The organism is Nocardia alba NBRC 108234 (assembly GCF_001612665.1).
Classification (GTDB): Bacteria; Actinomycetota; Actinomycetes; order Mycobacteriales; family Mycobacteriaceae; genus Nocardia; species Nocardia alba.
The window spans coordinates 401,828-459,498 of the sequence record NZ_BDAX01000009.1 but is presented as its reverse complement, the minus strand read 5'-3'; the positions used below and the strand labels follow the sequence as shown (position 1 = coordinate 459,498).

Annotated in this window: 43 protein-coding genes (2 of these 43 running past the window's edge); 23 read left to right on the top strand and 20 right to left on the bottom strand. The window is 68.2% G+C overall.

Annotation, left to right across the window (positions count from 1 at the left end; all coding sequences use genetic code 11):
• From NA12_RS12665 to NA12_RS12630, 8 genes are all read left to right on the top strand, one after another.
• Nucleotides 1–1,163: the 3' portion of a flavin-containing monooxygenase gene (locus NA12_RS12665; RefSeq protein ID WP_067449463.1), read on the top strand. Its footprint begins 211 nt before the window's first position; only the last 1,163 of its 1,374 coding nucleotides appear in the window; its start codon lies off the left edge, out of view; the stop codon is at nucleotides 1,161–1,163.
• Nucleotides 1,160–2,308 (top strand): serine hydrolase domain-containing protein, encoded by a 1,149-nt coding sequence (locus NA12_RS12660; protein ID WP_067449462.1) that lies wholly within the window; start codon nucleotides 1,160–1,162, stop codon nucleotides 2,306–2,308. Before NA12_RS12665 ends, NA12_RS12660 begins: the two co-directional genes overlap by 4 nt.
• Nucleotides 2,309–2,310: 2 nt before the next feature.
• Complete coding sequence (locus tag NA12_RS12655; RefSeq protein WP_067449461.1) at nucleotides 2,311–3,354, top strand: NAD(P)-dependent alcohol dehydrogenase; 1,044 nt, start codon at nucleotides 2,311–2,313, stop codon at nucleotides 3,352–3,354.
• A gap of 11 nt (nucleotides 3,355–3,365) precedes the next feature.
• Complete coding sequence (gene casG, locus NA12_RS12650) at nucleotides 3,366–5,018, top strand: steroid-24-oyl-CoA synthetase (protein WP_067449544.1); 1,653 nt, start codon at nucleotides 3,366–3,368, stop codon at nucleotides 5,016–5,018.
• Between the two features lie 12 nt (nucleotides 5,019–5,030).
• Entirely contained in the window at nucleotides 5,031–6,770 is a 1,740-nt protein-coding gene (locus NA12_RS12645) for an N-acyl-D-amino-acid deacylase family protein (RefSeq protein ID WP_067449460.1), read from the top strand.
• 119 nt (nucleotides 6,771–6,889) lie between these two features.
• Nucleotides 6,890–7,237 (top strand): hypothetical protein, encoded by a 348-nt coding sequence (locus NA12_RS12640; RefSeq protein WP_067449459.1) that lies wholly within the window; start codon nucleotides 6,890–6,892, stop codon nucleotides 7,235–7,237.
• A 174-nt stretch (nucleotides 7,238–7,411) separates the two neighbouring features.
• Nucleotides 7,412–8,749 (top strand): AAA family ATPase, encoded by a 1,338-nt coding sequence (locus tag NA12_RS12635; RefSeq protein WP_067449458.1) that lies wholly within the window; start codon nucleotides 7,412–7,414, stop codon nucleotides 8,747–8,749.
• Nucleotides 8,750–8,937: 188 nt separating this feature from the next.
• Entirely contained in the window at nucleotides 8,938–9,480 is a 543-nt protein-coding gene (locus NA12_RS12630; RefSeq protein WP_132369671.1) for an HNH endonuclease family protein, read from the top strand.
• Nucleotides 9,481–9,488: 8 nt separating this feature from the next.
• On the opposite strand, the gene narI is transcribed toward NA12_RS12630, so the two are convergent.
• Genes narI through NA12_RS12610 form a run of 4 tightly spaced genes read right to left on the bottom strand, consistent with a single transcriptional unit; the run spans nucleotide 9,489 to nucleotide 16,319 of the window.
• Nucleotides 9,489–10,244 carry a respiratory nitrate reductase subunit gamma gene (gene narI, locus NA12_RS12625; RefSeq protein WP_067449456.1) on the bottom strand — a complete coding sequence of 252 codons (756 nt, stop codon included), beginning with the start codon at nucleotides 10,242–10,244 and terminating at the stop codon, nucleotides 9,489–9,491.
• Nucleotides 10,241–10,921 carry a nitrate reductase molybdenum cofactor assembly chaperone gene (narJ, locus tag NA12_RS12620; RefSeq protein ID WP_067449455.1) on the bottom strand — a complete coding sequence of 227 codons (681 nt, stop codon included), beginning with the start codon at nucleotides 10,919–10,921 and terminating at the stop codon, nucleotides 10,241–10,243. Before narJ ends, narI begins: the two co-directional genes overlap by 4 nt.
• Entirely contained in the window at nucleotides 10,918–12,597 is a 1,680-nt protein-coding gene (narH, locus tag NA12_RS12615; RefSeq protein ID WP_067449454.1) for a nitrate reductase subunit beta, read from the bottom strand. Before narH ends, narJ begins: the two co-directional genes overlap by 4 nt.
• Before the next feature lie 11 nt (nucleotides 12,598–12,608).
• Nucleotides 12,609–16,319, bottom strand: a complete 3,711-nt coding sequence (locus NA12_RS12610; protein WP_067449453.1) for a nitrate reductase subunit alpha — start codon at nucleotides 16,317–16,319, stop codon at nucleotides 12,609–12,611.
• A gap of 729 nt (nucleotides 16,320–17,048) precedes the next feature.
• Here NA12_RS12610 and NA12_RS12605 point away from each other — a divergent pair.
• A complete protein-coding gene (locus tag NA12_RS12605) occupies nucleotides 17,049–17,840 on the top strand; it encodes a helix-turn-helix transcriptional regulator (protein WP_243654707.1) in 792 nt (263 codons plus the stop codon).
• Here NA12_RS12605 and NA12_RS12600 read toward each other — a convergent pair.
• Nucleotides 17,837–18,670, bottom strand: a complete 834-nt coding sequence (locus tag NA12_RS12600) for an alpha/beta fold hydrolase (protein WP_067449451.1) — start codon at nucleotides 18,668–18,670, stop codon at nucleotides 17,837–17,839. The two genes, NA12_RS12605 and NA12_RS12600, sit on opposite strands and share 4 nt — an antisense overlap.
• 216 nt (nucleotides 18,671–18,886) lie before the next feature.
• On the opposite strand from NA12_RS12600, the gene NA12_RS12595 reads away from it, so the two are divergent.
• On the top strand, nucleotides 18,887–19,783 hold the full coding sequence (locus NA12_RS12595; RefSeq protein ID WP_067449450.1) for a hypothetical protein: 897 nt from the start codon (nucleotides 18,887–18,889) through the stop codon (nucleotides 19,781–19,783).
• Here the strand turns inward: NA12_RS12595 and NA12_RS12590 are convergent.
• From NA12_RS12590 to NA12_RS12570, 5 genes are all read right to left on the bottom strand, one after another.
• A complete protein-coding gene (locus NA12_RS12590) occupies nucleotides 19,771–20,946 on the bottom strand; it encodes a hypothetical protein (RefSeq protein WP_067449449.1) in 1,176 nt (391 codons plus the stop codon). The two genes, NA12_RS12595 and NA12_RS12590, sit on opposite strands and share 13 nt — an antisense overlap.
• A 9-nt stretch (nucleotides 20,947–20,955) precedes the next feature.
• Nucleotides 20,956–21,651 carry an acireductone synthase gene (gene mtnC / locus NA12_RS12585; RefSeq protein ID WP_067449448.1) on the bottom strand — a complete coding sequence of 232 codons (696 nt, stop codon included), beginning with the start codon at nucleotides 21,649–21,651 and terminating at the stop codon, nucleotides 20,956–20,958.
• On the bottom strand, nucleotides 21,648–22,217 hold the full coding sequence (locus NA12_RS12580; RefSeq protein ID WP_067449447.1) for a 1,2-dihydroxy-3-keto-5-methylthiopentene dioxygenase: 570 nt from the start codon (nucleotides 22,215–22,217) through the stop codon (nucleotides 21,648–21,650). Before NA12_RS12580 ends, mtnC begins: the two co-directional genes overlap by 4 nt.
• Nucleotides 22,214–24,064 carry a bifunctional S-methyl-5-thioribose-1-phosphate isomerase/methylthioribulose 1-phosphate dehydratase gene (locus tag NA12_RS12575; protein WP_067449446.1) on the bottom strand — a complete coding sequence of 617 codons (1,851 nt, stop codon included), beginning with the start codon at nucleotides 24,062–24,064 and terminating at the stop codon, nucleotides 22,214–22,216. The genes NA12_RS12580 and NA12_RS12575 overlap by 4 nt, the downstream gene beginning before the upstream one ends.
• Before the next feature lie 121 nt (nucleotides 24,065–24,185).
• Nucleotides 24,186–26,540 carry an arylsulfatase gene (locus NA12_RS12570; RefSeq protein ID WP_067449445.1) on the bottom strand — a complete coding sequence of 785 codons (2,355 nt, stop codon included), beginning with the start codon at nucleotides 26,538–26,540 and terminating at the stop codon, nucleotides 24,186–24,188.
• Between the two features lie 262 nt (nucleotides 26,541–26,802).
• On the opposite strand from NA12_RS12570, the gene NA12_RS12565 reads away from it, so the two are divergent.
• The 4 genes from NA12_RS12565 to NA12_RS34615 are packed head-to-tail and all read left to right on the top strand — an operon-like array spanning nucleotide 26,803 to nucleotide 32,106.
• The gene (locus NA12_RS12565) at nucleotides 26,803–28,380 is read left to right on the top strand and encodes an ABC transporter substrate-binding protein (RefSeq protein WP_067449444.1); all 1,578 of its coding nucleotides are present in this window, start codon (nucleotides 26,803–26,805) and stop codon (nucleotides 28,378–28,380) included.
• Nucleotides 28,377–29,336: an ABC transporter permease gene (locus tag NA12_RS12560; protein WP_067449443.1), complete on the top strand. Its 960-nt coding sequence runs from the start codon at nucleotides 28,377–28,379 to the stop codon at nucleotides 29,334–29,336. Before NA12_RS12565 ends, NA12_RS12560 begins: the two co-directional genes overlap by 4 nt.
• Nucleotides 29,337–29,338: 2 nt before the next feature.
• The gene (locus NA12_RS12555; RefSeq protein WP_067449543.1) at nucleotides 29,339–30,193 is read left to right on the top strand and encodes an ABC transporter permease; all 855 of its coding nucleotides are present in this window, start codon (nucleotides 29,339–29,341) and stop codon (nucleotides 30,191–30,193) included.
• On the top strand, nucleotides 30,190–32,106 hold the full coding sequence (locus tag NA12_RS34615) for a dipeptide ABC transporter ATP-binding protein (protein WP_067449442.1): 1,917 nt from the start codon (nucleotides 30,190–30,192) through the stop codon (nucleotides 32,104–32,106). The genes NA12_RS12555 and NA12_RS34615 overlap by 4 nt, the downstream gene beginning before the upstream one ends.
• Nucleotides 32,107–32,156: 50 nt before the next feature.
• Here the strand turns inward: NA12_RS34615 and NA12_RS33635 are convergent, their stop codons facing one another.
• The 4 genes from NA12_RS33635 to NA12_RS12530 form a co-directional block, all read right to left on the bottom strand.
• Entirely contained in the window at nucleotides 32,157–32,312 is a 156-nt protein-coding gene (locus NA12_RS33635; RefSeq protein ID WP_157106390.1) for a hypothetical protein, read from the bottom strand.
• Nucleotides 32,313–32,571: 259 nt separating this feature from the next.
• Nucleotides 32,572–34,311 (bottom strand): NTP transferase domain-containing protein, encoded by a 1,740-nt coding sequence (locus NA12_RS12540; protein ID WP_067449440.1) that lies wholly within the window; start codon nucleotides 34,309–34,311, stop codon nucleotides 32,572–32,574.
• Between the two features lie 119 nt (nucleotides 34,312–34,430).
• Entirely contained in the window at nucleotides 34,431–34,721 is a 291-nt protein-coding gene (locus NA12_RS12535) for an MGMT family protein (RefSeq protein ID WP_067449439.1), read from the bottom strand.
• 4 nt (nucleotides 34,722–34,725) lie between these two features.
• The gene (locus NA12_RS12530; protein ID WP_067449438.1) at nucleotides 34,726–35,514 is read right to left on the bottom strand and encodes an alpha/beta fold hydrolase; all 789 of its coding nucleotides are present in this window, start codon (nucleotides 35,512–35,514) and stop codon (nucleotides 34,726–34,728) included.
• 88 nt (nucleotides 35,515–35,602) lie between these two features.
• On the opposite strand from NA12_RS12530, the gene NA12_RS12525 reads away from it, so the two are divergent.
• The 4 genes from NA12_RS12525 (at nucleotide 35,603) to nudC (ending at nucleotide 45,225) form a co-directional block, all read left to right on the top strand.
• On the top strand, nucleotides 35,603–39,394 hold the full coding sequence (locus NA12_RS12525) for an ATP-dependent helicase (RefSeq protein ID WP_243654817.1): 3,792 nt from the start codon (nucleotides 35,603–35,605) through the stop codon (nucleotides 39,392–39,394).
• Nucleotides 39,391–43,026 (top strand): ATP-dependent helicase, encoded by a 3,636-nt coding sequence (locus tag NA12_RS12520; RefSeq protein WP_067449437.1) that lies wholly within the window; start codon nucleotides 39,391–39,393, stop codon nucleotides 43,024–43,026. Before NA12_RS12525 ends, NA12_RS12520 begins: the two co-directional genes overlap by 4 nt.
• Before the next feature lie 200 nt (nucleotides 43,027–43,226).
• On the top strand, nucleotides 43,227–44,282 hold the full coding sequence (locus NA12_RS12515; RefSeq protein ID WP_067449436.1) for a potassium channel family protein: 1,056 nt from the start codon (nucleotides 43,227–43,229) through the stop codon (nucleotides 44,280–44,282).
• 49 nt (nucleotides 44,283–44,331) lie between these two features.
• A complete protein-coding gene (gene nudC, locus NA12_RS12510; RefSeq protein ID WP_132369769.1) occupies nucleotides 44,332–45,225 on the top strand; it encodes an NAD(+) diphosphatase in 894 nt (297 codons plus the stop codon).
• Between the two features lie 9 nt (nucleotides 45,226–45,234).
• Here the strand turns inward: nudC and NA12_RS12505 are convergent, their stop codons facing one another.
• Nucleotides 45,235–45,468: a mycoredoxin gene (locus NA12_RS12505; RefSeq protein ID WP_143876199.1), complete on the bottom strand. Its 234-nt coding sequence runs from the start codon at nucleotides 45,466–45,468 to the stop codon at nucleotides 45,235–45,237.
• An 80-nt stretch (nucleotides 45,469–45,548) separates the two neighbouring features.
• Here NA12_RS12505 and NA12_RS12500 point away from each other — a divergent pair, with 80 nt between their 5' ends.
• The 3 genes from NA12_RS12500 (at nucleotide 45,549) to NA12_RS12490 (ending at nucleotide 48,603) form a co-directional block, all read left to right on the top strand.
• Entirely contained in the window at nucleotides 45,549–47,699 is a 2,151-nt protein-coding gene (locus NA12_RS12500; protein WP_067449433.1) for an ATP-dependent DNA helicase UvrD2, read from the top strand.
• 110 nt (nucleotides 47,700–47,809) lie between these two features.
• Nucleotides 47,810–48,142 (top strand): hypothetical protein, encoded by a 333-nt coding sequence (locus tag NA12_RS12495; RefSeq protein WP_067449432.1) that lies wholly within the window; start codon nucleotides 47,810–47,812, stop codon nucleotides 48,140–48,142.
• 137 nt (nucleotides 48,143–48,279) lie between these two features.
• A complete protein-coding gene (locus tag NA12_RS12490) occupies nucleotides 48,280–48,603 on the top strand; it encodes a WhiB family transcriptional regulator (protein WP_101468522.1) in 324 nt (107 codons plus the stop codon).
• A 95-nt stretch (nucleotides 48,604–48,698) separates the two neighbouring features.
• Here NA12_RS12490 and NA12_RS12485 read toward each other — a convergent pair whose 3' ends face one another.
• The 3 genes from NA12_RS12485 to NA12_RS12475 all read right to left on the bottom strand — a co-directional run bounded on the left by NA12_RS12485 (nucleotide 48,699) and on the right by NA12_RS12475 (nucleotide 52,643).
• Nucleotides 48,699–50,048 carry an ABC1 kinase family protein gene (locus tag NA12_RS12485; RefSeq protein WP_243654816.1) on the bottom strand — a complete coding sequence of 450 codons (1,350 nt, stop codon included), beginning with the start codon at nucleotides 50,046–50,048 and terminating at the stop codon, nucleotides 48,699–48,701.
• Nucleotides 50,049–50,109: 61 nt separating this feature from the next.
• Nucleotides 50,110–50,985, bottom strand: a complete 876-nt coding sequence (locus NA12_RS12480) for a TOMM precursor leader peptide-binding protein (RefSeq protein WP_067449430.1) — start codon at nucleotides 50,983–50,985, stop codon at nucleotides 50,110–50,112.
• Between the two features lie 209 nt (nucleotides 50,986–51,194).
• Nucleotides 51,195–52,643, bottom strand: a complete 1,449-nt coding sequence (locus tag NA12_RS12475; RefSeq protein ID WP_067449429.1) for a zinc-dependent metalloprotease — start codon at nucleotides 52,641–52,643, stop codon at nucleotides 51,195–51,197.
• A 127-nt stretch (nucleotides 52,644–52,770) separates the two neighbouring features.
• On the opposite strand from NA12_RS12475, the gene NA12_RS12470 reads away from it, so the two are divergent.
• Nucleotides 52,771–53,796, top strand: a complete 1,026-nt coding sequence (locus NA12_RS12470) for a YlbL family protein (protein WP_084472711.1) — start codon at nucleotides 52,771–52,773, stop codon at nucleotides 53,794–53,796.
• On the opposite strand, the gene NA12_RS12465 is transcribed toward NA12_RS12470, so the two are convergent.
• On the bottom strand, nucleotides 53,797–54,375 hold the full coding sequence (locus NA12_RS12465) for a PPA1309 family protein (RefSeq protein WP_067449541.1): 579 nt from the start codon (nucleotides 54,373–54,375) through the stop codon (nucleotides 53,797–53,799).
• A 187-nt stretch (nucleotides 54,376–54,562) separates the two neighbouring features.
• Between NA12_RS12465 and NA12_RS12460 the strand changes: the two genes are divergently transcribed.
• Complete coding sequence (locus NA12_RS12460) at nucleotides 54,563–57,547, top strand: UPF0182 family protein (RefSeq protein WP_067449540.1); 2,985 nt, start codon at nucleotides 54,563–54,565, stop codon at nucleotides 57,545–57,547.
• 73 nt (nucleotides 57,548–57,620) lie between these two features.
• On the opposite strand, the gene NA12_RS12455 is transcribed toward NA12_RS12460, so the two are convergent.
• Nucleotides 57,621–57,671, bottom strand: partial view of a transglycosylase family protein gene (locus tag NA12_RS12455; protein WP_067449427.1) — the 3' portion only. The gene runs 492 nt beyond the window's last position; only the last 51 of its 543 coding nucleotides appear in the window; its start codon lies off the right edge, out of view; its stop codon occupies nucleotides 57,621–57,623.

Below are 57,671 nucleotides of genomic sequence, written 5' to 3'. Positions count from 1 at the left end.
TCGAGGATTTCCCGGCGCCTGCGGATTGGCCGCATTTCCCGCACCACTCGCAGCTGCTGCGGTACTTCCAGGACTACGTCGACCACTTCGGTCTGCGCGAACACATTCGGTTCAACGCCCTGGTGACCTCGGCCGAACGCGACGACGCCGGCCTGTGGCGGGTGACGACGGCGGCGGGCGACACCGAGGTCTACGACGCGCTGATCGTGTGCAACGGCCACCACTGGAATCCCCGATTGCCGGACTACCCCGGCGAATTCGACGGCGTGCTCATGCACAGCCACGCCTACAACGACCCGTTCGACCCGATCGACATGCGCGGCAAGCGGATCGTGGTGGTCGGGATGGGCAACTCCGGGCTCGATATCGCCTCGGAGCTGTCGCAGCGGTTCATCGCCTCGAAGCTGTTCGTCTCCGCCCGTCGCGGCGTGTGGGTGCTGCCCAAGTACGTCAACGGCGAAGTGGGCGACCGTGCTTCGATGCCGGCGTGGATTCCCCGCAGGATCGCGCTCAAGCTCAAACAGCGTTTCGTGCGCAAGAACCGCGGCGAGATGTCGACCTACGGACTTCCGACGCCCGATCACGAGCCGTTCGAGGCGCATCCCTCGGCCAGTGAGGAGTTCCTGCACCGGGCCGGCTGCGGTGACGTGGAGTGCAAGCCCGCGATCACCCGATTAGCAGGCGACACAGTGCATTTCGCCGATGGCACCAGCGAGCAGGTCGACGTGATCGTGTGCGCCACCGGCTACCACATCAGTTTTCCGTTCTTCGCCGACGCCGAGCTGGTGCCCGATGCGGCGAACCGGTTCCCGCTGTTCCAGATGATGATGAAGCCCGGTGTGGACAATCTCTTCTACCTCGGGCTGGCCCAGCCGATGCCGACGCTGGTGAACTTCGCCGAACAGCAGAGCAAGCTGGTCGCCGCCTACCTGACCGGTCGCTATCACCTGCCCCCGCGCGACCGGATCGACGAGGTGCTCGGCGCGCAGGAGGCCGAACGCGCCGGGCGCTATTACGATTCGCCCCGCCACACCATCCAGACCGAATTCGAGCCGTATGTGCGTTCGATGACCAAGGAACTGGAGCGCGGCGCCAAACGTGCCGCCGCCGCGGGCAATACGCTGCCGGTGCCCGCTCGGGTGACCGCCGAGGCGGCGCGATGAGCAGCTCTTCCGGCTTCTGCCGTGACGAATTCGCGGGTGTGCGTTCGGCTTTCGACGAACAGCTCGCCGCGGGCGCCGAGCTGGGGGCCGCCCTGTGCGTCACGGTCGACGGCGATCCGGTGCTCGACCTGTGGGGTGGCTACGCCGACCCGGAGCGAACCACCCCGTGGGCAGCCGACACCCTGGTGAACGTCTTCTCGGTCACCAAGACGATGACCGCGCTGTGTGCCCTGCTGCTGGTCGACCGTGGTGAACTCGACGTCGACCAGCGGGTTGCCCACTACTGGCCCGAATTCGCGGCGAACGGCAAGGCCGACATCGAAGTTCGGCACCTGCTCTCGCACACCTCGGGTGTCTCGGGCTGGGACAAGCCGATCGCGCTGTCCGACATCTACGACACCGATGCCGCGGCCGCCCGGCTGGCTACGCAGGCGCCCTGGTGGGAGCCGGGCACCGCCTCGGGCTATCACGCCATCAACTACGGCCATCTCATCGGCGAACTCGTGCGCCGCATCACCGGTCGCTCACTCGGGGCGTTCTTCGCCGACGAGCTGGCCGGACCCCTCGGCGCCGATTTCCACATCGGTACCGGTCCCGAGCACGCCGACCGGATCGCCACCCTGGTCCCGCCGCAGATGCCGGACTTCGACCTGTCGACCCTCGACCAGGACAGCGTGCTGATCAAGACCCTCACCAGCCCCTGGCTGGAGGTCTCCGAAACCGCGACGCCCGCGTGGCGCGCGGCCGAGATCGGCGGCACCAACGGGCACGGCAACGCACGCTCGGTGGCCCGCATCCAGTCGCTGATCGCCAATGGCGGCGAGCTGAGCGGTAGGCGGTTCCTCTCGCCCGCGACGATCGAGCTGATCTTTCGCGAGCAGGCCGACGGCATCGACCTGGCGCTGCTGGCGCCGCTGCGCTTCGGCATCGGCTACGGGCTGCCACGACCGGAGACCTTCCCGCACATCCCCGACGGGCGCGTCTGCTGGTGGGCCGGCTACGGCGGCTCGATGGTCGTGAACGACCTCGGCCGCCGCGTCACCTTCGCCTACACCATGAATCGGATGGCGACCGGACTGATCGGCTCCGATCGGTGCGACAGCTACCTGAAGGCCACTTTCGACGCGGTAGGAGACATCCGATGAGCATGCGCGCGATGCAGTTGACGGCGCCCGGCACCCTCGAGTTGCGCACGGTGCCCGTGCCCGAACTCGGACCCGATGATCTGCTGCTGCGGGTCGGCGCGGCCGGGATCTGCCATTCGGATTCGTACGTGCTGAGTGTGCCGTTCCCGATGAGCGAGAAGCCACTGACGTTGGGACACGAGATCGCGGGCACGATCGAGTCGGTCGGCCCGGCGGTCGATGGTCGCCAGGTCGGCGAACGCGGGATCGTGTACCTGTGCTGGTCGTGCGGCGAATGCCGGGAGTGCCTGCGCGGCAACGAGAATGTGTGTCTGGCCGCCGGTCGCACCGCGATGCCGCCGTGCCCCGGCCTCGGCCCCGACGGCGGCATGGCCGAGTACGTGCGCATCCCGGCGCGCTCGTTCGTGCCGATCGCCGACGAACTCGACTTCGTCCACGCCGCGCCGCTGGCCGACGCGGCACTCACGCCGATGCACGCCATCCGTGGCGCCATGGACCAGCTGTGGCCCGGCGCCACCGCGGTCGCCATCGGTATCGGCGGCCTCGGTCATATCGCGATCCAGCTGTTGAAGGCGCTCACCGAGACCACCGTGATCGCGGTCGACGTGGACGCCGCCAAACTGGCGCTGGCCACCGAATGCGGCGCCGACATCGTGCTGAAGGCCGACGAGAACACCACGGCCACCATCTTGGAGCTCACCGGCGGACGCGGCGCGGAGGCGATATTCGACTTCGTCGGCGCGGATCCCACCGTCAAGGTCGCTGTCGAGGCCATCGCCCCCAACGGCGCTGTCCGGCTGGTCGGTATCGGCGGCGGCGCCACCGGCATCGACTCCGGACCGGCGGGCGGTCCCGGTCTGCCGTGGGGCGCGACGGTGCGAAAGTCCTACGGCGGCACCAGATCCGATCTCGTCGACGCCGTGGCCCTCGCGGCCGAGGGAAAGGTCCGCGCTCAGGTCGAGCGGTTCGACCTGGCTGATGCCCGCACCGCTTTCGACCGACTCGACTCCGGCGCTGTTCGTGGCCGTGCCGTCCTCATTCCCTGATGGAGAAGAACATGACCGATGCTGTTGACCCACAGGAATTCGTGGCGAAGGTGGCGGCGGGCCTGACCGCGCCGGGCGCGCCGTTCGAGCTGACCGTCGAACCTGTTCTCGGCGTGCCGATTCCGGTCTTCGCGCAGCGCCGTGCCAACCTGCGCGAACTGCTGGAGCATTCACTGAAGTGGGGCGATCGCGACTACCTCGTCACCGAGGACCGCCGGATCTCCTTCACCGAGCACGCCGCGGCCGCGGGTGCGCTGGCTACCGCGCTGGCCGCCAGGTACGGCGTCGGCAAGGGCGATCGTGTCGCGATCCTGGCCGCCAACGGGCCGGACTGGGTGATCGCGTTCTGGGCCGCGCAGTGTCTCGGCGCGATCCCGGTCGGCTACAACGCCTGGTGGGCTCCGCCGGAGATCGCCTACGGGCTGGGCCACACCACGCCGACCGTCGTCATCGCCGACGGGAAAAGGGCCGCGCTGCTCGCCGAGATCGGCACCGAGATCCCCGTCCTGACCATGGACGAGGATCTGCCCGCCCTGATCGCCGAGTTCGGCGGCGGTGAGCTCCCCGCCACGCCGGTCGCCGAAGACGATCCGGCCGTGATCCTGTACACCAGTGGGACCAGCGGCAGGCCGAAGGGCGTTGTCCATTCGCAGCGGAACATGGTGGCGATCAGTGACTACCACCGCTACACCGACGCGATGCTCGCCGCGTTCATGGGACAGCAGCCCAGCGATGCCCCCAGCGATCGCCGCTACCTGGTCACCGCGCCGCTGTTCCATATCGCCAGCCTGCACAATCTCGTGATCCCGCGCCTGCTCACCGGTGCGGCGGCGGTGTTCCCACACGGCGCCTTCGACGTCGGCCGGGTGCTGAGCCTGGTCGAGCGCGAGAAGGTCACCAACTGGGCCGCGGTGCCGACCATCGCCTCACGACTGCTGGAACATGACGTGGCACAGCATGATCTGTCCTCGTTGAGCGCGCTCTCACTGAACTCCGCGCCGTCCTCGCCCGCGCTGCTCGCCAGCCTGCGCGAGAAGATCCCGGCCCTGCAGTTCTCGCTGACCACCAGCTACGGCCTCACCGAGAGCGGCACCGCGGCCACGGTCGCCACCGCGCTGGACCTGGCCGCGGACGACGCCTCGGTCGGCAGGCCGATCGTCGGGGTGGCGGTGCAGATCCGCGACGCCGAGGGCAACGCGGTCGCCGACGGCGACGAGGGCGAGATCTGCATCCGCAGTCCCTACGTGATGCTCGGCTACTGGAACGACGACGCGGCCACCGCCACCGCGATCGACGATCAACGCTGGCTGCGCTCCGGCGATTTCGGCACGATGGACAACGGCAGACTCACCGTGTCGGGCAGACGCACCGACCTGATCCTGCGCGGCGGCGAGAACGTGTACCCCACCGAGATCGAGAACGTGCTCATCGAACACCCGGCCGTGCGCGACTGCGCGGTCTTCGGCGTCGCGCACCCCGATCTCGGTCAGGAAGTGGCGGCGATCGTCGTCACCGAACCAGGGGCGGTCGACCCGGCGGAACTGCGCGCCTTCGTCGGCGATCAACTCGCCTATTTCAAAGTGCCCGCCCGGTGGCGGTTCACCGCGGAGGCACTGCCGCGCAACGCGACCGGCAAAGTCACCCGACGCGATCTCGCGATCTGAAGGGGTCGAGAAATGTTCGACAGCATCATCAAGGGTGCCCGGTGGTTCGACGGCACCGGCGGCCCGTCCGCGATTCGTCACCTCGGCATCACCGACGGCAGGATCGCCGAGATCTCGGCGACCCCGCTCGACGAGACCGGCTGCTCACGCGTTGTCGATGCCACCGGCAAATGGGTCATCCCCGGCATCGTCGACATCCACACCCACTACGACGTGGAGGTTCTGCTCGACCCGTCGCTGACGGAGTCGGTGCGCCACGGCGTCACCACCGTGCTGCTCGGTTCGTGTTCGCTCTCGACCGTGCACGTCGACGGTGAGACCGCGGGCGACCTGTTCGGCAGGGTAGAGGCCATCCCGCGCCAGTACGTGGTCGGCGCGATGAACGACATGCGGACCTGGCGTACCGCGGGCGAATACGCCGACGCGCTCGAGCAGTTGCCGCTCGGGCCGAACCTGGCCGCCTTCATCGGCCACTCCGATATGCGGGCGGCGGTGCTGGGGCTCGACCGCGCCACCCGCAAGGACGTGAAACCGTCCAAGCCGGAGCTGGCCGAGATCGAGCGCATGCTCGTCGAAGCGCTCGACGCCGGTTTCGTCGGAATGTCCTCGCAGCAGCTGCTTTTCGACAAGCTCGACGGACAGGCCTGTCGTTCGCGCACGCTGCCGTCCACCTACGCCAAGGGCAGGGAGCGGCATCGGCTCAACACGATCCTGCGCCAACGGGGTCGGGCGCTGCAGGGCGGTCCCGACGTCACCAACCCCAAGAGTCTGGTGTCGATGGTGGTGTCGAGCGTCGGCCTCTGGCGCGAGCCGCTCAAGGTGAGTCTGCTGTCGGCGGCCGATGTAAAGGCGGTGCCGGCCGTGTCCAAGATGTTCCCGGCCATCGGCAAGGTCATCAACGGGCTCGACGGCGACTTCCGCTGGCAGCATCTGCCGGTGCCGTTCGAGATCTACTCCGACGGCATCTCGCTGCCGATCTTCGAGGAATTCGGGTCCGGCGCGGCGGCTATGCACCTGGCCGACCACATCGACGAACAGCGCCACCTCATGCAGGACGAGCAGTACCGCCGCACCTTCCGCAAGCACTACGACAGCAAGTACGGCCCGCGCGTGTGGCATCGCGACTTCTTCGACGCCGACATCGTCGAATGCCCCGACGAGACCGTCATCGGCAAGACCTTCGGCGCGGTCGGCGTCGACCGTGGCGGTCTGCACCCGGTCGACGCGTTCCTCGACCTCGTCGTCGAGCACGGCGACAAGTTGCGTTGGCGCACCACCATCTCCAACCACCGGCCCGAGGTGGCCGACATCCTGGCGGCCGACCCGTCTATCCAGGTCGGATTCTCCGATGCCGGTGCGCACCTGCGCAATATGGCCTTCTACAACTTCGGCCTGCGCCTGCTCCGTCGCGTCAACGACGCCGCGACCGACGAGCGGCCGTTCATGTCGGTCGAGCACGCGGTGCACCGGCTCACCGGCGAACTGGCCGACTGGTACGGCCTCGACGCGGGCCATCTGCGCGTGGGTGACCGCGCCGACGCCGTCGTGATCGACCCCGCCCATCTCGATGACACCCTGGACGCCTACGCCGAGAGCCCCCTCGCCGTCTTCGGCAACCTCTCACGGATGGTGAACCGCAACGACGAGACCGTCACCGCGGTCTTCGTCAACGGCCGCTACGTCTTCGGCGAGGGTGAAGCCGATCCGGTGCTCGGCACCGAACGCGTGGGCGCCTTCCTGCGCGCCGAGTAGCAGGGCCCGGTGCGCGCCGCGCGGGCACCGATCTGCGACCCTGGGCTGACCGGGCCGCGGCCGACCCGAACCAGGCCGGCCGCCGCCCGAACACCCGGACATCTGCGAGAGGACTCGATATGTCGGACGCGAAGCGGATCACCTGGGGTAAACCGCGTCATCCCACCGACGCCGACCGCGATGCCCTGCGCCAGGACCTACTCGCCAAAGCGCGCGCCGTGCGCGTCGACGGCTGGACGAACCACCGCACCGAATGGTCACCCGGCCAGGTGGCGGTGGTCGCCTACGTGCTCGACGACGCCGAAGTCCTCGCCGACCTCGAGGAGAACGAGAGCACGATTCTGAGCCGCTACGCCGCCGACCTGTTCGGCTTCGCCGGCGGCCGCAAGGACAACGAGAAGGGCCTGGTCGACACCCAGGCCTGGTTCGCCGCCGTCCGCAAAGCCCTCGGTACTCCCACGTCATAGCCGCCACTGGGTTCGGTGACACGCGGATCACCAGGTTGTCTCACAACTGTCTGACTATGCACGGGTCCACTCCCCGTCGAACTAGACCAGGTGTACCTGCCGAGCGCGTACGGTGTCGGTCCGGGTAGCCCGGAGGTCGGTCGGTCAGGTACGTGACTCTTGTACTGTGACCACGTGCAGCTAACCGAACTGAAGATCGAAGGAATCCGTGGGTTTTCCCACGGGGAGCAGGCCACGTCGCTCTCCTTCATCCAGCCGGATGGTTCAGTACCGAAGTGGATCGTGGTGGCTGGGCGCAACGGCTCCGGCAAGTCCACCTTCTTGCAGGCGATTGCCTTGGCGATCGCTGGTCCTTCGGTCGCGCGACTACTCGCGGAAACTTTCCAGGATTGGATTCGCGACGGCGATACGCTCGCGTTCGTGAGTGCGCGGCTCAGATTCTCGGCTGACGATATCTTCGGACAGCAAGGGCGCAGGCCGAGATTCGATCCGCTCGTCGCGTTGCGGTGGGAACGAACTGAGGTCGGGCCGGAGCCTGAACTGTACGCAGCGCCGGGAAAGGGCTGGTCACCCCTGCGCGGCCCGTGGGCGGAGAATGCCCGCGGCTGGTTCACTGCGGGTTACGGACCATTTCGGCGTCTTTCCCCGGCTTCCAACGATGCTCTGCGGCTGATGATGCAGCCTGGTCGGCCCGCAGCGCTTGCGAGTCTGTTTCGTGAGGACGCGTCGATGTCGGAGTCGGTGCAGTGGTTGCAGCAGCTCTATCTTCGACGGCTGGAGGGCAGCGCGGAGGCAGCCAGGCTGGAGGAGCTGGTCATGAGGCTGCTGGATGACGGGTTGCTGCCCGATGGGATGCGTGTACGGAAGGTCGATTCCGCTGGATTGTGGGTCACTACGCCCGACAGCCGTGAGCTGGCGCTGAAATCATTGAGCGACGGGTATCGGACGGTCGCAGGTCTGGTGCTCGACCTCGTCAAGCAACTTTCGACCAGCTTCGACGTCGTGAGATACGAAGAGAAGGACGGCGTCGTTACCATCCTTCACGAAGGCGTCGTTCTCATCGATGAGATCGATGTCCACTTACATGTGGAGTGGCAGAAGAGCATCGGATTCTGGATGAAAGAGCATTTCCCGAATATCCAGTTCGTAGTCACCACGCATAGCCCGTTCGTTTGTCAGGCAGCTGACGAGGGGGGCCTGATCAGACTATCGCCGGCGTGGGCTCCAGGACCCGCCGCCGAGGTGGTGACCGGAGAAGTGTTCAACCGGGTCGTCAATGGAACCGTTGACGAGGCAGTCCTGACCGATTTGTTCGGGTTGGACTCAACTTTGTCTGTGGCTTCTCGCGATGCGCGAAACCGCCTGGCCGAGATCGAAGCGGCTGCGTTGCACCGGGACCTGTCGGCGTTGGAAGTAAGCACGTTGGCGGACCTGCGGTCGAAACTTCCGACGAGTCAGGCTGATCGTGCAGACCAGGCACTGATGGTGCATCGACGGTCCGGCAACGAATGATCCCGATATCCAGACGGTCGCTCGGAGCGGATGCTGTCGCGGAACTTGCGCGCTTGCAGAGCAGCGTCGACGCCGCGAACGACCCTGCCGATCGAGCCGCTCGCGCGTGGAGGTCCTTCAGTGGTACCAAGACCAAACGTGACGTGGCTACGGGACTCAGGGCTATGTGCTCCGGCATCGCAAGGTGCATGTACTGCGAAGACAGCGCCGGTACCGATATCGAGCACTTCCGGCCCAAATCAGGGTTCCCCGCTACGGCTTTCGTATGGAACAATCATCTGTTCGCTTGCTCGCACTGCAATAGCAATGAGAAGAGGGATCGCTTTCCGGCTGACGCGACGGGTCGAGCGCTGCTTATCGATCCGACAACGATGGACCCCTTCGATCACTTGACACTCTCAGTCGGGTCGGGCTTGTACGTCGGGCGCGATGAAATCGGCAGAACATCAATCGACGTATTCGGGCTGAATCGCGAGATCTGCGCGAAAGGTCGACTTCGGGCATGGTCGACTTTGTGCAAATTGATCGAGCGGTATCCCGTCGAAACAGATGCCGAGCGACTCGATACTCTCGCGATCTTGCGGGACTTCCCGTTTCAGGGTGTTCGCCGATGGCTGGCCGTCATCGTCGAATCGGGCGATCGCGCGGGGGTCGTTCCGCCGACGGTGAAGGACACCGTCGGCGAATACACCGAGTTGATCGCGGAGTTCGTTGTGCGGAAGGCGGGTTGACGGTTGGGTTACCACTTGTCGGGCGTGACCGGGGCGTCCCAGGCTTTGGCGAAGCGGGTCTTGTCCTTGGTGTCCACTTCCTTGCGGCGGTAGACGATGTAGGGACGGGTGACGTAGCCGATGGGGGCGCTGAACATGTGGACCAGCCGGGTGTAGGGCCAGGCCGCCACCAGGGCGAGGACCACGAGGCCGTGCAGCTGGAAGGTCCAGGGAACACCGACCATCAGGCCCGGTTCGGGATTGATCGAGAACAGGCTGCGAAACCACGGCGACACCGTGGTGCGGTAGTTGTAGGTGCCCCACAGCAGGTTGGAACCCCAGGTGTTGAGCAGGCCGGTGACCAGGGCAAGGGTCAGCAGCGTGTACATCATGACGTCGTTGCGGCTGGTGTTCTTGCGCACGGCGGGAATGGCGATGCGGCGGTAGCACAGGATGGCCACGCCGAGCACCACCATCAGGCCCGCGATCGACCCCGCGCCGACCGCGACGATGTGGTACGCGTGCTCGGAGATGCCGATCGCCGAGGTCCAGGATTCGGGAATCAGCAGACCCATCACGTGCCCGCCGAACACCCCGAGCATGCCGAAGTGGAACAGCGGGCTGCCCAGTTGCAGCAGCTTGGACTCATAGATCTGCGAGGACCGGGTGGTCCAGCCGAACTGGTCGAAGCGGTAGCGCCAGACATGGCCCAGCACAAAGGAAGTCGCCGCGATATAGGGCAGGATCAGCCACAGGCCCTCGGGCAGGGGGATGGTTGCGTTCATCGGCGGCCTTCTGTTGCTTCGAAGAGGGCGGGGTCCATGGCGAAGGGTTCGAGGCCGACTTCTTCCTCGGGCGGGCCCTGGGCGGCGAGTTCGGCGATGCGCCTGCGGTCGGCGGTGGTCACCGGCGGCAAGGTCGTGAGCACCGCGGCGAGTACCCCGCTGTAGGGAGAGTTGTTGTCGGCCAGCGACAGTCGCAGCAGCTCCATCACCGGCACGTGCTCGCCGAGCAGGCGTTCACCGCCGATCGGGTCGATGGTGGCGGCGAATTCCAGCAGCACCGGCAGGTGGTCGGGCAGTTCCTCGTCGCCGAGTTCGACGCCCGCCTGCCGGTAGGCGTGCTTGAAACGCAGCAGCGCCATCCCCCGCTTGCGGGTGTCACCGAAGGCGTAGAAGGTCAGGTGCAGGCTGGCTCGCCGGCGCATGTCGAAGGTCTCGACGTAGCTCTGCGCCACCTCGATGGCCGGGGTGTCGCGCAGATAGGTCAGCACCGCGGCGAAGTGCGCCCGCACCTCGTCGGGCAATCGCGCAGCGGCGCCGGACAATTGGTCGAGCATGGCAAGGGTCTGCTCGCCCGGATAGTCCAGCAGCAGCGCGGCCAGCCGCCACACGACCCTGCGATCGTGCTCGGGCATCGCCGTCACCGGTTCGGGCCGTTTGCGAATGGAGAGCAGGCTCATGGCGCGACACCGCTCACGGGTGAGTCGGCGACGGCAGCGCCGTTGCTGCCGTTGCCGTTACCGGCGCCGTTGCCGGTACCCCCGTTGCCGTTCGTGGTCGGCACGAGTCCACTGGTGCTGCGCCCGTCCCAGTTGAGCAGGTTGATCCGGCCCGACTTCTCTTCCGGCGCGGCCTGATTGGTGTCGGACAGCGAGAACTTCTCGACGACCTGATCGAATGCGGTCATGCCGGGCCCGCCGTCGGTGTCGAGACTGCACCCGGTGGCCAGCGAGTCCAGCTCGTGGGCCTTGGACGTCGCGCCCATCGGGATCACGTACCGGTGTTCGTACTTGGCGATGGCGAGCAGCCGGTACATGGCCTCGATCTCCTCGGGCTCCAGCCCGATCGAGGGCGCGATCTCGGCTTCGGGTTCCTCGCCGAGGTTGACCGACCGCATGAACGCCCGCATCCCGGCCAGCCGCTGCAGCGACGAGCGCACCGGACCGATCTCACCGGCGGTGAACAGCTCGGCCAGGTACTCGATCGGGATGCGCAGCGCGTCGATCGCGCCGAACAGGTTGCGCGCGTCCTCGCCGTCGTGCCCGGTCTCGGTGAGCACATCCACCACCGGCGACAGCGGCGGCACGTACCAGACCATCGGCATCGTGCGGTATTCCGGGTGCAACGGCAGCGCCAGCTGATAGTCGACGATCAGCTTGTAGACCGGCGAATCCTGGGCGGCCTGAATCCATTCCGGTGAGATCCCGGCCTTCTCGGCTTCGGCGATCACGCGCGGGTCGTGCGGGTTGAGGAACACCCCCAGCTGCGAGGTGTACAGGTCCTGCGGATCGGTGACCTGGGCCGCTTCGAGCACCGCGTCGGCGTCGTAGAGCATCACGCCGATGTAGCGCAGCCGTCCGACACAGGTTTCCGAGCACACCGTCGGGATGCCGACCTCCACGCGCGGGTAGCAGAAGGTGCACTTCTCCGCCTTGCCCGTCTTGTGGTTGAAGTAGATCTTCTTGTACGGGCAGCCGGTGATGCACTGGCGCCAGCCACGGCACTTGTCCTGGTCGACGAGCACGATGCCGTCTTCCTCGCGCTTGTAGATCGCGCCGGAGGGGCACGACGCGGCGCAGGAGGGGTTCAGGCAGTGCTCGCAGATGCGCGGCAGGTAGAACATGAAGGTCTCTTCGAACTCCAGTTTGACCTTGTCCTCGAGCTTGCCGAGCAACGGGTCCTTGGCGACCTGCTCCGGACCCGAACCCAGGTCGTCGTCCCAGTTCGCGCCCCAGGTGACCTTGGTGTCCTCGCCGGTGATCAGCGACTTGGGCCGCGCCACCGGGGTGGTGTCCATGGGCGGCGACGACAGCAGGTTGTCGTAGTCGTAGCTCCACGGCTCGTAGTAGTCGTCGACCGTGGGCAGATCCGGGTTGGCGAAGATGTTCATCAGGCGCTTGAACCGCGAGCCCGACTTCAGGGTCAGCTTGCCGCGCTTGTTGAGCGTCCAGCCGCCCTTCCACTTCTCCTGGTCCTCGTACTGGCGCGGATAGCCCTGTCCCGGACGGGTTTCCACATTGTTGAACCAGACGTACTCGGTACCGCCACGGTTGGTCCAGGCCTGCTTGCAGGTGACCGAGCAGGTGTGGCAGCCGATGCACTTGTCCAGGTTCATGACCATGGCGAGCTGTGCCATTACGCGCATGATTAGTACTCCACTTCTTGCGACCGTCGGCGGATCGTGGTTACTTCGTCACGCTGGTTTCCGGTGGGGCCGTGGTAGTTGAGGGCGAAGGACTGCTGGGCGTAGCCGCCGATCAGGTGCGAGGGCTTGATCAGTACGCGGGTGAGCGCGTTGTGGATACCGCCGCGCTTGCCCTTGGCTTCCTTGGTGGTGTTCTCGGCGCCCTCGATGCGCGGCACGTCGACCGCGCGGTCCTGGGCGTGGTACATGAAGACCGTGCCCTCGGGCATGCGGTGCGAGACGATCGCGCGGGCCACGACCACACCGTTGCGGTTGATCGCCTCGATCCAATCGTTGTCCGCCACACCGATCTTCACCGCGTCGCGGTCCGACATCCAGATCGTCTGACCGCCGCGCGAGAGCGTCAGCATGTGCAGGTTGTCCTGGTAGGCCGAGTGGATCGACCACTTGGAGTGCGGTGTCAGGTAGCGCACCGTCAGACCGTTGCCGCTCACGTTGCCGATGCTCGGTTCCGCGAACAGCGCCGACATATCCAGGGGTGGACGGAAGATCGGTAGTTGCTCGCCGAGCTCGATCATCCAGTCGTGGTCGAGGTAGAAGTGCTGGCGACCGGTGAGGGTGTGCCACGGCTTCTTGCGCTCGACATTGATGGTGAAGGGCGAGTACCGGCGACCACCGGATTCACTGCCCGACCATTCCGGCGAGGTGATCACCGGGACGGGGCGAGCCTGGGTGTCGGCGAACGTGATCCGTTTGCCCTCGGCTTCCTTGGCGAGGTCGGACAGCTCGGTGCCGGTGCGCCGTTCGAGCGCCTCGAACCCCTCGACCGCGAGGCGTCCGTTGGTGGTGCCCGACAGCGACAGGATCGCCTCGGCGGCGTGGGTGTCCTTGGCCAGCGACGGACGCCCCGCGGCGATGCCGGAGACGATGGTGCCGTTCTGCCCGGCCAGGTACTCCACTTCTTCCTCGGGGAAGGTGGTGATGCCCTTGGTCGTCAGACCCAGCTTCTCCACCAGCGGCCCGAGCGCGGCCAGCTTCTCCGCGATCTTGGTGTAGTCGCGTTCGATCTCGACGATCTTGGGCATGGTCTTGCCCGGAATCGGCTCGCACTCACCGGCTTTCCAGTCCAGCACCTTGCCGCCCGCTTGCGCGAGCGCATCGGGGGAATCGTGCTGCAACGGCACCGCGACGATGTCCTTGCGGGTGCCCAGGTGCTTCTCGGCCAGCCAGGAGAAACCGCGCGCGATGCGGTGGAACGCCTCGAAGTCGGTCTTGGCCTCCCACGGCGGGGAAATGGCGGGGGAGAACGCGTGCACGAACGGGTGCATATCGGTCGAGGACAGGTCGTGCTTCTCGTACCAGGTGGCGGCGGGGAGCACGATATCGGCGAACAGCGTGGTGCTGGTCATCCGGAAGTCCAGTGCCAGGAGCAGATCCAGCTTGCCCTCGGCGCCCTCCTCCCGCCATTCCAGTTCCTGCGGACGCACGCCGGTCGCGTCGGTGGTCTGCAGGTTGGAGCCACAGCCGAGCAGGTGCTTCTGGAAGTACTCGTTGCCCTTGCCGGAGGAGCCGAGCAGGTTCGCGCGCCACACGGTGAGCACGCGCGGGAAGTTCTCCGGTGCGTCGGGGTCCTCGCAGGCGAAGCGCAGGTCGCCGGACTTCAACCCGTCGACGACGTGCTCGGCGGGGGTCTTCCCGGCTTCGGCGGCCTCGTCGGCCAGGTCGAGCGGGTTGCGGTTGAACGTGGGGTAGCTGGGCATCCAGCCCAGCCGGCTCGCCAGGGCGATGTTGTCGGCGGCGGTGCGCCCGGCGAACTTGCCCTTGCCCAGCGGCGAGGCGAACGAGTCCGAGGTGAACGGGTCGTAGCGCCACTGATCGTTGGTGAGGTACCAGAACACGGTGCCCTGCATCTGCCTCGGCGGGCGCTGCCAGTCACTGGCCGAGGCCAGGGTGGCCCAACCGGTGACGGGACGGCACTTCTCCTGGCCCACGTAGTGGGCCCAGCCGCCGCCGTTCTTGCCCTGACAGCCGGTGAGCAGCGTGAGCGTGAAGAAGGCGCGGTAGATCTGATCGGAGTGGAACCAGTGGTTGGTGCCGGCGCCCATCAGGATCATCGAGCGACCGCCGGAACGTTGCGCGTTGTCGGCGAACTCGCGTCCGATGCGCGCCGCCTGCACGGCGGGCACTCCGGTGATGGCCTCCTGCCAGGCGGGGGTGTACGGCGACTCGGCGTCGTCGTAGCCCTTGGCCCACTCGCCGGGCAGGCCCTCGCGGCCGACGCCGTACTGCGCGAGCAACAGGTCGAAGACGGTGGTAACACGCTTGCCCGCAATGACTTTCGTCGGTACGCCACGGATGATCGACCCGGCGACGTCGGTGTCGAAGCGGGGCAGCGCGATGGTGACCGGCGCGTCGCCGGAGTGACCGAGCAGGGTGAGCAGCGGGTCGACGCCCTCGAGGTCGAGGTTCCACTTGCCCGCGTCGCCCTCGCCGAAGCGATGGCCCAGCGAGCCGTTGGGCACCACCGGGTTGCCCGCCTGGTCGAGCAGAACCGGCTTGTGTTCGACGCCTTCGCCGGTGTGGCCGAGATCGGCGGCGGTGAGGAACTTGCCGGGAAGAGCGCCCTCCTGATCCGCCGCCTCGTCGAGGCAGATCAGGTACGGCAGATCGGTGAAGGACTTGATGTAGTCGGTGAACATCGGAGTCTGCTTCTCGATGAAGAACTCCTTGAGCACCACATGGCCCATCGACATCGCCAGCGCGGCATCGGTACCCGGACGCGCGGCCACCCATTCGTCGGCGAATTTGGTGTTGTCGGCGTAGTCGGGGGAAACCACCACTACCTTCTGGCCGCGGTAGCGTGCCTCGGTCATGTAGTGCGCGTCGGGCGTACGGGTCACCGGGACGTTGGAGCCCCACATGATGAGGTAGCCCGCGTCGAACCAGTCGGCCGACTCCGGCACGTCGGTCTGGTCGCCGAACACCTGCGGCGAGGCCACCGGCAGGTCGGCGTACCAGTCGTAGAACGACAGCATGTAGCCGCCGATCAGCGACACGAAGCGGGCGCCGGTGGCATGGCTGACCATCGACATCGCCGGAATCGGCGAGAAGCCGGCCACCCGGTCGGGGCCGTACTGCTTGATCGTGTAAACATGCGCGGCGGCCGCGATCTCGGCGGCTTCCCACCATTCGGCGCGGACGAAACCACCTTTACCGCGCGTGGTCTTGTAGGCCTTGGCCTTGGCCGGGTCCTCGACGACGGACTGCCACGCCAGCACCGGGTCCTTGAGTTCGGCCTTGGCCTTGCGGTACAGGTCGAGCAGCGTGCCACGCACATAGGGGTAGCGCACGCGGGCCGGGGAGTAGGTGTACCAGGAGAACGACGCGCCGCGGGGGCAGCCGCGTGGCTCGTACTCCGGCTTGTCCGAACCCACCGAGGGGTAGTCGGTCTGCTGGGACTCCCAGGTGATCACGCCGTCCTTGACGTAGATCTTCCAGGAGCACGAGCCGGTGCAGTTCACGCCGTGGGTGGAGCGCACCACCTTGTCGTGCGACCAGCGGTCGCGGTAGAACTCGTCGGCATCGCGACCACCGACCTTGTAGACGGACCGGTTGTCGGGCGAGACCTCGCCCCGCTGGAAATACTTACCGAGGTTCAGCAATGTGTCGCCGAAATCGGCGGGCGACGGACCTTGCGTGCGCGAATTAACCACGACGCCCCCTTCGAGCTGTGAAATCGGGCTGTTGGGGAAACTGTAAGGAGGCGGACCCCTTCGGCAAAACGAACTTTTCACATCCGGATTCGGGCAACGGTGAGGTGTGAGGTCAGCGCAATGTCGTGGTCACGGGGCAGACGCGCCACGAGGTCCGTGATCGGGGCTCCATCGGGGGCGGATATGCCGTGAGCTGGCATAACGCGGCGATCGAGGGGCGGGTCGGCGGGTGGGCGGTGATGCTTCGGAAACGGCTGGTTCTCCCGCGGTTTACATTTGTTTACATGCGCGGTGTGGCCGCTGAACAGCGCGGATGTGACGCCACACACAACTATGGTCGGGTCCGGTCGCGCCTCGACGCGAGCTCGGGTCGGCCCGTGGCGGCGGGGCGCGTGCACTGATTCCGAACGAGCGCCGCGCTCGGTGTGATGCGCCGACGAATCGATACGCGGCGAATAGGAACCGACCGGTTGGTGTTCGAAGTGGATGAAGATCACGACCGGAGTGGTCGAGCGGAGCGGAATCCTATAACACCGCCGTGCGGGACGATTTGGAAGCTTTTAATTCGGTTCAGCACACCGTATTTCGTGACCGCGCACACAGTTGCCCTTCGGTAACTACCCAAACTGCGCGGCGCTAATATAAAGAAACGGCATCTTTTCCGGTCGGCTGTTGGCTCACGGTTCAATAGTCATTCAGGATTGGCCCGTGCAGACAGGGAGGGTTGGGGTGATACCGAAGCCATCATTCGACGGGCCCGACGGGCCGCCGAAACCGCCGACGCTCGGCGGGTTGCTCCGGCGACTTCGCGACGATCGGCGGATTTCGCGAGAGAAACTCGCCTTCGCGGCGGGAGTCAGCTCCAGCTACATCACTCATTTGGAGAGCGGCGACCGGGATCGGCCGACACACGCGGTGATCGAGGCGCTCGTGCGCTACCTCGACCGGATCACGCCGGTGACCGATATCGAGCGCAGACACCTTTTCGATCTTGCCGGCCTCGCGCCGGTCGACAATCCGACGGTCGAGGATCTGCGCGCCGAGATCAGCGCCGATATGCGCCGGACCTTGGCGCTGCAGGAACCTGATCTAGCTGCCTATGTCGACACGTGCTGGAATGTGCTGGCGGTCAACGAATCCTACGAACGCGCGTTTCCCGGACTGGTCTCCGACGTCAATATTCTGCGCTGGTTCTTCGGCAACCCGCTCTCGCGCAAAGTAATGGTCGAATGGGAGAAGGAGTCCACGCTCACCGTGCAGTGGCTGCGTGGTCTGATCGGGCAGCAGGGCGGCGGGGATTGGGCGACGGAATTGCTCGACGAATTGGCGCAATATCGCGACTTCCGCCGTATCTGGGACGACGGCGACACCGTCTACGGCCGCGAGCACACCGCCATGCGGTTGTGCGACCTCCACACCGGCGAGAACTACACCGTCGATGTCCAGCTGTTCCGGCTCGACTCCGTCGCCTACCCCGGCCGCATCCAGTACTACCTGGGCGTTCGCGGTCCCGACCGCTAGATCCCGACGACCGTCACCGGCTCGACGGCGTACGGGGTGCAGGCCGTGACGAGTGCGGCGAGCGCCGCGCCGACCTGCTCGGGATGGGTCAGCGCGCAGCCGTGGCCCGCGCCCGCCACCGTGCGAACCGCACGCGCCCCCGGCAGCCCGTCGGCCACTCGCGTGGATTTGTCCACGGTGCTGCTGTGGTCGTGTTCGCCACGCAACACGAGTGCGGGCACAGTGATCTCACCGAGCCGCCCATGGATCGAGTCGCGGCCGATCAGGCACTCGGCCGCAGGCCGGATGGCGGTGCGATCGCGGGCCAGCCACCGGTTGATCCAGGTGTGCCAGATCCGCGTGTCGGCGCCGCCGATCAATCGCGGCGCGAGATCCTCGGCCAGCGGCCGCAAAGCGCCTGTGCCACACCATTCGTCGAAGAAGTTCTCGTAATAGGTTTCGTCGGCTCTGGTGCACGCGTCGGCATCGGTATCGAGTAGTGCCAGTCCGGTGACGCGTTCGGGTGCGAGCAATGCCATCCGCAATGCCGCGTATCCGCCCTGGCTCACGCCGCCGACAATCGCGTGCTCGATCCCGAGCGCGTCGAGCACCCGTAGACCATCGGTAGCCAGGTCCCAGTAATCGAAGCGGGGGTCGGCGCCGTATCCGGTGCGCCCGTGGCCGCGGGCATCCCAGGCCACGACATTGATATCGGTGTGCGCCAATACTTTCCGGATCGGGTCGAACATGGATTCGTCCATGAGGAATCCATGGGCGAGCAGCAGCGTCGGACCGTCGGCTGCATCGGTGCGGAAATGGACATTGACGGCATCGGAGTGCACGAAGGGCATTGCTGAAACATACAAGCCAGCCGGTCTATTACGCCCGGTTGCGGACCGAATGCGGTACTGCGGTGCAGAGGGCCGACGGTCCTGTGAATTCACTGGCGAGTGTATGTACCTCACCGGGGACACTTATTTGCGCGCGCCCAGTGGACATGTCTGTTCATCGCCGATTGGATAGGGGGCGTACCGATATTCGGCTCGAATCGGAAATATGGGGATTTGATGAGGGTGATAGAGCATGGGTTGGACGCCCATATCAGTCTGGCCGCCGCGGGCGACAGCGTCTCCGCGACCTTCGCGATCTGCGACGCGGAGGGTAGGGCGATCTGGTACGGCCCGTTCATCGACGCCGACGCCGATCATCCGCGCGGCGACCACGTCGCGGCGGCGATGGGGGCCGCGGGCCGCGCGATCTGGCTGGCGGGCCGAGCGCGTGAGGACACCGGGGTGGAGAAGGTGACGTTGCACCTCGCGGTCAGTGAGGCCGAACTCGACGACATCACTCTGGCCTGCACCGCGTCGATGGCCGGTCTCGCACTGGATCTGGTTGTCACCGAGGACAATCCGGCACTGGACTGGTGCCAGGCGTTCGGCAGGCTCGATTGGGCGGGACCGTTGAACGGTCTGGTCGATCCGGAAATGCCACAAACGACTCCGGCGCTGCGTGCGATCACCGGCGGCCTCGACCACCGACCCGAACCACAGGAAAGGCTCGTCATGCCCGAACTAACTCTGGATTCGTCGACGGAACTGCGCGCGGCGCTGGAAGATCTGCTGCTGCACGACGCTGTCGGTATGGACGCCACCATGCGCCACGCCGTCGCCGCCGTCGTGCACCTCGTCGTCGACACCCCGCACGGCCCGCCCGAGGACGCCGAGGAATTCCTGGGCCGCCTCGACGCCTCCTGGCTGGTCGCGGCCTGGCTCGGTCACGACAGCGAACTCTCGCTCATCGCGACTCTCGCCGCCGGCGAGATCCCCGCCCTGTCCTGGTGCGAACTGATGTTCACCACCACGCTGGCGCCGTGGTCGTCGAGCCCGGTCGCGATCCACGCCCGACGGGTGTTCGGGACAGTACAGCGCGCGCCGCTGGGGGCTGTCCGGGCTCAGGTCGGCTGAGCCGCGCCGGTGGGTCGGTGTTCGACCACCGTGACGCCGAGTTCGCGCAGGCGGCAGCAGATTTCCGGCGGGAACAACGCCCTGGGATAGACCAGCGCGGTGTTGCCGTAGCTCAGGACCGCGCAGTCCGCGCGAACGACGACCTTGGTGACGATCGAATACGGTGCGCGCAGCATGAAGGTGGCACCGCCGAGGACGAGCGCGTCGGTGCCGAACTGGGCCGCCAGGCCGCTGGCTACCGGCAACAGTCCCTGATACTGGCGAAGGGCGTTGTCCGACGGGCGGCGCATCCACCACCGGATCGTGAGCCCGAACAGCGACGCGGTGGCCAGTGCCGTCAGCGCACCGGGGACTCCGAATCCCAGTGCGCCGAGCGCACAGGCTTCGACCAGCAAGAATACGGTGGCGAGCTGACCTGTGACCCGCCGCCACGGCTCCAGGCGGCGCGCGATGGTGAGCCCGCGTGCGGTGTCGGCCGCGATCACCGTGTGCGCCTGCGGGAGCGGGAGCCGAGGGAACGGCGGCAGCGGGGACGGCCGCGCGGCGGGATCGGTCTCGATGAGCAGCCGTAACCGGGTGAGCAGCGCGTCGGGGAACAGCGCCCGGGGCAGTGCGAGATGCCGATTGTCGAAACCCAGTGTGACAACGCGGCGGTTGGCTTCGACGGAGCTGATGCGGTCGTACCCGATCCGGGTACGCGAGGAACTGTCACCGAGGTCGAGCGCGTCGGCACCGAGTGTGATGGCGCACAGGGCGGTCGTGATATCGGACCGGGTCAGGCTCCGGAACTGGCGACGGAGCGAGAAGTACATGACGATCACGACATACGCGACGACCGCACCCTGAAACGCCAATATCTTTGCCGGCGGGAGGTCGAGCCAGAGCAGCACGATCGTGCTCGCCGGGATCGCGATCGCCAACAAGATCGCGATCTGCCGTGGCGCTGCTCGCAGCGCGTTGTGCCGGGCGAGCTGCGCGGCCGTCTCGGGTGTCATCACGACGGTCGCATCCGGGGCGTCCAGGCCGGGGATCTCGGGTGCGAGCTGGGTGAACGGGTCGACATCGGGCTGGGCGACGGTCGTCGGCAGCGGCTGGACCGATGCCGGTGCCGGCGGATCTGTCGGCGGCGGGGCTGGTTCGAGGCTTGGCCCCTGGTCGTTCATGGAAGCAGACTAGTCGGACGGTATCCGTGGATCGACGTCAGCGAAGGAACTCACCCAGAGGTGCGGTGGGCGTGGGGGATTGGGTTCGCCGGGGCGGTGTACTCCGACGGCCTGCCAGCCCGCGCTGACGGCCGCGTCCAGTTCGTCCGGGTGGTCGGACAGGAACAGGATCTCCGGTGGGGCGACGCCGATGCGTTCGGCGATGGCCGCATAGGAGGCGGGCTCGCGTTTGGGGCCCGCCGTGACCAGGTCGAAGTGGTCGGTGACGAGGTCGGACAGATCGCCCGCGTCGGCGAAGGCGAACCAATCGCGTTGGTTTCGCTCGGACCCCGAGGAGTAGACGAACAGCTGGAAGCCGTTGGCGTGCCAGGCTTTCAGGGCAGGGGCGACGTCATCGAAGAATCGGCCGTGCAGCGCGCCCGCGCGGAATCCCTGCGCGCAGATCGCGCCCTGCGCCGTCTTGAGCGGTTCGGCCTTGACGTCGGATGCCAGCCAGCCGCACAGGATCTCGGCGACGCGATCGGGTCCGGCATGCGGCTCTCCGGCGAGTTCACGGGTCCCCGCGAGCACCGAATCCGCTGTGCCGTCGGTATTCTCGGCCAGCCAGGTGGACAGGTGGGCGCGGGTGTATCCGTAGAGGTCGGTGCGGACCGCGTCGGTGGGGCTGGTGGTGCCCTCGATGTCGAGGACGATCGCGCGGGTCACCCGAGCAGTTCGTCGAGTGTGGGGAAGCCCGCGCTGATCTTGTCGCCGGTGAAGTCGCCGACCCAGCCGTCGGCCTCCTCGAAGAAGCGGATGGCGATGAAGTCCGGCGTGGTGCCCATGTCGAACCAGTGCAGCGTGCCTGCGGGGACGGAGAGCAGGTCGCCCGCCTCGCAGACCGTCGCGAGCACCGCGTCGCCGACGTGCAGGTAGAAGCAGCCGTGGCCCGCGGCGAAGAAGCGCACCTCGTCCTCGGCGTGGCGATGCTCGTCGAGGAACTTCGCGCGCGCGCCGGCGGCGGTGGCGGGCCATTCCGGATTGTCGGCGTCGGGATGGATGCGGGCGATGTCGATGTGCCGGTAGCGACCCGTGGCATTGAGGTCGGCGATCTGCGGGCCGTAGTGGGCGAGCAGGGCGTCGGAGTCCGTGGCGGCGGCATCGGCGCGGACATCCCAGTGCGAGTAGGCGATACCGTGCTGGGCCAGCTCGGTGCCGATCTCGGTGGGGTCGGTGGTGCGCACCCGGACGTCGGCGGCGTTGTCGGCGGCCATCACTTGCAGCAGGGTCATGTCGGTCCGATCTCGAGGGGTGTGGCGACGGTAGGTCCGATGCGGGCGATCAACTCGCACAGGGCTTCCAGGCATTCGGCGCGATCGCGCGCCTGGGCGAGAGTCTCACCCCAGGTGGTGATCCCGTGTCCGGTGATGAACAGAATCGGTGGGGCATCGGGGTTTTCGCGGAGATAGGTCTCGATGTCGGTGCCGATCCGGGCCACCTCCGGCCAGTTCGGGAACACCGGGATCACGACCGTCGACGGATCGGCCAGACCGAACCCTTTGAGTAGTTCGAAACCGCTGATCCGGACCGGGGTGACCGCGTCGCCGGGTCGCGCGGCCGTGGTCGCCAGCGCGGTGGCGAACGGGGAGTGCACGTGCACCACCGCGCCGGCCGGGCGGGTGCGATAGACGGCGGTGTGAATGCTGGTCTCCGCGGAGGGTTTACGGCTCTGGCCGGGGCGCGCGGTGGTGTCGGCGATGGCGACGAGCACCGTGTCGTGCGCGCCCAGTTCGCCTTTGGACAATCCGCTGGCGGTGATGAGCGCGTCCTCGCCGCTGCCGGGGTCGACCGGGGCGATCCGCACCGAGATATTGCCCGCGGTGCCCGGCATCCACCCCCGCTGGTAGAGCTGACGCGCGGTGGCGGCGATCGCCAGACCTCGGTCGGCGAGCGTCGCGCCCTGCTCGCTGTCGGCGAGCGTCGCGCCCTGCTCGCTGTCGGCGAACGTCGTGCCCTGCTGGCTGCCGGCGAACCCCACGCCCCGCGTCGTGTCGGCGGGAACCGCCCGGCCTCGGTCGTCGAACGAATCCGAATTGCGGTAGACGACACCGTTTTCCGTGACCACCGCGGTGACGAGGTCGGTGGGCGTCACATCGAAGGCCGGGTTGAACACCGCGGTCCCCGCCGGTGCCGTCGCGACCCCACCGAACCCGGTCACCTCCGTGCCGGCCCGCTGTTCCACCACGATCTGCGCGCCCGTCGCCATCGCGGTATCGCGGGTGGACTCCGGGGCGACCACGATGAACGGGATGCCGTGGTGGCGGGCGGCCAGGGCCAGGGTGAAGGTGCCGATCTTGTTGGCGACATCGCCGTTGGCGGTGATCCGGTCCGCGCCGACGAGCACGGCGTCGACCTGTCCGGTCGCCATCGCCCAGGCGGCGGCGGAGTCGATGGTCAGCCGATGCGGAATGCCGGCCTCGGCCAGTTCCCAGGCGGTGAGCCGGGCACCCTGGAGGAGCGGGCGGGTCTCGTCGACGATCACGTCCGCGACGACACCGCGCTCGTGCAACACCCGCAGCGCGCCGATCGCGGTCCCCACCGCGCTGGTGGCCAGGCGTCCGGTGTTGCAGTGGGTGAGCAGGCGCAGCGGCCGCGCACCGCACAGGCGTTGCACCAGGTCGGCGGCGTGAGTGGCGGCGGCCAGGTTGACCCGCCCGTCCTCGGCGAGCAAATCGAGGGTCTCGGCGAGCACCGCGTCGGCGCCCTCGCCGATCCGGGTCCGCACCCGCTCGACCGCCCAGGCCAGGTTCACCGCTGTCGGTCGAGCCGCGGCGATCCGGTCGGCCTCGGCCGCCACGGCGGCCACGTCGACCACGCCACCGCCTCGACTACCCACATCACCGACCGGACGATTCGACGTGTCCGCCGAGTCGTGGTGAGTGTGGGCTCTGGTCGCGATGACCACGCCGAACGCGCCCGCGATCCCGATCGCCGGAGCGCCGCGAATGGCGAGGGTGGTGATCGCCTCGATGATCTCGTCGACGGTACGCAGACGCAACTCCCGTACCTCGTGCGGCAGTCCGCGCTGGTCGATGGTGACGAGCGCACCGTCGTCCCAGATCAGGGAACTGTCGTCCATCTAGGTGTGTCCTGTCTGCGTGGCATTTCTAGCTGGTAAACGGTATCCGACCTGGTGGCGGCGCGATCTCCGGGGCCCGTCGAGGCGAGGCGACGACCGGATCCGCGTGGCGAGTGGTCCGCTATTCCGCGGCGTACTCGGCTTCGCGCTCCACCGCGTCGATCGTGCGCTGCGGGACCTGCACGGGCCCGGGTGTGTAGGTGATCGCGCGAAGGCCACCGGAGAAGCGGAAGGGTCCGCGGCGCTCGCGCAGATCCCACGAGACCGGGCCGCGCGCGTCGACGCCGACGGAGATCCCGGTCCACGGCGCCATGCCGACCAGTTGCACCTGGTCGGTGAGCTCGGCGAGTGGCGTGCCGTCGACCTGGATGGTGAAATCCCAGCGCAGCCGCGGCTCGATGGTGGCGCGCACGGTGATCTCGCGCGTCCCGACGGGCAGCGGTACGCCGACCGACGCGTACCGGCCGTAGCTGTTCACACCGAACACCACTTCGCCGTCCTCGATGTAGAGCAGGTACCCGCCGAGCGGGTCGCCGTGGGCGACGAGCACACCCTCGTCGCCGAGCTGGAAGCCGACCGCCTCGGCACGCTCCGGCGTCGTGCCGGACGGTCGTGCTCCGGTGAGGTCGGCCGCGATGATGAAGTCGCGGTAGGCGATCAGGCGCTGGGAGCGATAGCGCTCCAGGGTAGGGGTGCCGGGCAGCAGGCGCACCGGCGCGGCGAAACGCGCCTCCTCGGGTCGGCGACGGAACAGGTCGGCGCGGGTCAACAGTGGGAAAACTGTATTGGCCCATGCGGATTCGTCCCACGCGGCGGCCAGTTCGGCGGCCTTGTCCGGGTATCGGTCCGCGAGATCGTGCAGCTCTGTCGGATCGGCGCGCACATCGAACAGTTGCCAGTTCGGCGCGTCGATGTCGGCGTCGGAATCGTGCAGCGACAGCAGCTTCCAGCCGTCGCGGTAGAAGCCACGGTGCCCGGTCATCTCCGAGTACTGCTCGGTGTGCCGCGTCGGAGCCGTCTGATCTCGCAACAGCTCGGCCGCGGAAACACCGTCGAAGTCCTTGGCGGGCAGCCCGTTACGCACAGAGGGTCGGTCCAGGCCCGCCAACTCCAGCAGAGTCGGCGCGAGGTCGGTGACGTAGGCGTATTCGTGCCGGATGCCGGAATCGGCGTCGGTGCGCGGCAACCCCTTGGGCCATGACACGACCAGTGGCACCCGCACGCCGCCCGCGAAGGTCTGGCCCTTGTAGAACCGGAACGGGGTGTTGGACGCCTGCCCCCAGCCGCGCGGGTAGTGCACGCCCAGCTTCGCGGTGCCGATCAGGTCCTCGTCGTGCGGGACATCGGCCACCCAATCGGGGTCATCGACGTGGGCGAATTCGGCGAAATAGGAGCGGGTGCCCTCCGGTCCGCCCTCGGCGGTGCCGCCGTTGTCGGAGGTGAACACGATGATGGTGTTGTCGAGTTCGCCGAGGTCGTCGAGCAGGTCGACGATGCGCCCCAGGCTCTGGTCGATGCTGTCGACCATGCCCGCGTACACCTCCATGTACTTGGCGTAGCGCCGCTGCTCGTCGGCCGAGAGCGAGTCCCATTCCGCGGCTTCGTAACCCGGCTCGGTATTGCGCGGCTTCTGCTCGGTGCCCGGCGGGAACAGACCCTGGGCCAGCTGCTCGGCGAAGCGTCGCCTGCGCAGTTCGTCCCAGCCCTCGTCGTAGCGACCTCGATACTTGGCCTGATCCTCGGCCTTGGCCTGCAACGGCCCGTGCATCGCCACGTGCGCGAAGTACAGGAAGAACGGCTTTTCCGCGTCGTGCGCGCGCAGGTCTTTGATGTAGGACAGCGCCTTGTCGGTGAGATCGTCGGTGAGATAGTAGCCCTGCGGGTACTCCTCGACATCGACCACCGAACTGTCCGAGACCAGCTGGTTGGGGTAGTAGAAGGAGTTCAGCCCCTCCAGCGACCCGTAGTAGCGATCGAATCCGCGCTGGGTCGGCCACGAGTCGCGATGCGCCGACGGGTTCATCGTGGCGTCGCGCACCAGATGCCATTTGCCCACCGCGTAGGTGGCGTAGCCGTTGCCGCGCAGAATCTCGGGGAGGGTGAGCACATCGTCGGCGAGCTCGAGGCGCAGGCCGGGGTAGCCGGGGTCGGCGTTGGCCACGAAGCCGAAACCGGCACGGTGGGAATTGATTCCGGTGAGCAGCGCCGCGCGTGACGGCGAGCACAGCGGCGTCGTGTGGTAGTTCGAGAGCCGAACACCCCGCGCCGCGAGACGGTCGAGGGTCGGTGTCTCGATCTCCGAACCGAACGGACCGATATCGCTGTAACCCATGTCGTCCACGAGCACGACGACGATGTTCGGGGCACCGGCGGGCGCGGTGGGCGGATACGTCCAGTCGGGGGACGACTGCGCGGACGTGCGACCGGCCGAGCCGCCGAAGGATGCGTAACCGCGAGCATGGGGTGGAACAGGCATGCTGGCAGTAAAGGTGACATATCCGCTGGTCACCAGGGTTATATGCAGAGTGCGTGGAATCGGTGACCGGTGCACCGCAACTTGTTAGCGTCACTGCCGTGCCCACGAATCAGCCACCCTGCTGCTGTTCGTGTCGCGTCCCGCGCGGCTGACGAACGCCCACGACGTTCGCGGCCGAGCCGATGTGTTCCCTTCCCACGGTGCCCTGTGCACCCTCCTCGGCCCGCCGCGCGGGTCGATGCGTCTTTCGAGGATCTTCACGATGAGCTCAACTCCCGGTGGCTTCGGCCGTCGAAACTTCCTGCGCACCGGCGGTATCGCTGCCGCGGCCATCTTCGGCGGCGCCGCGCTGGCGGCCTGCACCTCGGCGGTCTCGGAACAGAAGGCGGGCGGAGACGACGCGACCCCGGTGCGCGGCGGCACCCTGAAGGTCGGCATCCGGGAGGACCTGGTGCCTGCGAACCTGCTCACCAACACCGGCGCGACCCCGGTCGTGATCGGCCTGGTCTACGAATCGCTGATCCGCTACCCGAACGACACCCTGGAACCGCGCCCCTTACTCGCCAAGTCGTGGCAGCTCGCCGCCGACGGCCGCTCGCTGAGCCTGGACCTGCGCGACGACGTGAAATTCCATACCGGGCGCCCCTTCACCGCCAAGGACGTGGAGTTCTCGATTCGCACCTACGCCGACGCCAAATGGTCCGCGCAGCTGCGTAGTTCGGCGGCCGCCGTCACCGGGTTCGACATCGTCTCGCCGACGCGGATCGTGTTGCAGCTCGCCCACCCGCTGAGCAACATCTTCGACCTGCTCGACACCGTGCCGATCCTGGACAGCGAAACGGCGGACAAGCTCGGCACCGGCGACACCTACATCGGCACCGGACCGTTCAAATACGTCCAGCGCGTACCGAACTCGCAGTTGGTCTTCGAGAAGAACCCGGACTACCGCAACCCCGAGCGGCCCTACCTCGACCGGGTCGAGGTCTCGATCATCCCCGACCCGAACGCGCTGCTCAACGCGTTGAAGTCCGGTCAGATCGCCGCGGCGCGCGAACTCGGCTACCGCGATGCCGAGAACCTCGGCAAGAGCGGCGGATTCACGGTGCACGACCTCGAAGGCGCCGAGCTGCAAGCCTATGTCGGCGTCAACGTGACCGAACCGACGCTGGCCGATGTGCGGGTTCGCCAGGCCATCGCCTACTCCCTCGACCGTGAACGCATCGTCAACGAGGTGTTCCGCGGCGCGGGATATCCGCTCAACGTCCCGTGGCCCAAGAACTCGCCCGCCTTCGACCAATCCCGCAACACCCGCTTCAACCGCGATATCGGCAAGGCCAAGCAGCTCCTCGGGCAGGCGACCAAGCCGCCGAAGCTGCCGCTGACCTTCGCCCCCGGGTACGGCGAGGTCGCCCAGATCGTGCAGGCCAACCTCGCCGATATCGGCATCGAGGTCGAACTCGACCCGGTCGACGCCGCCACCTTCGTCAAGCAACTCACCGGCCAGCAGTTCCGTGGACTGTGGGTCACCGACCACTCGTGGGCACAGTTCGTCCCGTCGACGCTCACGGTGAGCGCCTACCCGTTCAACGCCCGCCGCAATGCCTCGCGCTACGAATCGCCCGCCTACACCGCGGCTGCCGACACGGCATGGCAGCTGGCGCAGGGCACCGGACCCGAGGCGGTGCGCGCCTACCAGGCCGTCACCGACCAGCTGCTCGAAGGGCTGTTCCTGATCGAGATCGGCGTGCGTTTCCAGCAGTTCTCCACCACCAGCAAGGTGCACGGTCTCGCCTGGACCAAGCGGCGCGAACTCGTCCTCACCGACACCTTCCTGTCATGACGCGCTACCTGCTGCACCGACTCCCCTCGGCGTTGCTGGTGCTGTTCGGGGCCTCGCTACTGATCTTCCTACTGCTGCGGCTCGTCCCGGGTGACCCCGCCACCATCCTGGCGGGCAATGACGCGACACCGCAGACCATCGAGGTGATCCGTCACCAGCTCGGCCTCGACCGGTCGATCCCGGTGCAGTATCTGCAGTGGCTCGGCGACGTGTTCACCCTCGACCTCGGACGCTCCTACATCATCGGCGGCGAGATCACCGACCTGGTCGGCCGCGGACTCACCAACACGCTGGTGCTCACGGTGACCGCGCTGCTGCTGTCGGTGCTGGTGAGTCTGGTCGTGTCGGTGGCGTCGGTGCTGTGGCCCAGCCGCTGGCTCAATACTGTTGTCGCCGCTGCCAATACGATCGCTGTCGCACTGCCCACCTTCGTGGTGGGACCGCTGCTGGTGCTGGTGTTCGCCGTCGCGATTCCGGTGCTGCCCGCGGGCGGGGTGCCCCCGGACGGATTCATCGCGCGGCCCGATATCGCGGTGCAGTACCTGCTGCTGCCCGCGATCTGCCTCGCGCTGCCGGTCTCGGCGGCGCTCACCCGGTTCCTCACCGAGGCGTTGCGCACCGAACTCGCGAAACAGTATGTGCTGACAGCACGTTCACTCGGGATCGGCTATCGCGAGATCGTCACCAGGGGCGCGCTGCGCAACGCCCTGCCGACCATGCTCACCGTGCTCGGCATCCAGACCGGGCAGCTGCTCGGCGGTGCGGTGCTGGTGGAAGCGGCCTTCGTCTGGCCGGGCATCGGGCAGCTCATCGAGCAGGGGATCAGTCGTCGCGACTATCCGCTCGTGCAGGTGCTGTTGCTGCTGTCGGTGGCGGTGTTCGTGGTGATCCAGCTGATCACCGATGTCGCGCACGCGTGGCTCGACCCGCGCATTCGCATCGGAGGACGCTCGTGACGATCGAGAAAACCGCTGTCGCCGTAGATGAATCAGCACGGCGCCACGGACCCTTGTCCGCGCTGCGACACGGGCAGGGACTGGCCGGGGTGGTGCTGGTCGCTGTAGTGGCGCTGGCCGGGGTCTTCGCCGGGCTGCTCAGCTCCTACGATCCGCTCACCCAGATCCCCGGCGCCAACCTGCTCGGCCCGAGTGCGCAGCACTGGCTCGGCACCGACCACCTCAATCGCGATGTGGCCGCCCGTGTCCTGGCGGGCATCCGGATCGACCTGCTGATCGCGCTGCTCGCGGTGCCGATCGGCGCCCTGGTCGGCGCGCTGGTCGGGCTGGCCGCCACCGTCCACCCGATCGCGGACGTGACCGCCCAGCGGGTGTTCGATCTGATCCTGGCCTTCCCCACGCTGATCCTGGGGATCACCCTCGCCGCGATCACCGGGCCCGGCTGGCACGCGGTGGTCATCGTGATCGTCGCCGCCGAGATCCCGATCTTCGGCAGGCAGATCCGCACAGCGGTGCTCGCCGTGCGCGAACAGCCGTTCGTGGAAGCCTCGGAGGTGATCGGCGCCGACACCTGGTGGACCTTGCGAAAGCATGTGCTGCCCAACACGATCGAGCCGCTCGGCGTGCAGTTCGCGCTGTCGCTGTCGGTGGCGGTGTTCATCGAGGGCGCGATGAGTTTCATCGGGATCGGCGTGCTGCCCCCGCAGCCGTCGCTGGGTTCGCTGATCGCCGGCTCGATCGCCAACCTCGACGCCAACCCGTGGATCGCGATCGGACCGCTGGTCGTGGTGGCCGCGTTGACCCTGGGATTCCTATTGATCGCCCAAGCACTGGGCCGGGCAAGGAGATTGGCATGAGCGCACCATCCGACCAGCTCGACCCCGTGCTCGACATCGACGAGTTGACGGTGAGTTTCGGCGACCGGACGGTCGTCGACCGGGTGAGCCTGCGGGTTCGCCGGGGTGAAGTCGTGGCGCTCGTCGGTGAGTCCGGCTCTGGCAAATCGCTCACCGCGCGCTCGGTGCTCGGCCTGCTGCCGACGACGGCGCGGGCGGACGGGTCGATTCGGCTCGCGGACACGCAGGTCGTCGGCGCCGCGGAATCGGTGCTGCGGGACCTGCGGGGAACCAAGGCCGCCATGGTCTTCCAGGAGCCGCAGACCGCGCTGAACCCGGTGCAGAAGATCGGCACCCAGATCGTCCAGGCGCTGCGTGCGCACGGCGTCACCGACAAGGCCACCGCGCGAACCCGAGCGATCGAACTGCTCACGGCTGTGGACATTCCGGAGCCGGACAAGCGCCTCGACTGGTACCCGCACCAGCTCTCCGGCGGGCAGAAGCAGCGCGTGGTCATCGCGCTGGCCCTGTCCGGCGAGCCCGCGCTGCTCATCGCCGACGAACCCACCACCGCACTCGATGTCACCGTGCAGGCCGAGATCCTCGAACTCCTGCGCTCGCTGCAGCGTCAGCGCGGCACGGCGATCCTGTTCATCACCCATAACCTCGGGGTGGTCGCCGAGATCGCCGACCGGGTCGTGGTGATGCGCGAGGGGAAAGTTGTCGAGGAGCAGACGGTGTTCGGGTTGTTCGCCGACCCGGGCGAGGACTACACGCGGACGTTGCTGGCGGCGGTGCCGCGGTTGCCCGCGGTGTCGTCGCGGGGCGGCGATCAAGAACCCGCCGCCGATGCGGTCGATGACTCGGTGCCATCCGATGCTCCGGGCAGTGACAGCACCACGGCCTCGGCGGATGACAGTGACGCCGATCCGCGCGACCCATCCGATCACGACGAGTCGCCGGCTCAGACGAGCGAACCTGAGACCGACGCGCCCGCGGAAGCGTCGGAGAGTAGCGCTCGCCGGATTCTGCGGCGCGTCGTTGTGCGTGGCCCCGCGGTGGTCGCGGAAAAGGGCGGCGGGCTCGGCGAATCCGACTATCGCGACGTGCTGCGGATCGACGACCTGTCGGTGGTGTACCCGGGACGGCACGGCGGCACGTCTTTCCCCGCGCTGCAAGATATCTCGCTGACCCTCGGCCCCAGGGAAGTCCTCGGACTGGTCGGGGAATCCGGGTCCGGCAAGAGCACACTGGGGCGCACCGCGCTCGGACTCGTCCCCGCCACGACCGGACGAGTCGAGCTGCAAGGTGTCGCGCTGGCCGGCTTGTCACGGCGCGAGCTGCGTGGCCTGCGTAAGCATGTGGCGCTGGTGCACCAGGACGTGAGCGCCTCCCTCGATCCGCGACGTACCGTCGCCGACTCGATCGGCGAACCGTTGCAGGTGCATCGGGCGGCGTCCGGGGCGCTGTTGCACGCCAAGATCGCGAACCTGCTCGAATCGGTGCGGCTGCCAAGGGATTACGCGCAGCGCAGGCCGGGGGAGCTGTCCGGTGGGCAGCGTCAGCGGGTGGCGTTGGCTCGCGCGTTGGCCCTGGCACCGCGCCTACTGGTGGCCGACGAGCCGACCAGTGCGCTCGATGTGTCGGTGCAGGCGCAGGTGCTCGACCTGTTCGCCGACCTACGCGCCGAGTACGGCTTCGCCAGCCTGTTCATCAGTCACGATCTGGCCGTGGTGCACCAGGTCGCCGACCGGGTTGTGGTGCTGCGGCAGGGCCGGATCGTCGAAACCGGCGAGGTGCGCGCGGTATTCGCCGCACCGGCTCAGGAGTACACCCGCCGCCTGGTCGACGCGGTGCCCGTTCCCGATCCGTCGACGGCGCGGCGTGGGCGGGACGGATCCGGGGCAGGCGCGCTGCTGAGCATCGGGGCATGACGTGAACGAGCCGCCGGTAGCGATACCGGCGGCTCGTCGACTCACGTATTTCAGTGATGGCCGGGGCGGCGCTCGTCACGCCGATCGTCCTGGCCTGCTCGCGGCATCCCTTGCGAGTCCCGCCCCTGCTCCTGCCGCTGCTCCTGCTGCTGGCGCGGCATCTGCTTGGGCGTCTTCTTCGGTGCTTTTTTAGACTTGTCAGCCATCTCCACACGGTCCTTTCCGAGGGATAAGTGATTAAGCCTTCAACGCACTGTCCGACGCAATCCACCTCGCGTGCGGGGCGTCCCACGCCTGACCCGTCCAACAATAAGCACCAATTTCGCGAGACGGTAGACCTGCGCCAAAAATAGGCCTCTGACCAGCTCGAATTCGGCGTGTCCAGGGTGAATTCGGGGATTTGTCATCGGGTGCCGATCGATTCGCCCGGACATCCGGAACGGTAAATCGCGACCGGTGCGTTACTCAGGATAGGAGTGGCAGGAATTCAACCGTTGTTCCGTCGGTGGCGTCGGGCGGGACGATGACAAGGCCGTCGCGGTCGATCAGGCCGGCGAGGTGGGCGGTGCGGACCGTGGGGTCGCCGAGCCAGCCGCCGTCGGAGGCGTAGCGGGCGGGGGTGATGCGGTGGACCGGGGCGGTGATGGCGGCGGCGTTGTGCAGTGGGCCGAGGATCGCGCGGGGCAGCGGCGAGCCGGTGCGGGCGGCGACGATCGCGGGGGTGAGGGCGAGCAGGACGGCGATGGCCGCGAAGGGGTTGCCGGGCAGGCCGAGGACCGTTGGGCCGCTGGGAAGTTCGGCGACAATGGTGGAACCGCCGGGGCGCAGCGCGAGTCGGGGGACCACGATGTCGGCCTCGGCGCGGGCGATGGCGGTGCGGAGTTGATCGGCCGCGCCGCCGCCGGTGGCGCCGACTACGACGAGCAGATCGAAATCGGCCGTGTCGGTGAGCATGTCATCGAAGCCGTGCACGGTATCGCGCAGATGGACACGGTCGACGACACGAACACCGCAGCCCGCGAGCAGATCCGGCAGCACCGGCCCGATCGAGTCGCGGGTCTGGCCGGTCTGGAGCGGGCCGGTGCTACGAATCTCGTCGCCTGTCATGACAATTCGCGCTCGCACGGGTCCACGGACCGTGCCGGTGGTGACCTCGACCGAGGCCGCCGCTGAACGCAGCGCAGCGGTGACCCGGGTGCCCGCCGGTGCTACCAGGTCGCCGATATTGCTGTCCTCACCGCTCTTTCGGACATCGCCGCGAATCGGGCTGTCGGGCAGGCGGGCCAGTTCGTCGCCGGTGAGCGCGGCGAATTCGTCGCGCACCACCGAGGTGGTGCCGTCGGGGACGTGCGCGCCGGTGGCGATGCGCACCGCCTCGCCGGGGAGCAGTCCCGTCGGCCGCGCGCCACCCGCGAATCCGACGTCGCGGCGCAGCTGCCACGGACCGTCGCCGCACACGGCGTAACCGTCCATGGCCGAGACATCGAACCGGGGTAGCGGACCCGCGGCGGTGATCGGCGCCGCCAGCGCGGCGCCGGCAACCTCGCTCAGCGCGGCCTCGTAGGCGACCAGGGGAGTCAGGCCCGCGCCGATCCGTTCGCGTGCTTCGGTGAGATCGAGGCGGGGCGCCGCACGGTCGGCGGCGAAGGACTCGCGGGCGCGGCGTACCTCGTCATGGGTATCGCAGTCGGCGATGTCGGGTAGTTCGACGAGAACGGTCGCGGCGGGCACGATGGCCTTCATCGGCTGGTTCACCAGCGATCCCAGTTCGGCCAGCGCCGTCACCAGCGCACTGCGCCGCCAGGCGCCGACAAGGTACTGCGGGCGACCGGAATCGTCGATCGCGAAAACGGCATCAGCGCTGGACGCGGCCGCGCTGCGCAGCAGTTCGTGGACGGTCTCGTCGGTGAGGAAGGGCATGTCGGCCGCGAGCACGACCACCCAGGGCGCGGCGGAGCCGAGTGCGGTGAGGCCGGTGCCGATCGCGGCGACCGGGCCCGAACCCGGCGGTACCTCACGAACCTGCCCGAATCGGGCATCGAGTTCGTGACGATGCGGTCCGACCACGACCACCTCGGCGCAGTCGCGCACCGAATCCAGCGCGGCGTCGAGCATCGACCGCCCACCGATCATGATCGCCGGTTTGTCGATGCCACCCATTCGGCTGGCTCGCCCACCGGCGAGCACGATCGCGTCGGCGGTCATCGACGTACTCGGAATCGGGTGTTCAACACGAATTCATGCTAGTAGGCGCGACCGCGATGCTCGAGCCCGCGCAGCCGAGCCACTCCGGTCCCACCGGAGAACCTGACGGCGCGGCGCGCTCAGATCCGCGCCGTACGGAGAACGACCCGACCGTCGACGATCGGGACTCCCTCCTCGCCGAGAACGCGGAGTTGACGGGCGGCCAGGTGGGCGGCGGGACGGCCGGACGCGCCGATGACACGGTGCCAGGGGAGGTCGGCGGAATCGGTGCGCATGATCCAGCCGACCGTGCGCGCCGAGGAGAGCCCGGCCGCGTCGGCGATATCGCCGTAGGTGCGGACCCGGCCGGGCGGGATCGCGGCGACGAGTTCGCGGACCCGCTCCACCTGTTCCTCCGTCGTGACGGCCATCGGGCTACAGCACCGTGGCGATCAGCGCGGCCGTGTCGGCGGGCCTGGCCTGGGCGACCATGTGGTCGCAATCCCAGACCTCGGCGGTGAAGGTGTCCAGGTGCGTGGTGAGCGCGTCGAGGAACTCCGCGGTGACGTAGGGCGGCACCACCTTGCCTGCGCGGACCAGCACCGTCGGCAGGTCGGCGGGCGGCAGCACGAACGGGCGCGCCAGCTGACCCCAGTACGAGGTGATCGCGGGCTGGAAGACGCGCCAACCGACCCGTCCGCCCTCGGTCGGCACGAGGTGCTCGGCCAACTCCCGTTCGAGCGCCTCGGGGTCGACCTCGTCGGGTCCCCACGCACTGACCTGCTTGTCGGAGCGGGCTTCGGCGAGATCGGTGTAATCGGGGGAGGCCAGGTTGGCGAGGGCGATCTGTTCGATCAGTTTCGCGTCGATGCCGATGGCGGGATCGAGCAGGACGAGCGCGCGCACGAGATCGGGGTGCTGCCGGGCCAGATGGATACCGGTGGCGCCGCCGAAGGAATGACCGACCACGACGACCGGGCCGTCGGTCTCGGCCCGCAGCAGCTGCGCGAGATCGGCGACGATCGTTTCCAGATCCCAGGGCGGCAGCGAGGTGGAACGGCCGTGTCCGCGCAGGTCGGGGGCGATGATCCGGGCCTGGGGCAGATGCTCGGTGGCCAGGGTTTCCCATCGGTTGCCATGGCCGGTGAGGCCGTGCAGGGCGAGGACGACGGGACCGTCGGCGGGGCCGAATCGGTGCACATGTAGCGATGACACGACTGCCATTCTGGCCGGTCGCGCACACTCTCGCAGCGTGTCCCTCCGGTAGGGGTGCGCCGGTGTGTCGGACTGGTCTGTTGCAATAGCCGATGTGGTGCGATCGGATAGCTCGGTGCGACTCGTGCGCCGGACAACGCGGGCGCCCCGGCCGCGGGTCTGGGGTGCGTCCGTTCGCGCGCTGTTCGCCGAGCAGGCCCAGCCGGCGCCGCCGCGCCCCGGCTGGCGACCGTGGCAGGTGCTGGGCGGTCCGGGGACGGGCAAGACCGCGCTGCTGGTCGACCTGGTCACCGCGCGGATCGTCGACGGCGCCGACCCGGCGTCGGTGCTGGTCCTCACCCACACCAAGCACGCTGCCGCGGCGTTGCGGGACGCGATCACCCACCAGTTGGGGCCCGCCGCCGGTGGCATTCCGGGCGCGAGCCGGGAACCGATGGTGCGCACCCTGCACTCCTACGCGTTCTCGGTGCTGCGCAGGCACGCGGATCTGCACGGCAATCCGCCGCCGCGGCTGCTCACCGGCGCCGAACAGGACGCGGTGCTGCGGGAGATGCTGCGCGGGGATCTCGCCGACATCGAAGCCGGGGCGGGCGGCCTGTGGCCGCCACGATTGCAGCCCGCGCTGGCACTGGGCGGGTTCGCCGAGCAACTGCGTGATCTGATGCTGCGCGCGACCGAGCGCGGGCTCGGACCCGAAGACCTGATGGCGCTCGGTCGTGAACACGACAACGACGCGTGGGTGGCGGCCGGGCGCTTCTTCCAGCGGTACGAGCAGGCCTCGATGCTGCGCTGGTCGGTCGGCGTCGCCGCGCCCGAGGCCACCGCGCCCGCGCTCGACGCCGCGGAACTGGTCGGCGCGGCGCTGGACGCCCTCGCGGGCGACCGGAATCTGCTTGCCGCCGAACGAGATCGGATCCGCTACCTGCTCGTCGACGATGCCCAGCACCTCGACCCGCAGGCCGCGACGCTCGTACGCGCCATCGGCAGCGGCAGTGCGAGCACCGTCGTCACCGGCGACCCCGACCAAGCGGTCTTCACCTTCCGTGGCGCGGACTCGCACTTCCTCACCGGCCTCGACACGCCCGCGCGGCGGCGAATCATCCTGCGGCACAACCATCGCAGCGGCGCGCCGATCCGATTGGCGAACGCGCGCATCGCGGCTCGGTTGCCGGGGAGCGCGCGTCACCGGGTACTCCCGGGGCAGGAGAGCGAACCCCCTGAGCCGACGGACGAGATCGCGACGGTGGAGGATTCGGCCCTCGGCGGCAACGGCGCACTGTTCGCGCCCTGCGAATTCGGCGCGCATGCCGCACCACATGACGAACCGGACTTCGGGCCGGAACCGCCCGATGACGAACCGCCGCCCGATGACGAGTGGGCGCCGCCCGAGGACCAACCCCGTGCCGACGAGTCGAGTGTGCGAGTGCGGGTGTTGTCGACTCCGGCCAAGGAGGCGGCGCTGATCGCCGACCATCTGCGCCGCGCGCACCTCACCGACGGTGTGCCGTGGTCGGCGATGGCGGTGATCGTGCGGTCGGTGCCGTTGTCGCTGGCGCCGTTGCGCCGCGCCCTGCTGGCGGCGGGGGTGCCGGTGCGCAGGCCCGCGGTGTCCGAGGCGTTGGCGCGTCGGCGCGGGGCGGCGTGGATGGTGCTGGCGCTGCGGGTGCTCCTGGCCGGGGACTCGTCGCGCCCGGGTTCACGCCGGGCGATCGACGCGATGTTCTCCAGCGACGACGCGATGGATCTGCTGTCCGGGCCGCTCGGCGGGGCCGACCAGATCGCGCTGCGCCGGTTGCGTCGCGGCGTGCGGCGCAGCGTGCTCGACCTGGAACGCACCGGCGCGCTCGCCGAACCCTTCGTCGACGGTGCCGACCAGTTCCTGCTCTGGGACGAGAGCGCGCCCGCGCCGGATATCGCCGAACCCGAACCGGATCCGGCGGAGCAGGACTGGCCACCGCCCCCCGACCCGGAGGATCCGCTGCGCCCGGAACCCGAACCGGACTGGGATATCGCCGACCGGCTGCCCGACGACATCGATGTCCTCGACGCCGAGAACCCGCCCGCCGCGCACACCGTCGTCGAGGTCGCGCGCCCGGAGCCGCCCGCGGTGGCACTGATCGATCAATCCTCGGCCGAGGTGCTGCGCGACCTGATCGTCGGAGTCGGTGAGGAACGTCTGCTCGACGGGCTCACCGAGGTCGAGGCGGCGCCGCTGCGTCGCGTGCTGCGCGCGGTGGCGAAGGCGAAACAGACCCAGGCCAGGGGACAGGGTCTGGAAGACGTGCTGTGGACGCTGTGGACGAGCTCGCGGCTGGAGCGTCGCTGGTTCCGGCAGTCGCGGCGCGGTGGGGCCTCGGGCATGCAGGCCGATCGCGACCTCGACGCGGCCGTCGAATTGTTCGATGCCGCAGCCACTTACGTGGATCGGTTGCCGAAGGCGAGCATCGACGGTTTCGTCGAATATTTGCTGCACCAGCAACTCGCGCAACAGGGTCGGCCGCTGACCGCGGAAGGCGAGGCGGTGACACTGCTCAGCGCGCACGCCGCCGCGGGCCGGGAATGGGACGTGGTGGCGGTCGCGGCCGTGCAGGAGGGCATCTGGCCCAACCCGCGTTCGCGGGGCACGCTGCTGCACACCGAGGATCTCGTCGACCTGGTCGCCGGGGTCGATCCGAGCGCGACCGTGAGCCGGGCCGCGCCGATCCTGGCCGAGGAACGCCGGCTGCTGCTCGTGGCGTGCAGCCGCGCCCGGCGATCGCTGCTGGTGACCGCCGTCGAATCCGCCGCGGGAGAACAGGATCTGGTGCCTTCGCGGTTTCTGGCCGAACTCGTGGGCGACGATGTGAGCGGCGAACCCGGCGCGTTGCCCGTCGCCGATCCGGGGCGGGCGCTGGTGATGCACGCGCTGGTCGCCGAACTACGCGGGGTGGTGTGTGATCCGGGAGCCGACCCGCGGCGTCGCGACCGGGCCGCGCGGCAGCTGGCGCGCCTGGCCGACGCGGGCGTGCCGGGCACCGACCCCGGCGACTGGTACGGCACCGCCGAACTCAGCTCGCAGCGCGAACTCTGGGACGACGACGATTCGCCGATCGGGTTGTCACCGTCGACGGTCGAACTGCTGCGCACCTGCCCGCTGCGGTGGGCACTGGAACGGCACGGCGGCACCGACGGCGACAACCCGCACGCGGTGAAGGGCAATCTCGTGCACACGCTCGTGCAGGCGCTGGCCGGCGATGTCCCCGAGGCACAGGTGCGGTCGGCGCTGGATCAGGCGTGGAAAACGGTCGACCCGGCCGACGGCTGGCATTCGCGCCAGGAACTGCGCCGCACCGAGACGATGCTGGAGACCTTCCTCGCCTGGGTCCGCACCACCCGCGGTGAGCTCACCCAGGCCGGGGTGGAGGTGCCGGTGGACTGCGTGCTGCCCGCGCGCACGGAAGGCGCACGGGCCGTGCGTATTCGCGGACGTATCGATCGGCTCGAACGCGACGCGCAGGGGCGCTTCGTGATCGTGGATGTGAAGACGGGCAAGACACCGGTCAGCGCGAAGACGGTGGCCGATCACGCGCAGCTGGCCACCTATCAGGTGGCGGCGGCACACGGGGCGCTGGCGGCGGAGGAGTCAGATGAGCCCGCCCCCGTGGTCGATCCCGGCGGCGCGCGGCTGGTCTACGTCGCCAAGCCGAACCGCGCGACCGGCGCGGCCGAGCGGACCCAGCCCGCGCTCGACGGCGACGGTCTAGAGCAGTGGCGCACCACCATTCACGACGCGGCCGACGCGACGCGGGGGCCCGGCTATCTGGCGGTGCGCAACGACGGGTGTCGGCACTGCCCGGTGGCGGGCAGTTGCCCGGTGCAGGACACCGGACGGCAGGTGACCGACGAGTGAGCGGCGTGCGCGTCACCCCGCGGCAGTTGGCCGACGCGCTCGGCCTGCCACCCCCGACCGATGAGCAGGCGGCAGTCATCGCCGCACCACCGGGGCCCACCCTGGTCGTCGCGGGCGCGGGCGCGGGCAAGACCGAGACGATGGCCGCGCGCGTGGTGTGGATGGTGGCCAATCAACTGGTCGCTCCGGACGAGGTTCTCGGGCTGACCTTCACCCGAAAAGCCGCACAGCAGTTGACCGCCCGGATCCGGACCCGGCTGGCTCGACTGGCGGGCGCGCCGCTGCTGCGTGAGATCGATCCCAGCGGCGCGTTGCGCACGATCGTCGCCGGGGCCGAGCCGGAGATCAGCACCTACCACTCCTACGCGGGCAGGCTGCTCACCGCGCACGGACTGTTGTTGCCGGTGGAGCCCTCTGCGGCGCTGCTCACCCAGACCCAGCTGTGGCAGCTCGCGCACGAGGTGGTGCGGTCCTGGGACGGCGATCTCGATATCGATCGCACGCCGGTCTCGGTGACCGAGGCGGTGCTCGCCCTGTCCGGGCAGCTGGCCGAACATCTGGTGGAACCGGAGCAATTGGCCAAGGCGCACGCGGAGCTGGAGAAACTCGTCTACACGCTGCCCGCGGGTCCACGTCAACGCGGCGGACCGAGCCAGGCGCTGATCGGTGTCGTGAACGCGCAGCGTGAGCGCGTTGCCCTGCTGCCACTGGTGGGGCAGGTCGCCGAAGCCCTGAACCGCCGCGGCGCACTGGATTTCGGCTCCCAGATGTCGCTGGCCGCGCAGCTCGCCGTCGACCACCCGGAGGTCGCCACCGCCGAACGCGCTCGATTCAAGCTGGTCCTGCTCGACGAATACCAGGACACCGGGCACGCCCAGCGCGTCCTGCTCTCGGCGCTGTTCGGCAATGCCGAAGCGGTACAGCGGGATCGGCAGCGGCAGCCGGTGCGGATCCGGGGTGAGGCGCACCCGAGTCCTCCCCGCGAGGCGGACACCCTCTTCGCCGTGGAAGAGCCGGCCGGTGGGGCCCCGGACAGCCGGGGCGCCGGGCTGTCGGCGAGCGATGTCGGCGGGGGAAGTACGGAGGTAGTGCCTGACGGTGATCGTCGCCATGGTGTAAATCGCAGTGCGGCAGGAAAATCCGTGCAGCCCGCGCAGTCCCTCGCTGTGACGGCGGTGGGTGACCCGATGCAATCCATCTATGGGTGGCGCGGTGCGTCAGCGGCCAATCTGCCCAGGTTCGCCACCGACTTCCCCGCTGCGCCAGGTATTCCCGCACCGGTGCTGCCGCTGCTGACCAGCTGGCGGAATCCGCCCGAAGCGCTGGCGCTGGCGAATCTGGTGGCTGATCCGTTGCGGGCGGTGGCGCGGGCGGCTGGTGGGGCGACGGTGGACGCGTTGCGGGCCAAGCCGCAATCGGATGCGGGCGTCGTGGAGTTCGCGCTGACCGAGACCATCGCGCAGGAGCGGGACTGGATCGCCGAGCGGATCGCGCGCGAGTGGGCCACGGCGCGGGAGAACGAGCAGCCGCCACCTACCTCGGCGGTGCTCATCCGGCGTAACGCCGACGCGGCGCCGCTGGCGGAGGCACTGCGCGAGCAGGGGTTACCGGTGGAGATCGTCGGCCTCGGCGGGTTGCTGGCCACGCCGGAGGTCGCCGATATCGTCGCCACCCTGCGGTTGATCGCCGAGCCGGGAACCGGCAGCGCGGCGGTTCGGATTCTCACCGGGGCCAGGTGGCGGATCGGGGTGGCCGATCTGGCCGCACTGGCGCGGCGCGCGCAGCTGCTGTCCATCAGCAGCGTGTCGGGTGCCACCGACGCGATCACCGATGCGGCCGGACTCGCGACGGCGCTGCGCGAGGTCGCGCCCGAGCCGACCGAGAAGGCCGGTCTCGCCGACGCCATCGCCGATCCCGGTGCGGCAGAACAGTATTCGGAGGCCGGGTTCGCGCGGATCGTCGCCCTGAGCGAGGAACTGGCCGCGCTGCGGGAACGCAGTGGGCAGCCGCTGGCCGAACTCGTCGCCGATGTCGAACGGACCATCGGTGTGGGGGTGGAGACCCAGGCAAGGCGCGCGATCGCCGGCGGCGGCGCGGGCCGCGAGCACCTCGACGCCTTCGCCGAGGTGGTCGCCGGGTACGCGGCCGATTCCCGGGCCTCGCTCAGTGGCCTGCTCGCCTTCTTCACCGCCGCCGAATCGGTCGAAAACGGTTTGGAGCCGGGCGAAGTCGAGGTCGCCCGGGACCGGGTGCAGGTGCTCACCGTGCACGCGGCCAAGGGCCTGGAATGGGAAGTCGTGGCCGTGCCGCACGTGAGCGCCACGGTGTTCCCCTCGACCACCGCGCTGAGCACCTGGCTCGGCGCGCTCACCGAACTCCCCACCGCGCTGCGCGGTGACCGCGCCCAGCCGGACGCGTCCGAGGGTGTGCCCGTTCTCGACCTGGACACCGTGGGCGACCGCTCCGAGCTCGAACACGCGCTCGCCCACCACCGGGATGCGCTCAAGAGCCGCCGGCTCGACGAAGAACGGCGCCTGTTCTACGTGGCGCTCACCAGAACCGAACGGGTGCTGCTGGTTTCGGCCTACTACTGGCCGGAGGCGGGGACCTCGCAGAAGGGCCCCTCTGACTTCCTGCTCGAGCTCAAAGAGGCGAACGAGAACCCGGACAGCGACGCGTTCGGCGTCGCCACTCTCGCCCGCTGGGACGACAAGCCGCCGCCCGACGCGGTGAATCCCTTCGCCGACAACCCGCCGACCGCCGCATGGCCACGCGACCCGTTGGGTAACCGCCGCGATCCCATCGAACAGGGCGCCGCGCTCGTGCGCGAAGCGCTCGACGACTTACGCAGCGGCACAAAGGTTGCCGAGGTCGATCAGGCCGAGGTGGACGACCCGGAGGGCTGGGTCAACGACGTCGACGCGCTGCTGGCCGAATTCACCGCCGCCGAACTCGCCGAACAACAGGTGGAACTGCCGGGCCAACTACCCGCCACCGCCCTCGTCGAACTGCGGGCCGACCCGACCCGCCTCGCTGCCCGCCTGCGCCGTCCGCTCCCGTATCCACCGAACCCGATGGCCCGGCGTGGCACTGCCTTTCACGCCTGGGTGCAATCCTGGTTCGGCACCGAACAACTACTCGGCCTCGACGAACTGCCCGGCGCCGCCGACAGCACCACCGACATGGGACGCGCCGACCAGGAACTCGCCGCCATGCAGTCCGCCTTCCGCCGTTCACCGTGGGCGCACCGCAACCCCGTCGACGTGGAGGTGCCCTTCGAAACCAGCATCGCGGGCACGGTGATTCGAGGCCGTATGGACGCCGTCTTCGCCGAACCCGGTGGCCGCTGGATCGTCGTCGACTGGAAGACCGGCGCCGAACCCGGTCCCGCCGACGAGCCGGCCGTCGCCATGCAGCTGGCCGTCTACCGCCTCGCCTGGGCCCGCCTGATGGCCGCCCGCACCGGCGAGACCGAGGACCGGATGCTCCAACGCGTCGGCGCCGCATTCCATTACATCCGCTCCGGGCGCACCATCGCCCCCGCGCAACTGGCCGGGCCCGCCGAACTCGAGCGCCTCATCCGCGACGCCGCACCGGAAAACACCGACACCGATCCACACGAACACCGCTGAGCCGATAGTGTTGCGATCGCCGAAGGACGACCTCCCGAGGCGAACAAGGCCGGTCACTCGGCGGCGCCAGCCGCCGGTTTTCGGCCGCCTTGATCTGGACTGACCAGAGGGTGCGACGAAGGAGTACCCGGCGGGAGGGAAGATCGAGGTACCCAGGCCGAAAACCCGCGGCGCCAGCCGCCAGAAATACAGGAGCAGGCATGTTCGGTGACCCGCGCAACCCGGTCGGGTTGAGCAGCAGTCCCGACTACGCCCTTGTCGGTCTGTTGCGAATCCCGGCGGCGCAGTCCAGCCCGTGGGTTTCGCTCACCCGTCGCGTGTTGTTCGCGATCGCGTTGCTGTTCACCGCCGCGACAGTCGTCTACGTCGGCCGCCACGGCTACAGCGACAACACCGGCGACGAGCTGTCGTTCCTGGACGCGATGTATTACGCCACGGTGTCGCTGTCGACTACCGGCTACGGCGATATCGCCCCGGTGACCCCGTCGGCACGGTTGGTGAACATCATCGTCATCACCCCACTGCGCGTGCTGTTCCTGATCGTCTTGGTCGGTACCACTCTCGGCGTGCTGACCGAACGGTCGCGGCAGGCATTCAAGATTCAGCGATGGAGGCACACCGTGCGTAATCACACCGTCGTCGTCGGCTACGGCACCAAGGGCCGGACCGCGATCGATGCGATGGTCGGTGACGGGATCCAGGTGTCCGACATCGTGGTGGTCGATACCGACCCCGTCGCGCTGGAGGCCGCCGCGGCGGCCGGTCTGGTCACCGTGCACGGTTCGGCGACGAAATCCGATGTGTTGCGGCTGACCGGGGTGCAGCGCGCCGCCGCGGTCGTCGTGGCCACCAATCGGGACGACACCGCCGTGCTGGTGACGCTCACCGCGCGCGAACTGAACAAGACGGCCAAGATCTCGGTGGCCATCCGCGAGGCGGAGAACACCCACCTGGTCCGGCAGTCCGGCGCCGACTCGGTGGTGGTGTCGTCGGAGACCGCGGGCCGGCTGCTCGGTATCGCCACCACTACGCCGACGGTCGTGGAGATGATGGAGGACCTGCTCACGCCCGAGCAGGGTTTCGCCGTCGCCGAACGCGAGGTGGAGGCGAGCGAAGTGGGTGGATCGCCGCGTCATCTCAGCGATATCGTGCTCGGGGTGGTACGCAACGGTGCGCTGATCCGGGTCGGCGAACCCGAGGTCGACGCCCTCGACACCGGCGACAAACTGCTCTACATCCGGCGCGCCGGGAAGTAGTCGCCCCTCCCGGGCTGCGCCCTACCTCCGCCTTCGCTCTATGCTCGGAATCGTGTCGTTCCGGCTGAAAGACGTTCCGCTGCTGTCACGTTCCACCATCGACCGGGCCGAGCACGCCCGGCTCGATCCTGGGGCCCTGCGCGAAGGGTGGGGCAAAGCGAAGATTCTGCGTGTCGACGCGCGAGGCAAGGTGCGGGTGGAGGACGGCAGGGTCGTCCTGGAGGCGGCTGTCTCGGTGGCCGAGGAGCCAGGCGAAGGCGCGGTTTTCCTCGGCGCCGTCGATGGCAGCCACCTGTGGGCGGTGCGAGCAGGCGACCTGGAGGGCACCCTGCGCGATCTGCGAACCCTCGGCGCCGTCGACGACTTCACCGCCGAACTGCTGTCCACCGCGTACGCGCTGCTCAACTGGCACGATCGCGCCGGGTATCACGGCGGCGACGGCACGGTGACCACGTCGTCGCGTGGCGGTTGGTCGCGGCTCACCGCCGCGGGGGAGGAAGAGTTCCCGCGGATCGACCCCGCCGTGATCTGCCTGGTCCACGACGGTGCCGATCGGGTGCTGCTGGCCCGTCAGCAGAACTGGCCGGAGACGATGTTCTCGCTGCTGGCCGGTTTCGTCGAAGCGGGCGAATCGCTGGAGCACTGCGTGGAACGCGAGATCCGCGAGGAGGTCGGCGTCGACCTGCGCGATATCCACTATCTCGGCAGCCAGCCGTGGCCGTTCCCGCGTTCGCTGATGCTCGGCTTCGCCGCGGTCGGCGACCCCGCCCAGGAACTGGTGTTCTCCGATGGCGAGATCGCCGAGGCGCATTGGTTCACCCGCGACGAGGTCCGCGCGGCACTGCGGGTCGGGGACTGGTCGGCGCGCGAACCCGGCGCACGGCTGCTCGTCCCCGGGTCCATCTCGATCGCGCGCTCGATCATCGAGTCCTGGGCGGACTGACTCGGCGAGTCAGGCCTGCTGGGCGGCCAGTGCCTGCTTGACCGCGGCCAAGGACGGGTTGGTCGCGGTGGAGCCGTCGCGGTACTTGATCGTCGGTACGACGTGGTTGCCGTTGTTGACGCTGCCGACGAACTCGGCCGAAGCGGGGTCGTCCTCGATATCGATCACCGAGTAGGTGATGCCCGCCTCGTCGAGCTGGGTTCGCAGGCGCCGGCAGTAGCCGCACCACGTGGTCGAGTACATCGTCAGATCTGGGGTTGCTTCAGTCACGCGATGTGCAACGTCGCGAGGCGGCGCGGTGTTCCTTGTCGGTGGGCGCTGTCATGATGGATCGCGTGCCAGCACTCGATCTCACCGCCCTCGACCCGGAACAGGCCGCCGCGGTGCGGGCGTCGAGGGGGCCGGTCTGCGTCCTCGCCGGTGCGGGGACCGGGAAGACCAGGACGATCACGCATCGGATCGCGCATCTGATCGCGGGCGGGCATGTGAAGGCCGACCAGGTGCTCGCGGTGACCTTCACGGCACGGGCGGCGGGGGAGATGCGCAATCGCTTGCGCACGATGGGGCTCGGGGGCGATGCCGGGCAGGTGCAGGCGCGCACCTTCCACGCCGCGGCGCTGCGGCAGCTGCGGTACTTCTGGCCGCAGGTGGTGGGGGATGTGCCGTGGCGGTTGATCGACAGCAAGTTCCCCATCGTCTCGCAAGCCGCGCAGCGTGCGGGGCTGCGCGCCTCCACCGAACTGGTTCGCGACCTGCTCAGCGAGATCGAATGGGCCAAGGCGTCGTTGATCGCCCCGGAGGACTACCCGGCCGCCGCCGCCGTACATCACCGTGACGCGCCGGTCGATGTGGCCAAGGTTGCCGAGGTGTACCAGGGCTACGAATCCGCGAAAGCCTCTGCCGACGGCCTGCTGCTCGACTTCGACGACCTGCTGCTGCACACCGCGGCCGCCCTCGAGGACTATCCGGCCGTCGCCGACGAATTCCGCGGTCGCTATCGCAGTTTCGTCGTCGACGAGTATCAGGACGTGACGCCGCTGCAGCAACGAGTGCTCGACGCGTGGCTGGGCGAGCGCGACGACCTCACCGTCGTCGGCGACGCGAACCAGACCATCTACTCGTTCACCGGGGCGACCCCGTCCTACCTGCTCGATTTCTCCCGGCGCTTTCCCGACGCCACCGTGGTCCGGCTCGAGCGCGACTACCGGTCGACACCCCAGGTTGTGTCGCTGGCCAACCAGGTCATCGGCGCCGCTCGGGGGCGTATCGCGGGCACCCGCCTCGCCCTGATCGGTCAGCGGCCGCAGGGCCCGGAACCGGAGTTCGCCGAGTACGCCGACCCGCAGGCCGAGGCGGTGGCCGTCGCCGCGCGGATCGAGAAACTGATCGCCGACGGCACGCCCGCCGCCGAGATCGCGGTGCTCTACCGGACCAACGCACTGTCCGAACCGTTCGAACAGGAACTGGGTGCGCGCGCGATTCCGTTCCAGGTGCGCGGTGGCGAGGGGTTCTTCCAGCGTCAGGAGGTGCGCCAGGCCGTGTCGGCGCTGCGTCAGGCCGACGCCCGCGACGACCTGCCCGACGAGGCGCGCTGCGGGTCGTCGCTGATCACGCTGGTCCGGGCCGCGCTGGCGCCGGTCGGGCTCACCGCGGAGGAACCGGCCGGTGCGCAGGCGAAGGAGCGATGGTCCTCGCTGCTGGCGCTGGTGCAGCTCACCGAGGAACTGGTCAGCCACGACGACGACATGGATCTCACCGCGCTGCTGCGCGAGCTCGCGACCCGCGCCGAGGCCAAGCATCCACCGACCGTCGACGGCGTCACGCTGGCCTCGCTGCACGCGGCGAAGGGCTTGGAATGGGACGCGGTGTTCCTGGCCGGGCTCACCGACGGCACGCTGCCGATCTTCCACGTGCTCGGCCGCAAGAACGCGCCCGTCGACGAAGCCGGGCTGGAGGAGGAGCGCAGGCTGCTCTACGTGGGTGTCACGCGGGCGCGCGAACATCTGAGCCTGTCGTGGACCCAGCGGCGGCTGCAAGCGGGTGGCGACTATCGGCCGGTGACCCGCTCGCGGTTCCTCAACGGGCTGATTCCGGACAGTTCCTCGGCGTCGCGGATCGCCGTGGAAGCCCCGGCCGAGGCCCCACGTCCGCTGTGCCGGGTGTGTCTCAAGCCGCTGATCGGCACCTACGCCACCATGCTCGGCCGCTGTAGGCGCTGCCCGGGCGAGGCCGACCCGCTGCTGCTCGAAGCGCTGAAGGAATGGCGAGCGGAAAAGGCCGAGGCTCTGCAACGGCGCGACTTCGTGGTGTTCACCGACACCACCCTCACCGCTATCGCCGAGCAGCTGCCCGCCGACGACGCCGCGCTGGCGGCCATCGCGGGCATCGGCGCGAAGAAGATCGAACAGTACGGTGCCGATGTCCTCGCCATCGTCTCGTCACGTTTACGAGCGACAGTGCAAAACCCCAGGTAGAAAATAGGTTGTTCGGTTCTCGATCATTGCCTATGGTGGAGAACACGCACCGAGAGTGATCCCGGTGCGCGGTAATTGTTCACACACGAGTTCAGGAGGGAGGCAGACACATGAACACGAACACGAACACCACGTTCGATGCGATGAGCAATCGCGTCCTGGTGAACGCATTCGGCATGTCCGCCTCCCGGGGGGTCCTCGCTCTGCAGGGGACCGGCCTGTCCGGCGTCGATGCCAAAGCTGTGCCGATGGTTGTCGTCCATCAGCACACTCCGATTCGTCTCCAGGACAAGCCCAGCGTGGGTTGGCAGCCGGTCGCCATTTCGGCACCGGCAGCACTCGCCGATGAAGCCGGTTACGCACCGGCGTTCACCGGCGCAATCCGCCTCCGCGTCCACCCAGCGACCGTGATCAGGGTTCGACAGAAATGTCGAACTAGGTAGGGAACACCTCCCAGACCTCCTGGCCACGGATCGCGAGAAGCGAAATCCGTGGCCATATTTTTTCGGCTCCTCAGCCGTAGGCACCGGGTTCGCACACCGAACATTCGACCGCTGCAAACGAGCTGAAGGAGAACGACGTGTTCACCGCCCAGGACTGGCCGACGGCCACTACTGACGTGACATGCCGAACCGTGGCGCAGACCCCTCGCGTCCGTGAGGTCACCAAGACTCTGCCCTGTAGGGGCGGAAACCCCGATCTGTGGTTCGCCGAGAGCCCCACCGATCTCGAGCAGGCCAAGGAACTGTGCGCGGCCTGCCCGATCCGCAAGGGCTGCCTGACCGCGGCCATCGATCGTGCCGAGCCGTGGGGCGTGTGGGGCGGTGAGATCTTCGACCAGGGTGTCGTGATCGCCCGCAAGCGCCCCCGCGGTCGCCCGCGCAAGGTCGCGATCATGGCATGAACCCGGGAAAAGGGTTGTACCGCAAGCGAACCGCTCACCTCGTCATGGTGAGCGGTTCGTTTTGCTTTATGCGTGATGCCCGGGTGGGGATCGCCTCACGAAGCCTGTTGGTCGCGGAAGCCCGGGACCCAGGTATGAACCATCTTCATGAAGCCGAGTTCGGCATCGAGCTGGGCCAGGATGCCGACCGAACCACCGAGGACCCGGAAAATGGTGAGGTACTCGGCCGGAAGTTGCAGGGCACGAGCAGTTTTCATCTCCGGGCTGGAGAACTCGGAGGCCGTGCCCGCCACCCGCTGCATCCACGCGCGGGTGAAGTGGAACGTATCGGTGCGAATCGGGTCGCTGAACGGGCGCAGGTACGCCTCGATCTCCTCATGGGTCACCACCCGGCCCGGAATGACCCAGCCGTGCTCGTAGAGCAATTCGGTGAGGGCCGCGTGCTCGTCGGCGACAGCGAGGGCCAGCATGCGGCCGAGCACCTCGGGGAAGCCGTCCGGCATCGGCGCGCAGGCGCCGAAGTCGAGCACTGCCAGGGTGCCGTCGGGTCGCACCAGGAAATTGCCGGGATGCGGGTCGCCGTGCAGCAGGCCGACCAGTTCGGGCGAGCTGAAGTGGAAGGTCCCCATCAGCTCGGCGATCCGGTTGCGCTGTGTCAGGGTGCCCTCGGGGTCTTGCGCGCCTGCTTTGATGAGCGCTGACACGGGGGTGCCGTCGAGCCATTCGGTGACGATCACCTTCGGGGCGCCCGCCACCACCTTCGGAATCGTGATGGTGGGGTGTCCGTCGAACGCGGCGGCGAAGCGGCGCTGGTTCGCGGCCTCGATGCGGTAGTCGAGTTCTTCCTCGGTGCGTTCGGTGATCTCGGCGAGCAGCGGCTTCACATCGGCGCCGGGGATCACCGAGGAGAGCAGTCCGGTCATCCGGGACAGTGTTCTCAGGTCGGCGCGCAGCGCGTCGTCGGCGCCGGGATACTGCACCTTCACCGCCACGGCGCGCCCGTCGGACCAGACCGCGCGATGCACCTGTCCGATGCTGGCCGAGGCCGCCGGGGTGTCGTCGAAGGAGGTGAAGCGTTCCCGCCACTTGGTGCCGAGCTGCTGGTCGAGCACGCGGTGCACCGTTTCGACGGGCATCGGCGGTGCGGCGGCCTGGAGCTTGGTGAGCGCCTCGCGATAGTGCTCGCCGAACTCCTCCGGGACCGCGGCCTCCATCACACTCAGCGCCTGCCCGAACTTCATCGCGCCGCCCTTGAGCTCGCCGAGCACGGTGAACAGCTGCTCGGCCGCTTTCTGGTTCAGGTTCGCGTTGATCTGTTGCTTGTCACCGCCGACGAGCTTTTTTCCGAATCCGACAGCGGCCCGTCCGGCGATGCCGAACGGGATCTTGGCCAGCTTGGCATTGCGACTGGAACTGCGGCGCACGATCTCGGACACGGTATCCATCATGGCCGAACCCGCGGGGTGTGTGCCATAAGAATGCTCACACCGGCCGACGCGATGTCGGTCACCCGGCGGTCCCGGGCGCGGGTGAGGTCATATTCCGGCAGCCGCATTCCTGATGCGGTAGCCACGGCCGGCGCTGGATCTCGTGGGTGTCGAGGTTCAATTCCACGGTGGCGTCGAGCGTGCGCGGCGGACGCCGCGGTGAACAGGCGGCGATAGCCTCCAATTCGCCCAGCGCCAGCGCGGTCGTCGCCGCGATTCCGGCCGGGGACGCGTGCCCGGTGCGGCCGAGCAGCTGGGCGGCCAGATGCGGCCAGTCGTGATCGAACCCGGCCCGGGTCAGATCGGCACAGCGCAGGCAGCTGGTCTCGCCGGGCAACACGAGCGGGCCGACCACGCCGACGCCGTCGCGAACTCTCACCTGCAGATGCGGCACCCGTCGCAACACCAGATCCACCGAAAGCGCGGGGTCGATCATCAACGCGTCGGTGAGTACCACCAGATCGCCCGTGGCGGCACCGAGTGGCCGGTCTGGCCGGTACTCGCGCGAGCGGGTGGGCCGAAAACCCATGCGCCGCAAGCCGATCGCCACGGCGTCGGAGAGCGGACCGAGGCCGTGCACGGTGACGGCGCGGATCTTGGCCACCGCGGGTTCGGGCTCGAGCAGCAGGCCCGCGCGTTCGATCGCGGTGAGCATGCTCATCGTGCGGTCGGGGCTGATGCCGAATTCGCCCGCGCGCCAGATGATCTGGGGTCGCGATTGCAGGCCGTCGAGCAGGCGGAGGAAGGCGAGCACGGTGCCGGTGTCGTGCTCGGTGGTTTCCAGGAGCAGCGCGCGTTCGGGATCCCAGCCGAGCTGGATCGTGCCGGACGGGCGAACCAGGGTGATCACTCGCGGGTTGAGCATCGGTCCGCGCGGTGGGGAGGTGGTCGTCATGGCCGAAAGTATCGGCGTCCGACAGCGGCGCGAAGTGCGTCGAAAGGGCAGTTATCCACAGGCTTTCGGCGTGTCGCCCGCCGGATTCCGACGTGTGAACAACCGCTGTTCCGCGGGTCGTCGCCGTATTTCGCGACGACCGTTAGCGAAGCGACCGTGTCGCGCCACCGAGATCGGAAGTTTCTCGCCGACCTCGGTGGCGGCACGGATCAGGACTTGCCCGACGCCGAGTCGGAATCGCCCTCGTCGCGCGAATTCTCGTCGGAATCGGGTTCCGCGGACTTCGGGGTGTCGCGGCCGGCCGCGTCGCGTTCCCTTGCCTCGGTCGCGGCCAGCTGGGCCAGCGGGTCGTCGAAAACACCGGTGCCGCCGCCGATAATGGAGTCGATGAACCCGGCGGGCGAATCGAGATCGGTGGAATCGGGCAGCAGGTCGGGGTGCTCCCACACCTTGTCGCGCCGCTCCATCCCCGCGTCGGTGGTGAGCCGTCGCCACAGCGCCGAGGCCTCGCGCACCTTGCGCGGCCGCAACTCCAGTCCGACGAGCGTGGCGAACGTCTGCTCGGCGGGCCCACCCGTGGCCCGGCGGCGACGCAGCGTCTCCGACAGCGCGTTCGCGCCCGGCAGGCGCTCACCCACCGCGTCGCCGACCACGACGTCGACCCAGCCCTCGATCAGCGCCAGCAGGGTCTCCAGCCGCTCGAGCGCCTGCTTCTGCTCGGGTGTGGTCTGTGGCTCGAAGGTGCCCTGGGAGAGCAGTTCCTCCAGCTTGGCGGGGTCGCTCAACGACATCGGGTCGATGCCCTGCGCGGCTTCCTCGATCGCGGAGAAGTCCATCTTGATGCCGCGCGCGTAGTCCTCGACGGCGCCGAGCACCTGCTGACGCAGCCACGGCACGTGCGCGAAGAGCCGCTGGTGGGCGGCTTCGCGGGCGGCCAGGAAGACCATGATCTCGCTCTCGGGTTGCTCGAGACCCTCGCTGAACGCCGAGATCGCGGTCGGTAGCAGCGCGGCGGTACCGGCCGGGCCGAGCGGCAGACCGATATCAGTGGAGGTCAGCACCTCCTTGGCCAGCTGGCCGAGCGCCTGACCGAGCTGGGAACCGAATGCCAGCCCGCCCATCTGGCCGAGCATGCCGACCATCGGCCCGGCGAACTGCTTGGCTTCCTCGGGCAACTGCGCCGTCCACATGCCCGAGATCTGCTCGGCCACCGGATCGCACAGGCGCTTCCAGGTGGGCAGCGTCTCCTCGATCCAGTCGTTCGGGGTCCACGCGACCGACTTCGTGGCGCCGGCGGGCAGCACCGTGGCGCCGTCGAGCCACAGTTCGGCCAGGTGGGACGCGTCGGTCACCGCGGTGGTGGTACCCGAGGTGATCGGGGCGATGGTGGCGCCGAGTTGCTGGCGAGCCAGTCGTTTGGCGACGTCGTAGTTGACCGGGCCGGACTGCGCGCCGCCGGGACCCATGCCCTGTCCCATACCACTGATCATCTGCCCGAGCTGGCTCAGCATCTGGCCCAGCTGCGACGGATCGAATCCGCCCGCGCCGGCCGCTCCGAACCCGAACGGATCGTTTCCGCCAGGTCCGTTGCCCTCGTTGCGACGCTTGCCGGAATCGTCATCGTCGCCGGACGAGAAGCCGAAGGGGAGATCGCTCATACCTCTTACGTTACGCGGGACCCCCGGGACCTCGGTGTTCGCGCATCGCGAAATCGCGGGGCGCCGCCCACGCCATAAAGCGTGCCACTGCCGTCGGTCGCGGCTGTTGATCACTACTGTGGTCCGAGTGAATCGTCGGATCCTCACCCTGATCGCCGCCCTCGTCCCTGTCCTCGTGCTCGGCGTGGCAGGCAGCGTGGTCACCGTGCCGTTCGTCGCGCTCGGCCCCGGTCCCACCTTCGATACGCTCGGCCAGGTCGAGGGCAAGCCGGTGGTCGATGTCACCGGCGCGCCTTTGGATCCCACGAGCGGGCACCTGAATATGACAACCGTGTCGGTACGCGACGGACTGAACCTGTTCGAGGCGTTCGGTTTCTGGGTCAGCGGTGAGCACGGCCTGGTGCCGCGCGCCGAGGTGTACCCGCCCGGCGTGCCACGCGAAGAGGTCGACAAGTCCAATCAGCAGGACTTCAAGGACTCCGAGAGCGATGCCGAGGTAGCCGCGCTGCACTACCTGAAGATGCCGACGGTCGTGCTGGTCCGCGGGCTCGGCGAGGAAGGTCCCGCCAACGGTGTGCTCCAGGTCGGTGACGAGCTGATCAGCATCGACGGCACCCCGATCGCCACGCCCAAGGACGTGATCGACCTCGTCGGTACGAAGAAACCCGGCACCACCATCAGCGTCGTCCATCGTCGCGGCGATATCGAGCTGACCAGTCCGATCACCCTGGCACCGCGCCCCGGCGACGAGACGAAGGGGTACCTCGGCATCACCCCGGGCGAAGGTGGACGTCCGCCGCTGCGGGTCGAGTTCAACCTCGCCGATATCGGTGGACCGTCGGCCGGGCTGATGTTCAGCCTCTCGCTGATCGACAAACTCTCGCCGGGCGAACTCAACGGCGGCAAGTTCGTCGCGGGCACCGGCACCATCGATCAGGACGGCAAGGTCGGCCCGATCGGTGGCATCCAGTACAAGATGATCGCGGCGCGCGAGGCGGGCGCGGAAACGTTCCTCGTCCCCGCCGACAACTGCAACGAGGCCGGTCAGCGTGCTCCCGAGGGTCTGCGCCTGGTGAAGGTCGACACCCTCGACACCGCGGTCGCCTCGCTGGCCGAGATCAACGCGGGCCGCGAAGTGATCGGCTGCGGGTAGTCACTCCAGCGTGTGGTGCAGGGCCTCGACCAGGCCCGGCGCCAGGTTGGGGTAGGTGCGCAGGTCGAGATCGCCGAAGCCGTCGTCGTCCTCGGGGCGGATCTGCAGCAGGCACAGCGTGGTGCCCTGGCGCAACACACCCGCGATGAGCCGGGCGTCGCGGCGACCCGGATGCGCGTGCGCGGCGGCGCGCCCGGCCGCGTCGGCGGCTTCGTCGTCGGCCAGCAGCGGAACCAGCGCCTCGTCGAGATCGTTCTCGGCGTCGGGCGGCAGCACCACGATCTCCTGCACCAGCACGCAGCCTTCGACCGCGGGCGGCCAGGTGGTGGTAGCCAGGAACTCGTCCAACGCCATCGACCCGCCGGTGATGTCGTCGGGGAAGGCTTCCTGGGCGACGGGGGTCAGCTCGCTGCCGTCGTCGAGCTGGTCTTGCAGGTCCGGTTCGGCCGCGGCCAGGTCGGCGGTCGGCACCAACGCGAACATCTGCGGCGGGTTTCCCCAGCCCTCGGCGTCGGCGAACTCGACGACCTCGCGCACACAGCGGGCGAGGAGAACTTCGGCGTGCTCGTCTTCGGTCACCCGCACATCCAATCATTTTCGGCCCAGGCACTTGCACGGTGTCCGATTTCCGTACAGTGGGCGCCAACGGTCCGGCAGCAGGAACTTCCCGCGTAAGTGGGGACCAGCCCGGATCACCCGCAAGATTCGGACTGCGGTGACTGCGCCGGTCACGGTGTGGAACCGCCGGAGCATGGAGAGTGGCACCGTGGGCATGCGGCCCCCCACCGGCTTACCTTCGTTGTCCCGACGCAGCCGTGTGCTGCTGGTGACAGCAGTCGTCCTGGCGGCATTGCTGCTGCTCGGGCCCCGTTTCACGGATGCCTATACCAACTGGTTGTGGTTCGGTGAGGTCGGCTATCGCAGCGTGTATCTGGGTGTGCTGCGGACCCGGTTGATTCTGTTCGTGGTCGTCGCGTTGCTCGTGGGCCTCGTGGTCTGGGCGGCGTTGCTGCTGGCCTATCGGTCGCGTCCGGTCTTCGTGCCGGTTGCCGGGCCCAACGATCCGATCGCGCGCTACCGCACGACCGTGATGAGCAAGCTGCGGCTGTTCGGCGTCGGTATCCCGGTGCTGCTCGGCGTGCTGTCGGGGTTGGTCGCGCAGTCGAACTGGGCGACGGTGCAGCTGTTCCTGCACGGTGGCGAGTTCGGTCAGCAGGACCCGCAGTTCCATCTCGACATCGGTTTCTACACCTTCGATCTGCCGTTCTACCGGATGGTGCTGAACTGGCTGTTCGTCGCCGTGGTGATCGCGTTCTTCGCGAACCTGGTGACGCACTACGTGTTCGGCGGTCTGCGGCTGGCCGGGCGTGAAGGCACGCTCACCAGGGCCGCGCGCGTGCAGCTCGCGGTGATCGCGGGAATCTTCGTGCTGCTCAAGGCGGTGGCGTACTGGTTCGACCGGTACGACCTGTTGTCGAGTACGCGCAAGGAGCCGACGTTCGGCGGTCCGTCGTACACCGATATCAACGCCGTGCTGCCCGCCAAACTGATCCTGCTGTCGATCGCGGTGATCTGCGCGGTCGCGTTCTTCGCCGGGATCGTCCTGCGCGATCTGCGGGTGCCCGCGATGGCGGCCGCGCTGCTGGTGCTGTCGTCGATCCTGGTCGGTGCGGTGTGGCCGATGGTGGTGGAGCAGTTCTCGGTGCGACCCAACGCCGCCGAGAAGGAGAGTCCGTATATCGAGCGCAATATCCAAGCGACTCGCGAGGCGTACGGGATCACCGACGACAAGGTCGAGTACCAGGACTACCAGGGTGAGAGCAGGAAGAGTCCGCTCGAGGTGCCCGCCGACGCGGCCACCATCGGCAACGCCCGCCTGCTCGACCCGAATATCCTCTCGCCCACCTTCACCCAGCTCCAGCAGCGCAAGAACTTCTACGGCTTCCCCGAGTCGCTCGACATCGACCGCTACAGCCTCAACGGCGACGTCCAGGACTACATCGTGGCCGCGCGTGAGCTGCACCCCGCCGCGCTGTCGGGCAACCAGAAGGACTGGATCAACCAGCACACCGTGTACACCCACGGCAACGGCTTCGTCGCCGCGCCGGCCAACCGGGTCAACAAGCCGCAGTCCGAGGCCCAGAGTGTCACGGGCGGTAGTGATTCGGGCTATCCGCTGTTCATGGTGAGCGACCTGTTCACCAAGGTCGAAGACCAGCAGATCAAGGTCGAGCAGCCGCGGATCTACTACGGCGAGCTGATCGCCCAGACCGATCCCGACTACGCCATCGTCGGTACCGCCGACGGCGAGGCGCCGCGTGAGTACGACTCCGATCAGGCGCAGTTCACCTACGACGGCAGCGGTGGCGTGCCGATCGGGAACTGGTTCAACCGGCTGGCCTTCGCGGCCAAGTACGCCGAGCGCAACATCCTGTTCTCCTCGGCGATCAGCGACGACTCCAAGATCCTGTTCAACCGTGGACCGCGCGACCGGGTGCAGAAGGTCGCGCCGTGGTTGACCACCGACGGCAACGCCTACCCGGCGGTCGTCGGCGAGCGTGTGGTCTGGATCGTCGACGCCTACACCACGCTGGACAAATACCCCTACGCCCAGCCGACCTCGCTCGACGGAGCGGTCGAGGACAGCATCGACAAGAAGACCGGCCGGGTGATCCCGCGCAAGGAGGTCAGCTACATCCGTAACTCGGTGAAGGCCACCGTCGACGCCTACGACGGCACCGTCACCCTGTACGAGACCGACACCACCGACCCGGTGCTCAAAGCCTGGCGTGGCGTGTTCCCGGACGCGGTGAAGCCGCAGAGCGAGATCTCACCCGAGCTGCGCGCGCACTTCCGCTACCCGGAGGACCTGTTCAAGGTCCAGCGCGACATGCTCACGAAGTACCACGTGGACAACCCGCGTGAGTTCTTCACCAACAACGCGTTCTGGTCGGTGCCCAGCGATCCGACCATCGAGGGCGGCACGTTCAACCAGCCCCCGTATTACGTCCTGCTGGGCGACCCGAAGACCAACAAGCCGGTGTTCAACCTGACCTCGGCGATGGTCGGTTACAACCGGCAGTTCCTCTCGGCCTACATCTCGGTGCGGTCCGACCCCGACGGGTACGGCAAGTTCACCGTGTTGCAGCTGCCGGTCGAAACGCAGACGCAGGGTCCGCAGCAGACACAGAACTCGATGACCACCGCCGACGCGGTCTCCCGCGAGAAAACCCTGCTGTCGAACTCGAACAAGATCCGCTACGGCAACCTGCTCACCCTGCCGGTGGCCGACGGCGGCATCCTCTACGTCGAGCCGTTCTACAACGAGCGCAACACCGGTTCGTCGACCTTCCCACAGCTGCTTCGCGTGCTGGTGAGCTATCGCGACGCGGCGGGCAGCGTGAAGGTCGGGTACGACGCGACACTGGCCGGGGCACTGAACCAGGTGATGCCGGGTGCGGGCTCGCTGGCCACACCGTTCGGTGGCGATCCGGCGGTGAAGCCGAAACCGGGGGCGATCCCGCAGGTCGATCAGGGCACGGTCACTCCGCCCGGCGGCGGCACGACGCCGCAGCCGGGGACGACACCCCCCGTCGGCTCGACCGGCCAGGAGGCGGCAGCTGCCGAGCTCAGCCGCAAGATCGAGGCGGTGCGCACGGCGATGCGGACGGGCAACTTCACCGATTTCGGCAAGGCGCTGGAAGATCTGGACGCCGCGGTGAAGGCGTATCAGGACGCGGGCGGCCGGTAGACAGCCGCCACACAGCAGCGAGAAAGGCCCCGTCTGGATGACGGGGCCTTTCTCGTGCAGGGGGAACGGTGGATCAGCCGCCGATCGAGGCGATCAGCGGAGCGTTGGCGTCGAGCAGGCTCTG

Bases quoted from the DNA above. Each gene is read 5' to 3' on its own strand.
- NA12_RS12515 (WP_067449436.1), top strand. From the start codon at position 43,227: ATGTTCGGTGACCCGCGCAACCCGGTCGGGTTGAGCAGCAGTCCCGAC.
- NA12_RS12645 (WP_067449460.1), top strand. From the start codon at position 5,031: ATGTTCGACAGCATCATCAAGGGTGCCCGGTGGTTCGACGGCACCGGC.
- NA12_RS12655 (WP_067449461.1), top strand. From the start codon at position 2,311: ATGCGCGCGATGCAGTTGACGGCGCCCGGCACCCTCGAGTTGCGCACG.
- NA12_RS12535 (WP_067449439.1), bottom strand. From the start codon at position 34,721: ATGGCCGTCACGACGGAGGAACAGGTGGAGCGGGTCCGCGAACTCGTC.
- NA12_RS12580 (WP_067449447.1), bottom strand. From the start codon at position 22,217: ATGACCCTGCTGCAAGTGATGGCCGCCGACAACGCCGCCGACGTCCGG.
- NA12_RS12570 (WP_067449445.1), bottom strand. From the start codon at position 26,540: ATGCCTGTTCCACCCCATGCTCGCGGTTACGCATCCTTCGGCGGCTCG.
- NA12_RS33635 (WP_157106390.1), bottom strand. From the start codon at position 32,312: ATGGCTGACAAGTCTAAAAAAGCACCGAAGAAGACGCCCAAGCAGATG.
- NA12_RS34615 (WP_067449442.1), top strand. From the start codon at position 30,190: ATGAGCGCACCATCCGACCAGCTCGACCCCGTGCTCGACATCGACGAG.
- narH (WP_067449454.1), bottom strand. From the start codon at position 12,597: ATGGCACAGCTCGCCATGGTCATGAACCTGGACAAGTGCATCGGCTGC.
- NA12_RS12500 (WP_067449433.1), top strand. From the start codon at position 45,549: ATGATGGATCGCGTGCCAGCACTCGATCTCACCGCCCTCGACCCGGAA.
- NA12_RS12595 (WP_067449450.1), top strand. From the start codon at position 18,887: ATGAGGGTGATAGAGCATGGGTTGGACGCCCATATCAGTCTGGCCGCC.
- narI (WP_067449456.1), bottom strand. From the start codon at position 10,244: ATGAACGCAACCATCCCCCTGCCCGAGGGCCTGTGGCTGATCCTGCCC.
- NA12_RS12660 (WP_067449462.1), top strand. From the start codon at position 1,160: ATGAGCAGCTCTTCCGGCTTCTGCCGTGACGAATTCGCGGGTGTGCGT.
- NA12_RS12560 (WP_067449443.1), top strand. From the start codon at position 28,377: ATGACGCGCTACCTGCTGCACCGACTCCCCTCGGCGTTGCTGGTGCTG.
- narJ (WP_067449455.1), bottom strand. From the start codon at position 10,921: ATGAGCCTGCTCTCCATTCGCAAACGGCCCGAACCGGTGACGGCGATG.
- NA12_RS12575 (WP_067449446.1), bottom strand. From the start codon at position 24,064: ATGGACGACAGTTCCCTGATCTGGGACGACGGTGCGCTCGTCACCATC.
- NA12_RS12480 (WP_067449430.1), bottom strand. From the start codon at position 50,985: ATGACGACCACCTCCCCACCGCGCGGACCGATGCTCAACCCGCGAGTG.
- NA12_RS12630 (WP_132369671.1), top strand. From the start codon at position 8,938: ATGTACTGCGAAGACAGCGCCGGTACCGATATCGAGCACTTCCGGCCC.
- NA12_RS12530 (WP_067449438.1), bottom strand. From the start codon at position 35,514: ATGGCAGTCGTGTCATCGCTACATGTGCACCGATTCGGCCCCGCCGAC.
- NA12_RS12495 (WP_067449432.1), top strand. From the start codon at position 47,810: ATGAACACGAACACGAACACCACGTTCGATGCGATGAGCAATCGCGTC.
- NA12_RS12600 (WP_067449451.1), bottom strand. From the start codon at position 18,670: ATGCCCTTCGTGCACTCCGATGCCGTCAATGTCCATTTCCGCACCGAT.
- NA12_RS12640 (WP_067449459.1), top strand. From the start codon at position 6,890: ATGTCGGACGCGAAGCGGATCACCTGGGGTAAACCGCGTCATCCCACC.
- NA12_RS12505 (WP_143876199.1), bottom strand. From the start codon at position 45,468: ATGTACTCGACCACGTGGTGCGGCTACTGCCGGCGCCTGCGAACCCAG.
- NA12_RS12590 (WP_067449449.1), bottom strand. From the start codon at position 20,946: ATGAACGACCAGGGGCCAAGCCTCGAACCAGCCCCGCCGCCGACAGAT.
- NA12_RS12540 (WP_067449440.1), bottom strand. From the start codon at position 34,311: ATGACCGCCGACGCGATCGTGCTCGCCGGTGGGCGAGCCAGCCGAATG.
- casG (WP_067449544.1), top strand. From the start codon at position 3,366: ATGACCGATGCTGTTGACCCACAGGAATTCGTGGCGAAGGTGGCGGCG.
- NA12_RS12485 (WP_243654816.1), bottom strand. From the start codon at position 50,048: ATGGATACCGTGTCCGAGATCGTGCGCCGCAGTTCCAGTCGCAATGCC.
- NA12_RS12475 (WP_067449429.1), bottom strand. From the start codon at position 52,643: ATGAGCGATCTCCCCTTCGGCTTCTCGTCCGGCGACGATGACGATTCC.
- NA12_RS12565 (WP_067449444.1), top strand. From the start codon at position 26,803: ATGAGCTCAACTCCCGGTGGCTTCGGCCGTCGAAACTTCCTGCGCACC.